Origin of the sequence: Parashewanella hymeniacidonis (assembly GCF_016900895.1) — a bacterium.
In the GTDB taxonomy this organism is placed as follows: domain Bacteria; phylum Pseudomonadota; class Gammaproteobacteria; order Enterobacterales; family Shewanellaceae; genus Parashewanella; species Parashewanella hymeniacidonis.
Window position 1 is genome coordinate 1 of sequence record NZ_JAFEUN010000022.1, and the last position, 46,555, is coordinate 46,555.

A 46,555-nucleotide genomic window follows, 5' to 3' on the forward strand; every position below is an offset into this window, starting at 1 on the left:
TACAACTCAATGAATGATATCAACAGCATGACATGATGATTAGATCGGTCAAATGATCGTGAAAAATAGTGAGTTGAGTGCAGGTATTTTGTTCATTTAACTTTCAGAGTGCTGAATAGTTACGATTAATAAAGAATTCAGTAAAAATTTATTATAAATTAGAGCTCTAGCTCGTTTTGCAGTGGTGATAGATAGCTGTTTTCGAACTCTTCTTTTGAGAGCGGTTTACTGAATAAAAACCCTTGGCCAATATGGCATTGATGCTCTTTAAGCCATTCCAGTTGCTTTTTTTCATCAATGCCTTCTGCCACAATATCAAAGTTCATTTGTTCTCCGAGCAACAATATTGTCTTTGCGATTGCGTCATTTTCAGGCAGACCTTCTACAAAGGCACGATCAATTTTTAAGGTACTAATAGGCAATAGCTTTAAATAAGACAGCGAAGAATATCCAGTCCCAAAATCATCAATAGCAACGCTAAATCCAGCTTTTTGCAATTGCTCTATACGAGCGATGGCTAATTGAATATTATTAATGAACGAGCCCTCAGTAATTTCGATTTCTAATAAATTTGGTGCAATATTATTTATATGTGTCGCTGCTTTGATTTGTTTTATTAAATTTGGATCAACAAAGTGCCTTGCGGCAACATTGATTGCGATTTTGGGTACCTGATTATAGCTTTTTGACCAGTGAGCTATCGTTCTGCAAGCATCTTTAATGACCCATCGACCTAGGGCGATGATTAAGTTAGATTGCTCAGCGATAGGAATAAATTTAGCTGGTGAAATCAGTTTACCTTCTTTTTCCCAACGAATAAGTGCTTCTGCACCGCATACTCTACCTGTTGTTAAATCGATTTTCGGTTGATAAAAAAGCTGCAGCTCACCGAGTGGTTCGGCACTGTCGAGTTCACGCATAATAGTAGAGTGCAATTCTGCTTCTAATTCTAATGAAGCAACTGCATTTTCGGTCATTTTGTGGTTGAAAAATTCCCAATTTCCATATTCAAGATCTTTAGCGTTATACATTGCGGTTTCAGCACGACGAATCAAATCTTCCGCTGTGTGCCCATCATCGGGAAATAATACGATACCAACAGCGGCGTCAGGGTGAAGCTCATGACCATTAAGTTGAAGTGGCAGCTGAATTTGTTCCAATAGTTTGCGCGCAAATTCGCCAGCTCGGTTTGGGTCTTGAATATCATTAACTACAATCGCAAATTCGTCGCCACCTAAGCGTGCAACGACTCCCTTCTCTCCAGTGTGGCGTTTTAAAGTTCTAGCAACTCTTGTTAGATATCGGTCACCTATGTCATGCCCTAAAGAGTCATTGATGTTTTTAAAACGGTCTAAATCAATGTAAAAAATAGCGAATGTGCGTCGTTGGTTTTTAGCGCGTTGAATTGCAATTTGTACGGTTTCAAGCAGTAAAGTACGGTTTGGCAGTCCTGTTAATGTATCTTTTGTTGCCAATTTTCGTAACTTAGCTTGTGTTGCGTCAAATTGAATTAGAATCTGATTGAACTTTGTTACTAAGGTGCCTAATTCGCTTTTTCTATGATGCACTAAACGAGGGAGTAAACTGTCTTTAGGTGCTTCAGGGTTAATTCTATCCATAGATTCACAGATGTGTACAACTGGCCGTGTCAGAAATTGATGGAACACAAACGCAAGGATAACCGTTAAGCCAAATGCTCCGCTCAAAGAGATCAAAAACGTATGCTTGAGATGTGTTGTAAGCTGCGAACTTATGTACTGTTCGTCATAGCTAAGGGTTACTTTGGCGAAAGGTTTTTTAGTTGCAGTGCTTACTTTTGTAAAGAGTAATCCTGTCCTATAGAGTAAGTGAGTGCTAGTTTCTGCCTCATCAACAAAACTTGCAACGGTATTAGAAATGAATGATTGAGGTATTTTCTGTTGCTTATTAGCACTGAAAAAACGTCCCCCATTGCTGAGCTCAACTTCAACAGATTTTACCCAAGGCAAATTGAGCGATAAGTCGACCAACTTTTCAGCCAATGGCAGCGTTTCAGTGTTCCTGTCTTGAAGACTGACTTGCTCTAAACGCTGAATGAGTTGTTGCTGATTCGCTTTTAGTCGGTGTTGTTCAGACTTTACGGTGATAATAAATTCGATGACAAAAATGAATACAGCAAACAGCAGCGTTGTTTTTAGCGCCAGAAATGCCTGCTTCCAAGTTAAAGAAGAAAATATTGCTGTCATCCTTGAAGCTCTTTTTCCCAAAATTTATAACCAGTTAGTGCCTAAATGAGGCATTTATCATGAAATATTTGTGATATCCACGATAGATCAGTATAGGTGCTTTATTCATGTACTGTATTTAAAGTATACTTATGCCCGAAAATTAAGGTAAATATTAAGGAATGGGTCTAGTGAATCCTATTGTAAAGAGTTTTGAATACGGTCAGCATACCGTTACTTTGGAAACCGGAGTTATTGCACGTCAAGCTGACGCAGCAGTTCTAGCAAGTATGGGCGACACCACTGTATTAGTGACTGTCGTTGGTAAAAAAGATACCGACTTGAGCCGTGGATTTTTTCCATTAACGGTTAACTACCAAGAAAAGACGTATGCGGCTGGTAAAATTCCAGGTGGTTTCTTCAAACGTGAAGGCCGTCCATCGGAAGATGAAACTCTTATTGCTCGTTTAATCGACCGTCCTATCCGTCCATTATTCCCTAATGGTTTCATGAACGAAGTTCAAGTAATCATTACTGTTGTTTCTGTTGATCCAAACATTGAGCCAGATATTATTTCAATGATTGGTACTTCAGCGGCATTGTCTATTTCTGGTATCCCGTTCAACGGCCCATTGGGTGCGGCACGCGTTGGATACAAAGATGGCGAATATGTTCTAAACCCGAACATCGATCAAAAAGACGGTAGTCAACTTGATTTAGTTGTTGCTGGTACACAATCTGCAGTACTAATGGTTGAGTCAGAAGCAAAAGCATTGCCTGAAGAAGTAATGCTAGGTGCTGTGGTATATGGTCATGACCAACAACAAGTTGTTGTTGATGCCATTACAGAGTTCAAAGCAGAAGTTGCTAAGCCTGAGTGGGATTGGACTGCGCCAGAGCAAAACGAAGACTTATACGCAAAAATCAAAACTATTGCTGAAGACGCAATGGGTAAAGCGTATGAAATCACAGCTAAGCATGAACGCCGTGATGCAGTAATTGAATTGAAAAACAACGCTAAAGACCAAATGGTTGCAGAAGATGCAGACATTGACTTGGGCGAAGTTGATAAGTTACTAGGTACTCTAGAGAAAAACGTTGTTCGTGGCCGTATCATCCGTGGCGAGCCTCGTATCGACGGTCGTGAGCCTGATATGGTTCGTGGTCTAGATGTTTTAGCTGGCGTATTACCACGTACTCATGGTAGTGCTGTGTTTACTCGTGGTGAAACCCAAGCATTAGTTGCTGCGACGCTTGGTACTGAACGTGATGCTCAAAAAATTGATAGCATCATGGGCGAAAGAACAAATCGCTTTATGCTTCATTATAACTTCCCTCCTTATTCTGTTGGTGAAACAGGTATGGTTGGTTCGCCTAAGCGTCGTGAAATTGGTCACGGTAAGCTAGCATGGCGTGGTATTAATGCAGTTATGCCATCAGAAACTGAATTCCCGTACTCAGTACGAGTTGTATCAGAGATCACTGAATCAAATGGTTCAAGCTCAATGGCTTCTGTTTGTGGTACTTCTCTTGCACTTATGGATGCAGGTGTGCCAATCAAGGCTTCTGTTGCTGGTATTGCAATGGGTCTTGTTAAAGAAGGTGATGACTTCGTAGTACTTTCTGACATTTTGGGTGATGAAGATCACTTAGGTGATATGGACTTTAAAGTAGCTGGTACTCGTGGTGGTATTACAGCTCTTCAAATGGACATCAAGATTGAAGGTATCACGAAAGAGATCATGGACATTGCGCTTCAACAAGCAATGGGCGCTCGTATCCACATTCTAAACGTGATGGATTCAGCTATTGGTAGTCACCGTGATGATATTTCTGATCACGCTCCACGTATCACAACTATCAAAATCAACCCAGAGAAAATCCGTGATGTTATCGGTAAAGGTGGCGCAGTTATTCGTGCACTTACTGAAGAAACGAACACAACGATTGAGCTGGATGATGATGGTTCAGTTCGTATTGCTTCTTCAAGCGGTGACGATACTCGCGAAGCGATTCGTCGTATTGAAGAATTAACGGCTGAGGTTGAAGTGGGTCGTATCTATGACGGTAAAGTTATCCGTATCGTAGACTTCGGTGCATTCGTTAACATTCTTCCTGGTAAAGACGGTCTAGTTCACATTTCACAAATCAGTGAAGAGCGTGTAGCTAACGTATCTGACCATTTACAAATGGGTCAAGAAGTTAAAGTTAAGGTAATGGAAGTTGATCGCCAAGGCCGTGTACGTCTTTCTATTAAAGAAGCAGTAGAAAAGAAAGTTGCTGAAGAAAACGCAGAGTAATTTAATTTGAAGGATTGCATTAAGTTACAATTCTGAGATTTAAAATATTACTTATTTAAAAGGAGATCTTCGGATCTCCTTTTTTGTTACCTGATGAGTTGTTATAGTTGCTCAGTTTTCTAATTTTCAAAGGCTTTTTAGATGAAATTGAATTTGCGTGTACTGTTAACCTTGGTTTTTGCTGGTTGGTTAACGGGTTGTGCAACGACACAAAAGGGATTGTTGTTTGAGCCTGTTCTTCCTAATTATCAAACCGAACTTAATATTGCCAAGCTCAACGATATTCTTTCTACGGTGAAATTGACCGAACAGCAACGTGCACGTTTTCATTATGACCGTGGTGTTTTGTATGACAAAGTAGGGCTAAGGTTACTCGCACGTTACGACTTTAGACAAGCGCTAAAGGTTAATCCTCGTTTAGCTGACGCTTATAACTTTCTAGGTATTTATTACACTCAAGAAGGGGATTTTGATAATGCGTATGAAGCTTTTGACTCAGTCTTAGAGCTTGCCCCAAATTATGACTATGCCCATTTGAATTTAGGCATCGCATTGTATTACGGAAAACGTAATAAACTCGCTAGTCAAAATCTTGAAGAGTTTTATAAAGTTGATACTCATGATGGGTATCGTGTTTTATGGCTCTTCATTGCTAACAGAGAAAATGATAAGAAAGCGGCTTTGGAAACGTTAAAAACTCAGCGTGAACAGCTAAACCCTGAAGCTTGGAGTACGGTTCTTGTCGACTATTATTTGGGTAAAGTTTCTGAGTCTGCGCTACTTAAATACGCAAAAGAAAACCTGAATGCTGAACAACCTGACGTTGAGTACACTGAGCGCCTTTGTGAAGCCTACTTTTATATGGCTAAGCAAGCTAGAATGAAAGGCAACAATAAAAAAGCAGTCGAATACTTAAAGCTTGTTTTAGCGACGAATGTGCATGACTTTGTTGAGTATCGCTATGCTGGAATTGAGCTGAGTTTAGCTGAGAAAGCGTTGTTAGAATTAAAATAAATTTAACTTAACTTAACTTAACTCATGCTGGTGAAAGGTTACCTAGAGTAGCTTTTTTTCTGCCAATCACTGCAGAGAAGTGCAAGCACAGTCCAATGAGAAATAACGGATTAGCTTGGATTTCTACTGCCGTTATCAACCTAAAGTGTTCTATATAATACAAGCAATTTCCTGAGTGATGACATTCAAAATGTGGTGATTTAATGAATAATCAATCGGCAAGTCGATCACATGAACACCTTCGCCATAGAGCGCTGCCTCCAAAACAGTTTCAAACTCGTCATGAGATTGTGGTCTGTGCCCAACAGCACCAAAGCTTTCTGCATACTTCACAAAGTCAGGGTTATTAAAATCTAATCCAAAATCTTTAAAGCCTTTGCCTTTTTGTTTCCACTTGATCATGCCATAAGCGTTATCGTTTAAGATAATTACGACCAGATCGAGTTTCATACGAACAGCGGTTTCAAGCTCTTGTGAATTCATCATAAAGCCACCATCACCATTAATGGAGACGACTTTTTTAGAAGGATTAAGCTGTTTGGCGACCATTGCCGATGGAAGTCCTGCTCCCATAGTAGCAAGCGCATTATCGAGAAGAAGTGTATTGCTTGAGTGGCAAGCATAATTACGTGCGAACCAAATTTTATAAATGCCATTATCGAGTGTTACTATGTCTTCATCATCCAAACGCTTTCGCAACACTCGAACTAATCGTTGAGGCAGTATGGGAAAGCGCTTGTCATCAAAATATTCTGAAACCTTTTCATCAACGAATTGCTTAACTCTTTTAAAGTAACTGAGATCTTGGGTTAATTCTTTTGTGACGCATGTCAGTGCTTCAACAGTATCGCTGATGTCCCCTGCAATGTTCAGTTGCGGAAAGTACACTTCGTCACATCGTGCTGGAAAGAAATTGATGTGAATGACTTTAGTGCCGCCCTGTTCCATAAAAAAAGGCGGTTTTTCTACAATGTCATGACCCACATTAATAATTAAATCAGCCTTTTCAATTGCACAGTGCAAAAAGTCGTTTTCAGATAATGCGGATGTGCCTAGAAATTGTGGGTGCCTCTCATCAACAACACCTTTTCCCATTTGAGTATTGAAAAAATAGATACCCGTTTTATCGATAAATTTTGTCAGTGCTTCTGTTGATGACTTCCTATTTGCGCCTGCACCTATCAATAGCAACGGTCTTTCACATGCGTCAATCATTTCAATTGCATGCTGGATGCAAACCGGATTTGCCTGTGAACGACGACATTGAATCACATCATAAATTTCTGAATCAGTAATAGACGCTGCTATGTCCTCAGGCAGCTCAATGTAGGCGGCTCCAGGGCGTTCTTCGCTGGTTAATCGAAATACCTCTCTGATCATATAAGGGACATTATTGCCATCACTGATTTGCTCAGAGTATTTTGTTATTGGTTTCATCAAACCAACGACATCTACAAGTTGAAAGCGGCCTTGTTTGGATTTTCGAATGGGCTTTTGTCCGCCTAACATTATCATTGGCATCGCACCTAGTTGAGCATAAGCAGCCGAAGTAACAAAATTGGTGGCACCGGGACCTAGGGTGGATAGACATACGCCAGGTTTGCCGGTAAGGCGACCATAAGTTGCGGCCATGAAGCCAGCAGATTGTTCATGACGAGTAAGAATGAGCTGAATTGAAGAATCAACGAGTGAATTTAAAAAGTCTAGATTCTCTTCGCCGGGAATCCCGTATATAAACTCGACGCCTTCATTTTCTAATGCTTTTACGAATAAATCCGAAGTTTTCATTTCCTATCCTGAATACGAATAATCTAAGTAAGTATAGAAAAACATTTGTGGTTCGTTGGGCTAAACTGTTTTTATATGAAATTGATGAGTTTGTTTCTACGTTAGGACAGAAATATGCGTAATACATATGTGCCTTTTTAACTGCAACACTGCTTTTATTTTACCCCCCTTTTGTCCATCGCTTAGCAAACCAATAAACAGAAACAAATGAGCGAGTTTATCCAGAGCAATAAAGGCCAAGCCATTAACGACCTACAGCTCTGGGGTTTAAAAGCTATTGGGTTAACTCACCGCAAAGGGCTGGCAATCTATTTTCTACTTACAGTGAAAACAATGGCAACTGTATTTTAATGATTGGGCATCTCGATACTGTGTTTGCTAAAGAGTCTCCGTGTCAGAAGTTTGTTTTAGACGGAGATAAAGCTCATGGCCCTGGTGTTGTCGATAATAAAGGCGGGAATCTTGTTATCCGTTATGCGATGAAAGCATTAGCACATACTAATCAGCTTAAGGGGAAGTGCATTTTTGTTGCGCTAATGGGGGATGAAGAAAGCAGCATTGGTGGAGCCAAACTGGATAGGCAAAACTTAATCAAATTCGCTAAAAAATCGAAAGCCGCACTCGGGTTTGAATGGCAAATTGCCAATAAAGGCACAATTGCAAGGCGTGGCTATACGAGCTGGAAGTTAACCAGCTCTGCAACGGCCATTCATTCTTCCAGAATCTTCTCTAAGGAAGTCGGGTTTGGCTCAGCTTATGAGCAAGCTAGGGTGCTAAATACCTTCCGTAAAGCGTTTTCAGACAGTAATGGTTTGACGGTCAATCCAGGGGAAATCGTGGGTGGCTCCTCGGTTAAGTTAAAAACTGAGAAAGACTGCGAAGGTTATGGTAAAGATAATATCACGGCAGGTATTGTCGTGAGTGAAGGTGACCAGAGGTTTAAAACCCAAGCGCAGCTCAAGAATGCAAAAGTGATGATGGAAAAAATTGTTGCCACACCGCTTCTTAAAACCAAAAGTAAAATTGAGTTTGTCGATGAAAAACCCGCAATGGCGGCAACACCTGAAAATATGGCAATTTTCAATAAATATGCTGAGATAGCAGCACAAGTGGGAGAGCATAATATTACACCGCTTGATGCTAGTAAGAGAGGAGCTGCAGATATAAACCACGTTGCCCCTTTTGTTCCAACGCTTGGTGGGGTAGGTGTATTAGGTACAGGTCTGCATTCAGTTCAAGAAACGATTGATCTTGCAAGTTTTCCAAAAGCAATGCTGAAAACAGCGCTACTGGTAAACGCCATTTCGATGGATAGCTACACAATCAAATAAACAATATGACTTATGGGATATAAAAATAGCAATCTTTGAGCGTTATCTTTCTTTATGGGGCTAGTTCGTCATTGTTGTCGGTATTGCATTCGGCAGTTTAATGCCAAGTGCCTTCGGCTACATTGCTATGCTTGAATATGCTCATGTAAAGTTACTCATCCATTTGAATCAATGCTGAATATGTTAGACATTTGACCTGCTGGGCCTTTATTTAAAGAGGGTGAAGAAATGATCCTTGATGATTCTGGGCAAAGACCTGTTTCTGATATTGATACTTAGTTATGACTTTTGCCTTTTTCGTTGTATCTGCACGTCAGATCAGCGAAAATAGCGCCAATTTTGTATTTCCTTTTGATAGAAGAAATCAATGTCTAACACTGTTATTCCTGAGGAAGTGTCGAAACGTCGCACGTTCGCCATTATCTCTCACCCGGATGCGGGTAAAACTACGATTACCGAAAAAGTATTACTTTTCGGACAAGCACTACAAAAAGCGGGTACGGTAAAAGGTAAAAAATCTGGTCAACACGCAAAGTCTGACTGGATGGAAATGGAAAAAGATCGTGGTATCTCGATTACCACTTCGGTCATGCAATTTCCGTATAACAATGCCTTAGTTAATTTACTCGATACTCCTGGCCACGAAGATTTCTCAGAAGATACGTACCGTACTCTAACGGCGGTGGACTCTTGCTTAATGGTGATTGACTCAGCCAAAGGTGTAGAGCAGAGAACCATTAAGTTAATGGAAGTAACACGCTTACGTGATACACCAATCATTACCTTCATGAACAAACTTGACCGTGATATCCGTGACCCAATCGAGTTAATGGATGAAGTTGAAGATGTCTTAAAGATCGCTTGTGCGCCGATTACTTGGCCAATTGCTTGTGGTAAAGAGTTCAAAGGTGTTTATCACATGCTTCGTGATGAGACGATTCTTTATCAAACAGGGCAAGGTCATACTATTCAAGACTCTGTGGTCATTAAAGGACTTGATAATCCAGAACTCGATGAAGCTATTGGTTCTTATGCTGAAGATTTGCGTGAAGAATTAGAACTTGTGCAAGGTGCTTCACATGAGTTTGATCAGGAACTGTTTTTGAAAGGCGAGCTAACGCCAGTATTTTTTGGTACGGCATTAGGCAACTTTGGTGTTGATCACGTACTCGACGGTGTTGTTGAGTGGGCTCCGACACCGCTTTCTCGTGAGACGGAAGAGCGAGTCGTAGAACCTAATGAAGATAAGTTTTCTGGTTTCGTTTTTAAAATTCAAGCGAACATGGATCCGAAACATCGTGACCGTGTTGCGTTTATGCGTGTTTGTTCTGGTGAGTACCGCCAAGGTATGAAAATGAAGCATGTGCGTTTAGGGAAGGATATTAACGTTAGTGATGCATTGACGTTTATGGCCGGCGACCGGGAACGTGCAGAAACTGCCTATCCAGGTGATATTATTGGATTGCACAACCACGGTACCATCAAAATTGGTGACACGTTTACTCAAGGCGAACTGATGCGCTTTACGGGTGTACCAAACTTTGCACCAGAATTGTTCCGCCGTATTCGTTTACGTGATCCTCTAAAACAAAAGCAGCTACTTAAAGGGCTTGTGCAGTTATCTGAAGAAGGGGCTGTACAGGTATTCCGTCCTATAGATTCTAATGATTTAATTGTGGGCGCTGTTGGTGTGCTTCAGTTTGAAGTTGTTGTTGGTCGTTTAAAAACAGAATACAACGTAGAGGCCATTTATGAGGCTGTCAGTGTTGCGACAGCTCGTTGGGTGTACTGTGACGATGACCGCAAACTTGATGAGTTTAGACGTAAGTGCAGCTCGAATTTAGCCCTAGATGGTGGCGATAATTTAACGTATATCGCACCTACTATGGTAAATTTGAATTTATCGATGGAGCGCTACCCAGATATTAAGTTCTCTAAGACTCGAGAGCACTAATACTCATAAACGTTTTAAAGTAAAAGGTCGCTAAAAGCGGCCTTTTTTTGGTAACCATTCACCAGCCCCGTATTGACTTTTCAAATAAACAGTGAAACTTACTTGCGGGGTGGTACTTGTGTCACAAAACAATGGCAAGCTTGTAGTTATAAATGCCAATAAACGGGAGTTTGAGATTGTCAATACCCCTCTGGTGAATGCTTACTTTTTTTGTAGGTGAAATTTAAACATGTAGTCAATATGTATTGTCCGGGAGGTAATATTTGAGACGTCGTCATTCCCGTTATATTCCACAGCTCGATCATCTACGTTTTTTTGCCGCTATGCTCATTGTGTTATTTCATATTTTAAATTATTAAATTGAGTCAGCAAATGATCAGCATGATTACGTTAGTCTTTGAATATAATCGGAATTTAATAAGGCAAAGTAATGCTGGACATTGCAATTGTAGTAATTTTCTTTCTTATAAATATCCTGATAGGGGTATATAGCGGTAGGAATATCACTAATTTTACTGAGTATTCAGTTTGGAAACGTTCTTTCGGCAGCTTTGCTATTTGTGCCTCCCTAACCGCTTCATTTTTAGGCGGCGGTTATATCATGGGAAATTCAGCCAAAGCCTACTCCATAGGGATGGTCTATGCCTACGGTCTTATTGGTTTTTCATTAAAAGAGCTTCTTGTCGGTTTATTTATTGCACCCAAAATGAGCCAGTACAGCGATTGTCATTCAGTTGGCGATATCATTGGACGGCATTACGGTGCCAAAGCAAAACTAATGACCGGAATATTTTCGTTACTCATTTGCATCGGAATATTGGGTTCTCAAGTTAGTGCTATAGGCGTACTATTCAGTTTATTTTTTAAAATACCAATGCATATCGGAATTCTCATTGGTTTTGGTATTATTATTTTTTACTCCGCTTTAGGTGGAATGCGAGGCGTCATATATACAGATACCTTTCAATTTTTGATCATCATGATAGGTATTCCTTTAATTTTAGTTTGTGGTGTTTCTTATCTTGGTGGATGGCAACACTTCATTGCTAATGTCCCCCCAGAGAAGCTAAATCCGTTTAACCATCTTCATTCTCAGTTGGCATTTTTTAGTTTATTCATGACTTTTCTTGTTGGCGAAGTTTTAGTTCCTCCTTACGTGCAAAGACTATTTATGGCTAAGTCGACCAAGGAAACAAAAACAGCGACAGTTGTTGCTTCAATATTATCGGTCCCCATCTTTATTATTGCTGGTTTCATTGGGCTTGTTGCTCTTCAACTTAATCCTCATCTAGCGGCCAATGATAGTATGCCTTATGTCGTTAAGTATGCAGTCCCTGTTGGTTTGAAAGGGATTGTTATTGCGGGTCTAATTTCTGTAATTATGTCGTCAGCATCTAGTTTTTTAAATGCTGGTGCAATTGCTTTCACACATGATGTATTACCCAGTATTATTGAGTACGATCATTTTAATAAAAAAAGACAACTCAGAATTGTCCGCTTAGTTTCTGTTTTCCTTGGTATCGGTGCAGTAATAATGGCAATGAGTGTACAGAATATTCTTGATATACTGATTTATAGCTACAGTGTGTGGGCACCTGTGTTACTCGTTCAGCTTGTTGCGGCGATTTATGGAAAGCCAGTGTCCGTTAAAGGTTTTTTTATGTGTGCTGGCGTAGGTGTAATATTTACGGTTATAACATCAGTAATCGCTTCACATAACAGCTTAATTAGTCCAAATGTTTTAGGTGTTCTTGGCAGTTTAATTACATTTTGGATATTAAAATCTAAGGAAAGAAAAACGTGTTGATCGACTCCCATGCCCATATTGACTTCGCTGATTTTGATGGTGATAGAGATGCGATTTTTGAGCAAATGCAACTCAGTGGTATTTCAAATGTACTTATTCCAGGAGTTTCTTCTGCTCATTGGCAAAAACAACTTTCTATTGCAAAAAAATATCAATCTCTTTTCGCATTGGGCGTTCATCCTTGGTATGTCACTGAAACGTTTGAAAATGATATAGTCGAATTAAAAAAACTCATCAATCAGCATTTAGAAAATGATTTTATGGTCGCAATAGGGGAGTGCGGCCTTGATAAAATTAAATCTGCTAACTGGGTACAACAAATATCAGCATTTGAAGCTCAACTTCAACTTGCAGAAGAGTATCAAATGCCAATGATTGTTCACTCAGTAAGAGCGCATGGAGAAGTGTTAACGTTATTAGAGAAATACAAATTGCCTAAAGGAGGTATTATCCATGGTTTTTATGGCTCGGTTGAAGTTGCGAAGCAGTATCTAAAACTTGGGTTTAAGCTAGGGATCGGTGGTTTGATACTCAATAGTGATGCAAACAAACTTCATAAAGCGGTTCAAAGTCTACCTATCAGTTCATTTGTGGTTGAGACAGATTCCCCCTCAATGTTACCAAAAAATAGTGACCAAAGTCGCAATACGCCACTTCTCATTAATAAGATTGTCACAAAAATAGCGGTTTTACATGCAAAACCAGCCGTTCTTGTAGGGGAACAGTTAAGGTCTTCTTTTTTTCAAGTTGTTGACATTTAAGGTTTCGTTTTAAAACAGTGGCTATTAACGGGTTACAGTGTCGTTAACTTATTGATAGTTAATTCCAAAAATTTGATCAAGGCAACGATTTTTAAAAATAGCTCAGGTATAATCTCACCCCGAAATGGGTTGGTTAACAACAAAATTATAAAACGTTAACAATTAGGGTGATGGTTAATGGATATTTTAATGAGTTTAGTGGGCGTTACAGTCCTTCTTGGGATAGCATTTTTGCTATCTAACAATAAAAAAGCAATTAACTTTCGTACCGTTGGTGGTGCTTTAGCAATTCAAGCACTGTTCGGTGGTTTCGTACTTTACGTTCCTTTTGGTAAAGATGTTCTTAAAACAGTTTCTGATGGCGTTTCAAGCGTTATTGGTTTCTCTCAAAGTGGTATCAGTTTCCTTTTCGGTGACTTGGCAAACTTTAAAGTTGGTTTCATCTTTGCAATCAACGTATTGCCAGTAATCGTATTCTTCTCTTCATTGATTGCTGTTCTATATTACCTAGGCATCATGCAGTGGGTTATCCGCATCATTGGTGGTGGTCTACAAAAAGCACTAGGTACTAGCCGTACAGAATCTATGTCAGCAACTGCGAACATTTTCGTAGGTCAAACTGAAGCACCGTTGATCGTTCGTCCATTCATTGCAACTATGTCTCAGTCTGAGCTATTTGCAATCATGGTTGGTGGTCTTGCTTCAATCGCTGGTTCTGTTCTAGCTGGTTACGCTCAAATGGGTGTACCAATTGAATATCTAGTTGCCGCTTCATTCATGGCAGCACCAGGTGGTCTATTAATGGCTAAACTGATGCACCCTGAAACTGAAGAAGTTAAAGATGACACATCTGATCTTCCTGAAGATCCAGACAAGCCTGCTAACGTACTCGATGCAGCTGCTGCTGGTGCTTCATCAGGTATGCATTTAGCACTTAACGTTGGTGCAATGCTTCTAGCATTCGTTGGTCTAATCGCAATGATCAACGGCATCATCGGTGGTATTGGTGGTTTCGTAGGTGTTGAAGGTCTTAGCCTTGAACTTATCCTAGGTTACTTATTCATGCCATTAGCATTCTTAATCGGTGTACCTTGGAACGAAGCACTTGTTGCTGGTTCATTCATCGGTCAAAAGATTGTTGTTAACGAATTTGTTGCTTACCTAAACTTTGCTCCATACATGCTAGACCCAGCAGCTGAAGGCTTTAAAGCTGTAGCTGAAACTGGTGTTGCTATGACTGGACGTACTAAAGCAATCATCTCGTTTGCACTATGTGGTTTCGCTAACTTATCTTCAATTGCGATTCTACTAGGTGGTTTGGGTGCTATGGCTCCTAGCCGTCGTCATGACCTAGCTAAGCTTGGTCTACGCGCTGTAATCGCTGGTTCTCTAGCGAACTTAATGAGTGCAACTCTTGCAGGTCTATTCTTAGCACTGTAATGGTTATTAGGCAGCGATAATATCGCTGCCTTTCTCTTATGACTTTAAACCTGTTAACGACCATATTTCATTGTTTTACTGAGTTAGACCTTAGAACGTCAACGACTAAACCTAAAGCTGAACAATAAAGCTTTAAAAAGTTGATAACTCAATAAAAACAAATTTGCGATTTTGTTCACATTTAAGAATTTAAAGTTTGTATTTTTACGGTAAACTATTGTGCTTCTAGCCAATAAAAGTAAAATGTACACACCATAAAAAAAGACGCTGCCCTTGATGGCAGGAACCTAAAATAAATGGGGTTGATGATGAAAAATGTTAAAAACTTTGCTTTAGCTGCAACTGCAGTAGCTGCAATCTCTGGTAACGCATTTGCTGCTGACCGTACTGACGTTCACGCTGGCGATTACAAGTGGATGCAAGCTAACTTAATGTATTCAATTGGTGAAAAACCAACTTCTAAAGATCAAAAAGGTGGCGATACACATAACTACCTAGAGCTTGAGTTCGGTGGTCGCGCTGGTGTTGTTGATTATTACGGTTACTTAGACGTATTCAACTTAACAAACCGTAGCTCAAGTGAGTCTGATAAGGGTACTGGTTCAAGCAAAATGTTCCTTAAGTTTGCACCTCGTTTCTCTTTAGATGCAATCACGGGTAAAGATTTATCGTTCGGTCCAGTTAAAGAACTATATTTCTCTACGTTATTAAACATTAGTGGCGGTGCAATTGACACTCAAGCTGGTGGTGATGGCGATATAAACCAATCTTTCTGGGGTTTAGGTGCTGATGTTGAATTACCATGGTTAGGCAAAACTGGCATGAACATTTATGCTAACTATGATATCAATACTAAAGATTGGAACGGTTACCAATTCTCTGCGAACTGGTTCAAGCCTTTCTACTTCTTCGACAACAAGAGCTTCCTTTCTTTCCAAGGTTACATTGATTATCAGTTCGGTGCTACCGACAAAGGCAATGAATTCGTACCTAAAGTTAGCTCAGGTGGTGCAGGTTTCTTAGGTCTATACTGGCATTCAGATCGTTACTCTTTAGGCTATGGTCTAAAAGGTTATAACAACGTTTACACTCTAGAAAATAATGCAGGTATTGTTGGTCTAAGAACAACAGGTATTTCTCATTACTTTGCTGCTACTTACAAGTTCTAATCAACTTGTTAGCAGATGGAGCCGCTAATAGCGGCTCCTTTATTTTGTAAACTAGAAAAATATCAAAGTCATTATTCGAATTTAGTTTTATAAAAAATAACTTCAAATACTGATTTTTTCTTGCGCTAAAATGGATTTTTCGCGGAAAAGTGGACAACCTTTCTCTTCAGTTTCCTGAAAAGCGCTCCTCTCTTCCGGTCTTCAAGGATTCAAGTCGTGGCATTATCGAAAGATAATTTTTTGAGCTTTTAGCTCATGACATTGAATACTTTATTTAGCATTAACGATTTCATTGTTGATGCGGCAGATCTAGCCAATGGCTAAAACAAATCAAAATTGCCAAATAGGGATCTGCTATTCCGATTTCTAATTTTATTTTGTTGGAGAAAGCAAATGACTGATTTAAAACAAGCGGCTCAACGCGGCATTTCATTAATGGATCTTACTACGCTTAATGACGACGATACGGATCAAAAAGTAATTGATCTATGCCATAAAGCATTGACTCCAGCAGGTAAAACTGCAGCTATCTGTATTTATCCTCGCTTCATTCCTGTTGCACGTAAAACTCTAAAAGCACTAGGTGCTGAAGATGTTCAAATCGCAACAGTAACCAACTTCCCACATGGTAATGATGATATCGAAATCGCAGTAACTGAAACTCGTGCTGCAATTGCGTACGGTGCTGACGAAGTTGATGTTGTTTTCCCTTACCGTGCATTAATGGCTGGTAACGAAGAAGTGGGTTTTGAGCTCGTAAAAGCGTGTAAAGAAGCTTGTGCTGAAGCTGATGTACTTTTAAAAGTGATCATTGAATCTGGCGTATTGAAAGACCCTGCTCTTATTCGTAAAGCTTCTGAATTATCAATTGATGCAGGTGCTGACTTCATCAAGACTTCAACAGGTAAAGTTCCTGTTAATGCAACACTAGAAGCTGCAGAAATCATGATGACTGTAATTAAAGAGAAAAATACCAAAGTAGGTTTCAAGCCAGCTGGTGGCGTGCGTGATGCTGCTCAAACTGCAGAATTCTTAGGCGTTGCTGAAAAGCTATTAGGTGCTGATTGGGCGACTCCACGCACATTCCGTTTTGGTGCTTCGAGCTTATTGAATGCTTTGCTGCATACTTTAGAGCTAGCTGAAGCTCCTAAACCTAATCAAGGTTACTAATAGTCTACTCTTGGGATATGAAATGATTGATTGATCAAATTATTGAACATCCTTATCCAGAGTTCAGATTTATATCAAGAAAAGTGTGATCAAACTCCCTTTGGTCACCGCAAAACTTCGTTAATATGTACGTAAAATTACTACAGTTTTGTTTTTAAATCTTGCAAATGTGTAAGCCGAGATGATGAATTCTCGGTTACATTCTGGAGGCTACACCATGTTTCTTGCTCAAGAAATCATTCGTAAAAAGCGTAACGGTCAAGCACTATCTAAAGAAGAAATCCAATTTTTTGTTGATGGTATTACCAACAATAATGTTTCAGAAGGTCAAATCGCTGCTTTTGGTATGGCAGTGTATTTTAATGACATGAACATGGATGAGCGCGTTGCCATTACGACGGCGATGCGTGATTCAGGTATGGTATTAAATTGGGATTCAATGAATTTTGATGGCCCTGTAGTTGATAAACACAGCACGGGTGGTGTTGGTGACGTTATCAGCTTGATGCTTGGCCCAATGGCAGCAGCTTGTGGCGGTTATGTGCCAATGATTTCTGGGCGTGGTTTAGGCCATACAGGTGGTACATTAGATAAGTTTGACGCAATTCCAGGGTATCAAACTGAGCCAGACAGTGACTTATTCCGTAAAGTGGTTAAAGAAGCGGGTGTGGCAATTATTGGTCAAACTGGTGATTTAGTGCCAGCGGATAAGCGCTTCTATTCAATCCGTGACAACACCGCAACCGTTGAATCAATCTCTTTGATTACAGCGTCAATTCTTTCTAAGAAACTTGCGTGTGGTCTTGATGCATTAGCGATGGATGTAAAAGTCGGTAGTGGTGCATTCATGCCAACTTATGAAGCATCTGAAGAGCTAGCTCGTAGTATTACAGCCGTTGCAAATGGTGCTGGTACTAAAACAACTGCACTACTTACTGACATGAACCAAGTTTTGGCATCGTGTGCAGGTAATGCTGTTGAAGTTAGGGAAGCGGTTGATTTCTTAACGGGTAAATATCGTAACCCTCGTCTTTATGAAGTGACGATGGGTCTTTGCCAAGAAATGTTGATGCTAGGCGGTATTGCGGCAAATGAAACGGAAGCTAGAAATAAACTGAACACAGTATTAGATAACGGCCGAGCGGCTGAATTATTTGGTAAGATGGTGTCTGGTCTAGGTGGCCCAACTGATTTTGTTGAAGCCTATGACAAGTATTTACCTGAAGCTTCGATTGTTCGACCTGTATTTGCAGATAAAACAGGTTTTGCACACAGTATGGATACGCGTGAACTGGGTCTTGCTGTTGTTACATTAGGTGGCGGTCGTCGCAAGCCTGGTGATGCGCTTGATTACAGTGTGGGTTTAACTAACGTTTGTGCGTTAGGTGATGAAATTAATACTGACAAGCCACTTGCTGTGGTACATGCTCAGTCAGAAGCTGCATTTGAAGAAGCAGCAGCAGCAGTGAAAGGCGCAATTCAATTAAGCGATACTCAGCCTGAGAAACAAGTTGAGATTTATAAAGCGATTCGCGCTGAAGATCTGTAAGGAAAGATTTATGAAACGTACCGTTATTTTAATGTTAGATTCCTTCGGCATCGGCGCAGCAGGAGATGCTGAAGCTTTTGGTGACGTAGGTGCAAATACTTTTAGTCATATTGCGAAAGCTTGTGCAGAAGGTAAAGCTAATATCGACCGTGAAGGTGAGCTTAAGCTACCAAACCTTGCAAAATTAGGTTTAGGTCATGCTGCTAAAGAAAGCACTGGTGCATTCCCTATGGGGTTTGATGACAATGTTGAGCTGATTGGTTCGTATGGTTACGCAGCTGAAATCAGCTCTGGTAAAGATACGCCTAGCGGTCATTGGGAAATGGCAGGTGTGCCAGTTTTATTTGAATGGGGTTATTTTAGCGATCAAAATAATTCTTTCCCTAAAGAGCTAACAGACAAGATTCTTGAACGTGCAGGTTTAGACGGTTTCTTAGGTAACTGCCATGCATCTGGAACAACCATTCTGGAACAGTTAGGCGAAGAGCATATGAGCTCTGGAAAGCCAATTTTCTATACCTCTGCTGACTCAGTGTTCCAAATTGCTTGTCATGAAGAGACATTCGGCTTAGAAAACCTTTACAAACTGTGTGAAATCACACGTGAAGAGTTAGAGCCATATAATATTGGTCGTGTAATCGCTCGTCCATTTAATGGTCCGAATGCGAAAGAGTTTGCACGAACAGGTAACCGTCGTGACTTCTCACTTGAGCCGCCAGCGAAAACAGTACTGCAAAAGCATGCTGAAAATGGTGGTGAAGTTGTCAGTGTCGGTAAAATTGCTGATATCTATGCGCATTGTGGCATTACTAAAAAAGTGAAAGGCAACGGTCTTGAAGCTTTGTTTGATGCAACACTTGAGCAGGTTAAACAAGCTGGCGATAACACGATTGTATTTACCAACTTCGTAGATTTTGACTCACATTACGGTCATCGTCGTGATGTTGCTGGTTATGCCAGAGGTCTTGAGTATTTCGACGCTCGTCTGCCTGAATTGCTTGAAATTCTTAATGATGATGACTTTTTATTGCTTACAGCTGATCATGGTTGTGATCCGACATGGCCGGGCACAGATCATACTCGTGAGCATGTTCCTGTATTGGCATATGGTGCGGGTTTAGGCGCTAAATCTCTAGGCGGACGTGATACGTTTGCTGACATGGGACAGTCAATTGCAAGTTATTACAAATTAGAGCCAATGGAATACGGCCAGTCATTTTTATAAATATTTAATGAGCCTGAAATATCATGCTCATAAGCTGGCCAATCAACACATATCGGGCAGCTTTATAGTGACGAACACGAATAAAATGGGTAACTTACCCACCAAATTAACATAAGGCATAGACCTTAAAACATAGGGGTTATATCGATGGCAACACCACATATTAATGCTGCTGATGGTGCATTCGCTGAAACAGTACTTTTTCCAGGCGATCCACTACGCGCTAAGTACATTGCAGAAACTTTCTTAGAGAATGTTGAGCAAGTTACTGACGTTCGTAACATGCTAGGCTTCACTGGTACCTATAAAGGTACTCGTGTTTCTGTTATGGGGTCAGGTATGGGCATTCCTTCTTGCTCAATCTACGCAACAGAACTAGTAAAAGACTACGGTGTTAAAAACTTAATCCGTGTTGGTTCATGTGGCGCAGTCAGCCTTGACGTTAAAGTTCGTGACGTAATCATCGGTATGGGTGCTTGTACAGATTCACAAGTAAACCGTTTACGTTTTGGTGGTCAAGACTTCGCAGCTATCGCTGATTACGGTCTACTTTCTGCTGTTGTAAAAGCGGCTGATGAGAAAAACATCAAACACCTTGTTGGTAATGTATTCTCCGCTGATCTTTTTTACAATCCACTGCCAGAAATGTTCGATACCATGGAAAAAATGGGTATTTTAGGCGTTGAAATGGAAGCGGCTGGTCTTTACGGTGTTGCTGCTGAGTACGGTGCAAATGCACTTTGTGTTGTAACTGTTTCTGATCACATCCGTACAGGTGAAGCCGTTTCATCAGATGATCGTCAATCTACGTTTAACGAAATGATTGAAATGACGCTAGAAGCAGTTGTAAACCTATAATTTACACTGTTGCTTCATTAAAAAAGCCGCATTTGCGGCTTTTTTTGTAGTCTAGATTGGTCTCTTTAATGTGTAATCCAATCTGATTTTCGTCTTTGCTTCAACGACTTCACCATTTACGAACTTGGGTGCGTAACGCCAATCTTTAAGAGTCTTTATTGAAGCTCTTTCAAAACTTTTACCGCCTTCGCTGTCTAAAATCTCAATATCTTCAACAAAACCGTTTTTATTTATGACAAACTCTAATGTGACATAGCCCGTTTTGCCTTTTTTTGCGGCCCAAGTTGGGTAGTGATTTGCAGAGCGATATAATGGTATTTGCTCTTGCACATTATCATCCCAAGGCTTCATTTTACCAATTGCAATACAGTGCGCAGTTGATTTTTTACTCTTGCCTTGTTTTTCATATATAGGAACAAGTCGAGCGTGAGACGCTAATTTATATGGATGGCTATAATCTAAAACGTCCATTTGTTTTACTACTTCTTCAAATAACGTTGCAGCTTTAGAGTGTTTTTTTTCTGCTTCATAAATCCTTGCAACATTGAAGCTGGCTCTTACTCTTTCCATTGAGTTTTCAGGCAGTTTTTCTTTGTAGATTTCGAGGGCTTCTTTGGCAAAACGCCCCAATTTTTTACTGTAATACTTTGACGATAGCATTCTAAATGCTTCTAGCTTTACTTTTGCCTCTAATAACTCAGAACCGTCAGCGACATCAATGGCATCTTCAATATGTTGATAGGCAATAGACTTAGTTTTCGCTGTTTCTGCAAGTTTGAATTGAGTATCAATGATGTCATTTTTGGATTTTGAGTCTTGAGATAAATAAATGCGCAACGCTTTTTGGTATAGTTTATAAGCTATGGCGTGCTGATCTTTCTGTACATTCAGTTCATCAATATGATTTTGAATCGCAGATCCATAATTCAGCAATAGTGCAGCAATGTTATGGTTATTCTCAGAATATTCTTTCATCCCAAGCTGATAAGCGGACTTTGCAGTATCAACAATAAGTTGCTTATCTTCTCCGCTTAACGCTTGCTGGTATGTTTTGTAAGATTCTGAAAAACCTTCTGCTTGAGAAGTGGAAGAAAAACTGATAGCGCAAACAAGCAACGGTATTGAAATGTTCTTTAACATGATAAGTCCTTTTTTGGAGTATGCTATCTAAATGTGACCTGATGTTAAAAAATATTTAGTGATAATACTAGGGGCTGTTGACCTTTGTTGATATTTTCAGCAATGATTATTTTTGACGATAACAAAGCGGAACAAGCGTTATTTAGTTATTCTATCCGCATGATACTTGAAGATGCATGTTTCAGGACTTTTTCAGCGCCAATTCTTTGAGGCGCATTAGCGAAGGAATATCGGGATTCTTTCGATCTAATGTAACAAAGAAGAATTGGCGCTGAGAAGTCCACGCAGTGCGAGTTGCACAGCTTGTTACTCTTCGTTGCCAGTGCTAACAATAGCTCACTATTGCCGCACACCGTCGCCTTGATTAACAAGTTGTGCATTCTCGCTGAAATCGAGCATCTTCAGGTATCATGGGTATAAATGAGCGCAGTGACAATGCAGATAGCGTTAAAAATAACCATTACCCTACGGGCTGAGTCTAAATCGCCTTACTCTGTGTTGAAAATAGTTTACTTAGATGACTAAACTGCACTATTTCCGCCTCGATTAAGGCGATTTATTGCTCAGCTTAATTATTAAACAAAGATCAACGGCTCCTACTGTCATTTAAGTCTTTTTGTTATGCGAAGAAAGTTCGCTCTTTTTATTGATAGTGAACGGCTCAACAACATTCCTATAATTACCGAGAGTAAAAGCAGTAATTGTTGTTGCTCAGCGTTGTGTTTAATGTCCTTTCTCAGTACTGCTAGAAATGATGATTCATTTAATCTCAGCTCTACATAGCCGATGCTTTTTTTATTCAAAATTACTTTTTTTATGTATGGTGTAAATGCAGCCAGGTTTTGCTGACGTAAGCATTCACCAGAGGGGTATTGACAATCTCAAACTCCCGTTTATTGGCATTTATAACTACAAGCTTGCCATTGTTTTGTGACACAAGTACCACCCCGCAAGTAAGTTTCACTGTTTATTTGAAAAGTCAATACGGGGCTGGTGAATGGTTACTTGCTGACTTCTCTTACTATCTTTTATGACTTGGTGATCGCATTGTGCAAATGCCACTCTACTGCCTTTAGCATCATAAATGGCTGCTGAAATGACTCTAGGATCTTGGGTTACACTTTCTACTAACCATTGCAGCTGAGATGTTTTTTGGTTTTGCAATGCAGAACTTGCTGCGTAAGTCACATTGTCTAAAAGAAGGTGTGACATTTTACTGGCTTGTTTTTCTAGTAAAGATTCTGATTGTAAAAAGTTTGCTTGCCACAGTTGAATAGTAATTGCGATGAGCGCTACAGCAACGGCAAATTGGACGAGCAAACTGAATTTATGACTTTTTTTTAGTTTTTTAAGATGTAACACTAAACACCTCATTAGATAATAAAAAAATTGGAATAGTTGATAGTATGAGCGCATTGTTTAACTGGTTAAAAAACTCTTTAGATAGTCAATTTTTGGGACTGACAAACCAGGTTACTCGCTATCAAGAAGGACAGACTCCTTTTTCATCACCTAAGATACTACGCCTTGTCTGGAAGGATAATCAACTTGAGAATGATATTGAGCATTGGCTGGAATCACTCAAAGCCGGTTTTCATATTTGTACCTTAAAACGCAACCAAGCATTAAACGGCATTGAAATTTGTTTAACTCAAGGTATTACAGTCGATCAATTAAATTCATTGAAATTAAGCGCTGAAGTAGAGGTTTTTGAAATTAAGGAGCCATTACCTCAACTTAACTTACCAGGTGTGCTGGTTATGGATATGGATTCCACAGCTATTCAGATTGAATGTATTGATGAGCTTGCAAAGATGGCAGGTGTAGGTGAAGCGGTATCACAAGTCACTGAGAAAGCAATGGCTGGTGAACTCGATTTTGAAGAAAGCCTAAGAGAGAGGGTTAGTAAATTAAAAGGTACTCCATTTTCTATTGTTGAGGATTTGATCTCTCAATTACCGTTGACTGCAGGGTTGACTTCAATGTGTTATGAACTTCAAAAACACAACTGGAAAATTGCACTCGCATCAGGTGGCTTCACGCCTTTTGTTAACAGCCTAAAGAATCAATTGAACCTCAGCGCAGCATATGCAAATCATCTAGAAGTCGAGAAGGAAACATTAACTGGGAAAGTGTTAGGTAAAGTCGTTGATGCGAACTTTAAAGCAGAAGTGATCTCACTATTATCTAGAGAGTCAGACATAAGTGAACAACAAACGGTTGCAATTGGCGATGGTGCGAATGATATTCCCATGCTCGAAAGGGCTAAGATTGGTGTCGCATTTCATGCAAAAGAATTAGTTAATGAAAACTCAAATTTTCAAATAAAGCATCTAGGGCTAGGCGTTTTATTGTATTTGGTTGAGATTAAGTAAGGTAAATATAGATAAAACAGCCGTACTCATGATAAGTACGGCCTTAATCTGTGTTATGCGCCCATTTTCACCGTAAAGTTCGGTTTATTTTTTTTGCGGCGCTTTATCGGTGGGAAATAGCCAGCCATTGAATGAAAATCAAAAAACTCTCTTGAAGACTCATCTTGATGTTCTTTTTCCTCCTCTTCTTCATCGTCGAAAATAAGATAAGACTTACCGGAAATCATTAACTGTAATGCTGAATTTCTACCTCTTTTTGAACCCATTTCAATAATGGGTTCTGATGACGTAAACATGGTGCGTGTAATTGAAACCATGATGCACACCTCTATAACTTACCAAACCAGTCCTTTGAGTACGAATCCGATGCTCATCAACTCATCAGAGATACGTTAGCTCGAATGTTACTCAACATTAATTCTAAATAAATTAAAATTAATTTCGAGGTTTACCTTATACATAGACAGTATTCTATATCCTTCAATGATATATAGGCGGGAATCTAAATTTAATTTAATTTAGGGGACATATTGAGCTAATAATTTAGCTTCGGAAGTGACATCGAGAATGTCACCAACACCAATGGTATTCCAGAGTTTTTCATCTAAAATTTTAGCTTTATGTGCAGCATGAACAGCAATGTAATCACGCTCTTGTGCAATATAGCGATTATCAGGTTTTCCTGTTACTCCATAAAAGACTCTGAGCGCAATAAAACGTCCTGTATCTTTGCTCTGTTCAATAAAGCGTTTTTTGTGTTGTTTCGTTTTGAATTGATCCGCTCTCATACAGTGCAATTGAAATTGCCCGCGGGATTGGTTGGTTAAACGTAAGAACAAGTCTACAGAAACCATTTCATTGGTTGATTTCATTTTACGAAGCGCATTTAAAATTATGGGTTTAAATAAACCTTGTTTGAATATTGGCGCTAAGTTGTACTCCATTCCATTCGCTACTCCGGCGGAGAACAAATCTGTTATCTCGTTATTTTGCGTGGAGACACCAACAGCGGAAAGCTTGGCAGATTTTTTTGTTTTTTCGATGAAGAATGGCGTTGATGGTAATTTTCGCATCAATAAATTTTTCATGCCATCAGATAGCTCTTTAACATTATCATCACTGTCAGAGAGTTGTTTGAGCTTTTCTTGATTATGAATAATCAGGCGATTGAGAAATTCTACACCAACGTGAGGTTCATGACCGATATTTGCCGCAAGGTGTAATTGTTTACCATTCTTTCTTTTTTTAACGATTCGATAAGGGAGCTCGACAAGCTGAGCTTTACCTGCAAGAGTCTGTAGTTTAGGAAGGGCAATCTTTATCGATTGAGTTTCGTCCAAATTACAAGGCTCAGTAAAAATGACTTGAAGCCCTTTCGTCGATATATCACCAGTAATACCAGAAAAGCTTTTATCTCCTTGAGTAATATCAACTTGAGTCTTAAATGAGTATCTAGGTTCTTGTCGTCGCTCGGTAAAATTTAGTGAAATACTTTTTATTTTATTTTTAGCTTCTTTCGCTTGAGCAAAAACCTTCAGTTCATTGGGGCTGGCTTGGCTTTTTACGTTTTGGAGTGTTTCCAGTGCCACGTCACTGGTTAAATCGATAAGATTAATAACATGACTGAACTGGGAAAGCTGTTGCTCTACTAAAGGTGAGTAGTGGCTATCATCGCCGGGTAAGACGGCTGTTTTGTAAGTTTGCTCATGGTCAATACTTTCAAGCTTCAGCCTAAAAATTTTAAAGCTGGATTTATTAGCGCCAAATTTAAAAAACAATTCGGTGAAGTTAGAACTCATTAACTCTGCGAGTGTTGCACTGTAAAAGTAGAGCGTTTCTCGCACGTTATGAGTGAAGCAAAAAAGTAAATTATGCTCAAAATTGTGTGGATCAGCCTGAAGTTGGCTTAATCGAGTTGAAGATAGCGTTTGAGACAATTGGCAAATGTCTCTTTCATCGTTAAAAAATCTTTTCAATCCTTGGTTTTCAGCACTAAGTAAACAATGGCTGATAACTTTTTTAGTTGAGTTTAAGAACAGCGGTAAATTTCGATAATGCGGCAAATAATGGCGTTCATAACCTAAGCCAAGTGTGTTTGTATAGACTTCATTGACATCAACTTTGTAGCGGAACTTATAACCTCGTATCAAGTTGGTCAGAATCTTTACCAGATCATCCGAACCATTGACTCGCTTTAACCTAAAAATGGCGTGTTCACCATCTAATGTGGAATCAACGATTTCATATTCAATGCCTTGATGGAGATCTTCGTAATAATACTCTTCATTCAGCTCATGTAATTTCAAGAGAATAGGCTGGTTTATATCAAGGCTATGTTTGGCTGAAACTTTAATTCTTGCACCGCCAACAGATAAGTCTATTGTTGTCCCTTTAGCTTCTGTTCTGCCCGACTGAGAAGCCGTGATTTGGATGCTGTAATTCATTCGCTCTTCACAGCGATTGAAATAAGTACCAAGTACAACGCCTGGCACAATAAAACTATCATCAGAAACGTTTTGAGCATCTTGCTTATGCGAAGTCAGTCTACTTCGATGCTCTTGTATCACCTCTTCGTAAACACCAACGGTGTATTGTTGTTGATAACGGATAAGTGCAGCAAAAAAACTCTGTTTTGCTGGTTCGTCTAACATGTGAGTCTGTTGATTAAACTCGACTGCTTCACACGCTAACTCTGTTTTATCACGTAAATCGATAATGCGACTGCAATGTCCAGCCAATCGATTGAGTTCCATTTTTAATAAAAAGCGATTAGTACTTGTTTCAGACGCCGTGAGCTTATCGAACATATCAGAAAAGTCAGGCTCCATTAATAATGGTTTGAGCTGTTCGATTAATGCACTTTTTACTTCTTCAAAACTCATGTGTCGATTCTTTGTCGTGATAAATTGATGTCAGCCTGATAGGCTTAGCTATTAAGTTTGTTACGGTTTTCAGTCTAGCACTGAAATCTAAAGCATATCTTGATTTAGACAGGTAAAATAAAGCAAAACTAATGCCAGTAAATAAAGTGTTAATTATTTATAGCTGGTAGTTTAACCGACATTAAGTAGAGAAAATACTCAAAGTTTATGGCAAAAAATAAAACAGCATTTGTTTGCAATGAATGTGGACAAGACTTTCCTCGTTGGCAAGGACAGTGTACTGCATGTAAAGAGTGGAACACGATTACAGAAGTTCGTTTAGGGTCGGTAAAGTCAACGACATCGAGCACGTTTTCTGGCTATGCGGGTGCTGGTCCAAGTGAAGTACAAACATTAAATCAAATTGATTTAAATGAGCTTCCACGAATCTCAAGTTCATTTACTGAATTTGATCGAGTATTGGGCGGTGGAATTGTGCCGGGATCGGCAATTCTGATTGGTGGTCATCCTGGTGCCGGTAAGAGTACTTTATTGTTGCAGACGCTGTGTCAGCTTGCTCAAACAATGCCGGCACTTTATGTGACTGGCGAAGAGTCTTTGCAACAAGTGGCGATGCGTGCTCACAGGCTAGGTTTGCCTACTGATAAGCTTAGAATGCTGTCTGAAACGAGTGTTGAACGTATATGTGATATCGCAATAAAAGAAAAGCCAAAATTAATTGTGGTCGACTCGATTCAAGTAATGCATATGGCTGATGTTCAATCATCACCGGGCAGTGTTTCACAAGTCCGTGAGTCAGCGTCATACCTTACACGTTTTGCAAAGCAAGAAGGCATTGCAGTGATTATGGTCGGTCATGTCACCAAAGATGGTAGCCTTGCAGGGCCTAAAGTTCTTGAGCATTGCATCGATTGTTCCGTCATGTTTGAAGGTGACAGCGACAGTCGTTATCGAACGCTTCGTTCTCACAAAAACCGTTTTGGTGCGATTAATGAGCTTGGCGTTTTTGCGATGACAGAGCGAGGGTTAAAAGAAGTCGCTAATCCATCAGCTATTTTCTTATCTCGTGGGGAAGGTGAATCTTCTGGTTCACTGGTAATGGTGGTTTGGGAAGGCACACGCCCACTACTGGTTGAGCTGCAAGTGCTTGTTGATAATTCAACAATGTCTCACCCTAGACGTGTTGCTGTTGGTATGGATTCAAATCGTTTGGCTATGTTACTCGCAGTAATGCATCGACACGGAGGCTTACAAATGTCCGATCAAGATGTGTTTGTAAACGTAGTAGGCGGTGTTAAAGTCAGTGAAACAAGTGCGGATTTAACCTTGTTATTAGCGATGGTCTCTAGCTTTAGAGGTAATATATTGCCTAGTGAGATGGTTGCTTTTGGTGAGGTAGGATTATCTGGTGAAATCCGCCCTGTACCCAATGGCCAAGAACGGTTGATTGAAGCTGCTAAACATGGGTTTAAAAAAGCGATTGTGCCAAAAGCTAATGTCCCGAAGAGTGCGATTCAAGGCATGGAAATTATTGGTGTGAATAAGTTACATGAAGCCTTAGATGCACTCTAAGTGGGGGAATTAGCAAGCATAGGCTAATTTAGTATGCTCACGAATAAACTGTGGTAGTTCTCGATGAAGTAAATCTGTGCTACCACTGTTGAGCTCAACAAGTCTCTTAAGATGACCCATACTATCTACGTCAATTTCAACACAACATAAGCCAATATTGTTATTGCCGCTGTATACAACTTGAGTTTGCATTGAAATTTCTACATTTGAGTCCATTAACGATAGTGTTAATGTGTATGAAGAATCAGTAATTTCAAAATTTTCAGGAAGTTGTATTAATGCGCCATTCAAGCTGATGTCTAAAACTTGCGTCTTCCATAATTTAGGAAGTTGGACAATTTTTGCTTGAGCATTAAACAGTACTCTAGAAAATTTACGTCTGTCGTTCATCAAGTATCTCCCTACATCGTACTAATACTTTACCGAGTTATGGGTAGAAAATATAGCGAATATTTATAAGGATAGATGATTTTAAAAAGCATGACCAAATTAATAGGCATTCAATTAAATTAATGATTAGGAACGCCCCCTAGAATAGAAACTTAAAAGATCTTTCCAAGTAATGATCCCTGACAGTTTCCCTTTTTCAGTAACAGGTAAACAGCCAATGTTGTGCAACAGCATAGTTTTTGATGCATGATTTATTAATGCGCATTCGTCAATGGAAATAGGACGTTTGTTCATAATTTGGTGAACCCGCTTTTTTAGCGTATTTAAATCTTTCATCGACTCAGAAAGTGAATCTAGGTGAGGGCTTAGTGCTCTATAAACATCGTGTTTAGATATAACGCCAACAAGTTCGTTTTCTTCTAAAACAGGTAAGTGGTGAAAAGGCGCTTGATCAAAAATCTCTTTGGCTACCGATAGCCGGTCATAGAGATCAACCGTTGCAACTCTAGACTGCATGATTTCTTTTACTTGTCTCATACATACTCCTTGAATGGCATATATTCATATATCGGCTAAGGTTTTAATATCATGAGCTTTATTTGATATTTGATCATGTCATTTAACTGTCAAAAATTGCTGCTTTAATTATATAGTTACATTCAATGGAGCGTCGCAGTGCCTGTAAAAACGCCTTTATCGACAGTGTTAGAAAGTCCAGCATCTGAACAGAAATTTCATACAGCAATCGAGTATTCTAGACTCCTCATAAAAAAACGCTCTATAACGCCTAATGACGATGGTTGTCAGCGTTGGATAGCAGATAAGCTTAAAGCGATTGGTTTTCAAATTGAACATTACCAAAATAATGGTGTGACCAATCTTATTGCCAGTCGGGGAAAAAGAAGTGCAAATAAAACATTTGCGTTTGCAGGCCACACCGACGTGGTGCCAACAAATCAATTAGAACTTTGGAAGGTAAACCCATTTAGTGGATCAATTATTGATGACATGCTAGTTGGGCGCGGTGCTGTCGATATGAAAACCGCTTTAGCGGCAATGATCGCCGCAATGGAAGACGTTATTAACCAAGGGCATCAACCTAAAATGCAGTGGCAGGTATTGCTGACGAGTGATGAAGAAGGTGAAGCTGAATTTGGTACTAAGACCATTGTTGAAAGACTTACTGAAAGAGACCAGTTACCGGATTACTGCTTAGTTGGCGAACCTACAAGTGATATACAGACAGGTGATGTGATTAAAGTTGGGCGCCGTGGTGCTATTTCAGGCAAGTTAGAAGTGTTGGGCAAACAAGGGCATGTCGCTTACGCTGGAGTGAGTCGTAATGCTATCCATTTAGCGTCTGAAATCATTTTTGCTTTAGAGCACATAAACTGGGATCTAGGGAGTGAAGACTTTCCGGGGACGTCATTGCAAGTCACGTACATTAATTCTGGCGAGTTCACTGACAACATTGTGCCGGGAAAGTGCGAAATCTGTTTCAATATTCGCTACAGCCATCGATATGAGTTAGAGGGTATTCAGCGTATTGTTACGAAAAAGATAGAATCTTTGCCCATTTCTGAAGCTGTTATACAGAGCTTACAAATTAATTGGGAACGGCATTGTACACCTTACTTTACCAATAACGTGGAACAGGACAGTTTGCTCTCTGTTGCTGAAACCGCAATTCATCAAGTTTCTGGAATATTTCCTCGACTTTCTACTTCTGGTGGAACGTCTGATGGCCGCTTCCTATCGAGTGCAAACACTCAAGTGCTCGAGTTAGGCTTACCAAACAAAACGATTCATCAAGTCAATGAAAGCATCTCAATTCACGAAATCATTAAGTTGTATGACATTTATAAACGTATTCTTTTAAGTTTTTAGTCTCTGTAATGTCTAATTAACATAATTTTACAGGGGGATTAAAAATTGTATTGTTAATTGAACAAAGTGAACGAGTTTAGCGGCTTTTTCGTAATGAGTTGTGTTCGGTTAGATGAAAATGCTGATAGTTTATTGTTCTTTAGTTTAATAGGCTATGTGGTTTGGTCGATATTGTTGGTTTTTTTATCGTTAGATCAGGAGTATATTGGCTATCATTGTTCAATTGGCAATACTACCTCTAGTCTTAAATAACAAATAGTTATCAATCTTTGACTATAAAGCTCTAGTAACGCAGGAGTCGTAAATGATCCTTGATGAAGTTGTTGAGTTATCCCGTTTGCAGTTTGCATTGACTGCTATGTACCATTTTCTCTTTGTTCCGTTGACCTTAGGTTTATCTTTTATCCTTGCCATCATGGAATCTCTATATGTCATGACAGATAAGATGATATATCGAGATATGACGAAATTTTGGGGCAAGTTATTCGGTATCAATTTCGCATTAGGCGTAACAACTGGTATCGCCATGGAGTTCCAGTTCGGGACTAATTGGTCATACTACTCGCACTATGTTGGCGATATTTTTGGCGCTCCTTTGGCACTCGAAGGCTTGATGGCATTCTTTTTAGAGTCGACCTTTGTGGGTATGTTTTTCTTTGGCTGGGATCGCCTCTCGAAAAGACAACATCTTGCTGCGACCTGGTTAATGGCTTTAGGTACTAATCTATCTGCGCTCTGGATTTTAATCGCAAACGGCTGGATGCAAAACCCTGTCGGCAGCGTATTTAATTTTGAAACGATGCGAATGGAGATGACCAACTTTGCACAGGTAATCTTTAATCCCGTTGCTCAAGTTAAATTTGTCCACACCGTTGCTGCAGGGTATGTCACTGGTGCGATGTTTGTTCTCGCTATTAGCTCGTATTACATTCTCAAAAAGCGTGATTTACCTTTTGCAAGACGTTCATTTGCAATTGCAGCGAGTTTTGGTATGGCATCCATTTTGTCGGTTATGGTTCTCGGTGATGAATCGGGCTATGAAGTGGGTGAAGTTCAGCGTGTGAAACTAGCTGCGATTGAAGCTGAATGGCACACCGATCCTCCTCCAGCCGCATTCACAGTTGTTGGTATTCCCGACCAACAAGCCGAAGAAACGCATTTTGCCGTCAAAATTCCTTACTTAATGGGGATCATTGCAACGCGCAGTTTCAGCCAAGAAGTTACTGGGCTCAAGGATTTAATGAAAGAGCATGAGGCTCGAATTCGACGAGGTATGAAAGCGTATGCTTTGCTTGAGAAGCTTAGGGGCGGAGATAAATCCCCAGAAAACATAAAAGCCTTTAATGAATTTAAGGGCGATTTAGGTTACGGGCTATTGTTAAAACGCTTCACTAACAAAGTCACTGATGCAACAGAAGAGCAAATCATGGCAGCTACCAAGGACAGTATCCCTCATGTAGCACCGATATTCTGGTCATTCAGAATAATGGTCGCATTTGGCGTTATTATGTTAATCGTGTTTTCTGCGGCATTTTGGCAAAGCACCAAACATAAAATCGCTGAGAAAAAATGGGTATTGAAAGCTGCCTTATACAGTTTGCCGTTGCCATGGCTGGCTATAGAAGCTGGTTGGTTTGTGGCTGAATATGGTAGGCAACCATGGACAATTTCTGGGATCCTTCCAACACACATGTCGGCATCATCGTTAAACCCCGGTGATATTTGGTTCAGTATTGCTACGATTACGGTGTTTTATACTGTATTGCTGATCATTGAAGTTTTCTTAATGAGGAAGTACATAAAAATTGGACCGAGCAGTTTAAAAACTGGTCGATACCATTTTGAAGATGAACAAAATACGCTAGGCGATAATAACAAAGCGCAGGAGCATCCACATGTTTGATTACGAAATGCTAAGACTGATCTGGTGGGTGTTGATTGGTGTGCTGTTTATTGGATTTGCTATAACTGATGGCTTCGATATGGGTGTGGGTGCACTTCTCCCTATTATTGGAAGGGACGATGTTGAGCGACGAGTTATGATCAATACTGTAGCTCCGCATTGGGACGGTAATCAAGTGTGGCTGATTACAGGGGCTGGGGCATTATTTGCTGCATGGCCGATGGTCTATGCAGTAGCTTTTTCGGGCTTTTACATTGCTATGATGTTAGTGCTGTTTGCTTTATACCTTCGTCCGGTCGGGTTTGATTATCGTTCGAAAATTGAAGACCCTAAATGGCGCAGTGCTTGGGATTGGGCATTGTTTGTCGGTGGCTTTGTGCCACCGCTCATTATCGGCGTAGCGTTTGGTAACTTACTACAAGGTGTTCCATTCACATTTGATGAGTTTTTGCGTGCAACTTATCACGGTAGTTTTTGGCAACTGCTTAATCCGTTTGGACTGTTAGCTGGCATTGTTTGTGTTTCGATGTTCATGATGCAAGGCGCTTCGTGGTTGCAAATGAAAACAGAGGGTATGTTAAGAAGCAAGGCTGTAACAGCATCTCAAGTAAGTGCGATTGTATTAACCCTCTGCTTTGCAATCGCTGGATATTGGGTCATCAATGGACTCGATGGCTATGTGATTACTTCTAATCTTTCAACGGATGGGGTGTCTGATCCGAGAGTGAAGCAGGTTGCAATACAAGCTGGAGCTTGGCTACACAATTATGAGTTGTATCCATTGACTAAACTGTTTCCAATTCTGGGGCTCGTCATGCCAATTTTGGTTATATTTTTGAGTCGCATAAATCGTTCTGGCTGGGCTTTCTTGTTCAGCTCATTAGCGATTGCAATGGTGATACTGACTTGCGGTAGTGCAATGTTCCCATTTGTGATGCCATCATCCTTACAACCAAATTACAGCTTAACAATTTGGGATGCAACGGCCAGCAAAATGACCTTAGGTATCATGACTTTTGCTGCGAGTGTGCTCGTTCCAATCGTTGTGTGCTATACCATCTGGACGTACATCAAGATGTTTGGACGCATTGGTCGTAAGGACATTGAAGAAAAATCGACTTCACTCTATTAAGGAGAGCATAGGTATGTGGTATTTCACTTGGATATTAGGCGTTTTACTCGCTTGTGCTTTCGGTATCATCAATGCCTTATGGCTTGAGAATACTGAGAATATGGATAGAGAAACAGACGAAGATTAATTAGAGTAGAGCCCTGATTTATTCAGGGCTCTATGTATTTTGCTTTTTTCTTAGGAATTAATTTTTCCAAATCTACCAAAACCAACCCGTCAATACAATCATTAAAGTCAGTATCTACGCCAAAATCGAGGAACTTGACGCCCCCAGGTTTACATAATTCTGAATATTGCTTAAACAGAGTTGGCACTGCTACACCTAATTCAGATAATGTCTGTTTTAATATTCGAAAATTTGAATTGTAAGTATCTTTGTCGTTGGAACTATAGTCATACAATGTATCGAGACTTTGTTTTAATTCTGTTGTAATCATGTAAGGTGACTTTGAGTTCGCCAAACAAGTACAGGGTAAAAACTGAGTTTGATAAAAGTGAACTAATAAAGCTTTCGCTCGCTCAGGCAGTTGCCCGCTTAATGATACAGGCCCAAAAAGATAACGATATTGCGGATGTTTCTGTAAAAAGGCACCAATGCCGTACCATAAATATTCTAAGCTACGTTTCCCCCAGTATTTTGGCTGAACAAAGCTTCGACCAAGCTCCAATCCTTTTTCAAAATATGGGTCAAACTCAGATGTATAACTGAATAAAGATTGACTGTATAGCGCTTTTTGACCAATCCGTTGATGGACATCGTCTACTTTTGCAAACCGATAAGCACCTACGATTTCTAAATCGTTTTTATCCCATAATATTAAGTGGAGATAAAATGGATCATACTTATCAGTATCACGGCGTTCTCCTGTTCCTTCACCAACGGCTCTGAATGCGATTTCTCGTAGCCTACCAACTTCACGCATAATTGGACTGGAGTCTTTGTGTTCATAAAGGTAAATCAGTTTACCGTCAGCAGTTTCACCCAGTTGTTCACATTGATTAAGTGCATGTTGTAGGTCTGCACGAGACTCAGGATGAGCGATTGGACTTTGAGTGTTAAAGAGTCCTTGGCGATTTCGACCGACACGGTAGAGGTGATTTTTGAGCAGTTTTATTTTTACCTTAAGCGGAAAGTCATTATTCTTAAATGCATCAATAGGAATAAGTTCGCCAATACGAATAGGCATGGTTTTCTTGGACTGTTTGAACATTTCCTTTACCAACATCAATGTGGCTAAAGGCTTATAGATCATTGAAGCGCCATAGAAAGCGGCCGAGTTTTTTGCATCGGCAAACATAGGAAGTAATGGCGCATTACAAGTACAAGCCATTTTATAGAAACCTGACTGCCAACTGGTATCTCGAACACCCTGAGGTCTTAGTCTCGATACTTCACCAGAAGGGAAGATCAATACAGCACCTTCACTTTTTAGGTGTTCATGAATAGCGGTTAAATTTTGTTTGGGTGTGCCGCCAGTCATATTCTTCACTGGCAATAGAATATTATGAAGTGGTCCAAGCGCCATAAGGAGATCGTTGGCGACAACTTTAATGTCACTTCTTACTTTGCTGATGAGCTTAATCATGGCTAACGCATCAAGCGAGCCAATGGGATGATTAGCGAAGATAACAACACGACCTTCACAGGGAATATTTTCGATTTCAGTATTTGGCACTGAATAGTTGAAATTAAAACTTTCTAATACCTTTTCGACAAAATCCACGCCCGTTAAGTGAGCGTGTTGCATTGCAATTTCGTTGCATTCTTTTTCGTTTAACAGGTATTTGAGCATTGTCTTAGTCGGCTTAGCTAACCACGGTTTTTGCTCAATTTTCGGAAGGTTTTCTTTAACGACTTTATCTACAGTGAAAATCATAAATTCTGTCCCTAAGCAACGCTTTCGTGGGGTTGCTGTTGTGTGTTTTTATTGGGTGATAAAACTTGAACCTAAAAAACTCAGTTGAACGCTAAATCACTTTTTAAGCTTATGAAAGTAAGAAAATAATCTGATTAACTGTTATCACCTATTGGGTGAATCGCTCTACGCTCACAAGCTGGCTAAAATTGCCGTTATCTACGTTAGAACATTTGCAAGTAGATTAACTACTTGCTGAACGTTCTGCCTTGCTACCGACAATTTTTTCTGCGCTTGAGAACGTACCCAACTAAGTTTTCTAGGTTGAATGGAAGAGTCGATCTGCGATAAAACTCGAGTGCAATTCCATTTGTCATCCCACTGAAGTAGTTGCAGTTCCCCCTGTTCTGTTTCGGCAATTAAAGTACAGTTTTCTATCCAATCACCATGATTGCCATAAATTATGTTTTCTTGTTGAATTAACTCTGGCTGGTGGATATGGCCACAAAATATAGCATCGACGTTTTGCTGTTTTGCATAACGAATTGCTGCTTGGTGATAGCGCTCGATGGCTTGCTGAGCTTTAGGAACTTTCTTTTTAATGTAACTGGCTAATGACCAATAAGAATGCCCAAAGCGTTTTCTTAGCCCATGAATAGAACGGTTTAAAAAGAGAAGAAAATCATACAAATGATCGCCCAGTTTTGCGTAATATCGGCTTACACAAACTTCGGAGTCAAATTGATCTCCATGGACCATGAGCAGTTTTTTTCCTGATACCGTGCGATGCAGGAAAAAAGGATGAATCTCAATATTGGCAAAATTGAAATAGTGATAACTCTTTAATAACTCATCGTGATTACCCGGTATAAAGATAACGTTAGTATCAGATTGAGCAATTTCGATGATCTTCTGTAGAACTTTGTGGTGACTTTCGGGCCAATAAGGGCGTTTCTTTAGCGCCCATAAATCAATAATGTCACCGACTAAATACAAATTATCAAATGTTGATGTTTGTAGAAGCTGCAATAAAAATTCAGCTTTGCAATCTTTACAACCAAGGTGAATATCGGACAGCCAAAAAGCATGATAATGCTTTGCTTTTAAACTTTTTCCCTGTTCATGTGCTGTACTGCTAAACGTCATTGTTTATCCTAAAGCATGCATTTACACATAAAGGATAGACAGCGAAATTTAAGGTTAAATTAAAATTTTATGACAGAAAAATGACAATAAAAAAGCCCAAACATCATGAATGTTTGGGCTCGAAGGAATATTGATTTTAATGCCTAGAATATCAGGTGCGCAATACCAGAAATAACAGGCAAGGTAACTAATGTTCTTAAGATAAAGATCATTAATAACTCAAAAAAGTTTACCGGTATCTTACTACCAATAAGTAGTGCGCCCACTTCACTCATATAGATTAATTGGCTCACAGACATTGCTGCGATGATAAAGCGTGTCATTTCTGACTGTATACTCGAAGCTAAGATAGCCGGGAGAAACATATCAGCAAAGCCAACAACAATGGTTTTCGATGCAGCTGTTGCTTCAGGAATATACAGTAATTCTAGCAACGGTATAAATGGCATTCCTAAGTATTCAAACAAAGGCGTTTTGTCGGCAACAACAAGTGCGATAGTACCAATGGCCATAACTATCGGTAATACGCCAAATACCATATCAATGACGTTTTTAAAGCCTTCTTGAAAGAATTGCTTAACGCTTGGTGCTTGCTCTGCTTTTTTTAGCGCAAGCTCATATCCCCAAGACAGAGAACTACGTCCAACAGGAACCATATCATCATCTTTTTGACGCTCTTGACCATTGATGAAAATGTCTTTTTTGCGAGATAGTGGTGGTAGCTTTGGAACAATAATTGCGGCAGCGATTCCCGCAGCGCAAACCGTTAAATAAAACGGAAGAAATAAGTGTTCTAAGCCCACTTGTCCAATTACAACAAGACAAAAAGTAATTGAAACCGCTGAGAACGTTGTTGCTATTACTGCAGCTTCTCTTTGAGTGAAGGTGTTATTTTCATATTGCTTAGCTGTCATCAAAATACCAACACTGCCATCTCCCAGCCATGATGTGATACAGCCGATAGCGCTTCGTCCAGGAAGTTTAAATACTGGTCGCATAATCTTTGTTAACAACGCACCTGCTATCTCTAATAAACCAAAGCTTAGAAGCAGGGGTAACAGTAGACCAGCAATCAGAAATACTGAAAATAATACAGGTAGTAAGTCGTGGAAGACTAGCCCGCCAGTGTCAGGTGTTCTCAGTGCTTCAGGGCCGAACTCAAAAAAGTTCATTGCAATGAATATAGAGCCTACAGCACGAATAACAGTCCAAAACCAATTAGGGTTGAACAGCTCATTCAAAAAATGATTGTCTGTAACTGGTTTGGGTTTGGTCAGCTTGATAAGCAAGGTAACGATTCCCATGCCAATGACAATATAGGCAATCATAGGGAGAGCAATATGCTTAAATTCACTTTGGATTAGTTTAGCGACAACAGCAATTGGAATCGTATAACTGTTGCCATGCCCTACAGGAGTCATAAATAAAAATAACCCGAGTAAAGATGGAAGCAAAAAGGTTAATACCGTTTTGATGTTATGTTTTTGTTTTTTTTCTTCCACGTTTGAAGCCTCAAAACAAGAATTAAGATTTGGAAGCTGACTGAGATCATCTTCCACTAAATATGCAATCGCCCACTTTTGTTATTTACAGAAGTGAGCGATAGAGTATGCGTGCAGATTACCGATATAATGTTCGGCTGTAAAATGATTCACTCAGATTTTTATCATGACTGAGATGTTATTCATAAACTTTGTTTAAATTTGCACTTCTACTAAGTTGTTAAGGCCCTTTTAAGTTCATTTTGTATCGTTTAAGTTAATTAAACGTGTCTCTAAGCCCTCTTGCTTTGCTTGCATTGTTACTCACGTCAATGGCTGAGCTTTCAATGTGATTTAATGCTTCAACGTTTTCTGTACTTAGCACAGAGATCTGGTTCATATTACAAGCTAGTTCAGTGACCACTTGATTTTGTTGGCCTGAGGCAACGGCATTTTGCTCTGCAAACTCACTCACTTGTAAGATACCTTGATATACTTCTCCTACTTTATGTGCAGATTGCTGAATCGCTTCCGCACAATCGTTAGCTTGCTGTTTTGACTGCTCCATTTGTAATGCCCAATCTTTTAGCATACTGAACATTTTATCAACGCTTTGTGAAATGCTGCTGGTGGATACTCTCGTGCGGCTCGATAAAGCTCGAACTTCGTCAGCAACTACTGCAAATCCTCGCCCTTGTTCTCCAGCCCTTGCAGCTTCAATCGCCGCATTTAAAGCTAATAAGTTAGTTTGCTCAGCAATGGCATCAATTTCTGACATTGCATTAGCAACTTGCTCAGCTTCTTGATTCAATTGTGCTGCATTGTTTGCAGCTTCAGAAACTGCGTTTGATAGAGCTTGAATATGTTCACTATTTTGTAGCATATTTGAGTTAGATTCTTGGCAGCGTTCGCTAGCCTCGTGGATTTGTTCCGAAGTTGCTTTAGCATTATCGGTAATCTCATTGATGGTGCATTTGAGTTGTTCGATAGCCGTTGCAACCTGCTCAACTTCTTGCTTTTCTTGTTCGATACTTTGATGAGCTTGTTGTGTTGTTGTGACGAGCTGTCCTGCGATAGTTTGTAATTGATCTGCCTGATCTTGTGTTCTGCCTAAAATACTGTGCATCTTCGCTTGTTGCAGTAACAACTGAAAACTCAGAATGGAAGAAGTATCGTTTCCACTGTAGATCAATCGGCTCACTGAATCGAATTCTTGTTGCATTTCCATTAATCGTTTAGGAATTCGAAAAGCTTCATCATAAAAAATGGCCAGATTAAGTCCCATTAATAGGCTTCCGGCAATGATGACTGGCCATCCCCAAAAATAACCTGTTATCGCTAATCCTAACGTGGCTAAAACACCTGAAAGTACTCTTTTTTGGTTTAGACTGATTCCGTTTTTTAGAGGTTTATTTTGATTAAGCCTCTTATAGATAGCTTCGGCTTTTGAAATGTATTTTGGCTTAGGCATTGTTCGTACGGATTGAAAGCCGATGATACGCCCTTTATCAAATAGAGGTGTCACAAAGGCATCAACCCAGTAGTAGTGACCTTGTTTCGAGCGATTTTTAACAATACCTCGCCAGGATTTTCCAGATAGCAGTGTTGTCCACATTTCTTTAAATGCAGCTTTAGGCATATCTGAATGGCGAATAATATTATGAGGTTTACCAATAAGGTCGGATTCACAGTAGCCTGAGATCTCAATAAATCTTTGGTTTACGTAGGTAATGTTGCCTTGTTTATCCGTCGTTGAAATTAATTCATCACCGGAAGCTAGACGAATTTCCCTTTCAGAAGCTGTAAAACTGTTTGTGTTTATATCCATAGTTACTGCAGGCTATTTTTTTATTATTAGAGCTGAAAACGTGCGTATGTTAACACTAACGAAAACGCTAAAGTCGATCTGGGTCAAGTTTTTGTTGTTACTGATTATCAATTGCGACTATAAATAAGAAAACTGAATTCATAAATGGGTAATTGATGAAGAGAGTGTTAAGTTTGCCAGCGCTAACACTGTTTGGTTTAGCGTATATGTCACCGTTAGCGGCCTTCGTGACTTATGGAATTGTTTCAAAGCTCACTGTGGGTCACCTATCCACCGCTTATTTAATTACCCTTATCGCGATTTTATTTACCGCTATCAGTTACGGGAGGATGTCTAAGGCGATACCAGCATCTGGTTCTGCTTATATTTATACAAGAGAGAGCTTTGGGCACTTAGTCGGTTTTATCGTTGGCTGGACATTGTTGCTTGATTACTTATTTGCTCCTATGATCAGTTATCTCGTGATTGGTATCTACTTACAAGATTACTTCCCAAGTACAGATAGCGCTGTTTGGATATGTTTATCAGCGGCAATTGTGTGTTTACTTAATTTGCTGGGCATTAAGATAGTAACGAAAGTCAATCTTGTGCTAGTAGGATTACAGTTAATCTTTGTTTTGTTGTTTATCGGTTTATCCATAGTCATTTTGCTCAATACTGCTGAACCTATCGATTACTTAAAACCTTTTTATGAACCAGAAATGAAATTGTCCCTCATCATCAGTGGCGCTGCTATTTTATGCTTATCGTTTTTAGGATTTGAATCGATATCAACGTTAGCAGAGGAAGCCATTGAACCAGAAAAAACCGTTCCAAAGGCAATTATTCTCTGCACTGTCTTCAGTGGATTCCTCTATATTCTCGTTGCGTACTTTGGTCAATTGGTGTTTCCTCATTGGCCTGAGAATGCTAACCCAGAAACCGTAAGTTTGAAGCTGGTTACTTTCATTGGAGGAGAACGGTTTAATAAATTTTATATTGTGATGTCGGTTATCGGTTGTATCTCGTGTGCAATGGCATCATTAGCCAGTGTTAGTCGAGTTTTGTATGCAATGGGCAGAAGCAATATATTGCCAAAACAATTCGGATATTTAAGTAAAACTTACCAAACACCTTGGTTAGCGATCATAGTCGTGTCATTGGCTTCTTTGATTTCGATTGGGATCAGCTTAGAGCTGGCATCGAGCATGATCAGTTTCGGTGCACTCACCGCTTTTACTTTCGTAAACTTATCGGTAATCAAACATTACTATTTCAAGCTTGACGAACGGCATTGGTTTAAAAACATGTTGATGCCAATTATGGGGTTCTTATTGACCATATGGTTGTGGTTATCATTGTCTAAAATGTCAATTATAGTTGGACTGTGTTGGTTATGTTTCGGCGGGATTTATTTGGTCGTTCAGCTCAGGAGAAATATTAATTTCAATATTTCTAACTTTGAATAAGAAAAACTGACCATCTAACTCAAAATGAATATTTGCTAATTATTACAGCCTGACTATGTTAACGATATCAGAGAAATTTTTCCCCTATAAATTCCTAGGTTGGTGCTATGAAAAGAGTCCTGAGCGTAACGGATTTAACGGTTTCAGGTATTGCTTACATGACGCCAGTAACGGTTTTTACCACCTATGGGATTGTAACTGTTGGGACCGATGGACATGTCGCCGCAGCCTATTTAGTGACATTGTGTGTCATCATGTTTACTGCAGTAAGCTATGCCAGAATGTCGAAAGAGATTCCAGCTTCAGGTTCTGCTTATACTTACGTCAGCCATACCTTTGGTGGAGGCTTAGCATTCATCGTTGCTTGGGCGTTGTTGTTAGATTATATTTTACTGCCAATGGTTAACTATCTGGTTATTGGTTTATATCTTCCTGAATACTTATCTTTTCTTCCAAGTGCGTTTTGGATTATTGCTAGCATCGTTGTAGTAACCGTTCTAAATTTTTTAGGTATAAAGCTCGTCACGAGAGTAAATGTCATTCTGATTGGGTTGCAAATACTGTTTATTGCCATTTTTTGTGCCTTAGCCATCAATGAGCTCTCAATCCCAGGTCAACAAATTGATTATCTCGCCCCATTTTACTCTTCAAATATGAGTACATCCGCTGTTGTTGGTGGGGCAGCGATTTTAAGTTTTTCCTTTCTTGGGTTTGATTCTGTTTCTACTCTGGCTGATGAAGCTAAACATCCTAAAAATGACGTGCCAAGAGGCATCATTTATTGCACGTTAGTTTGTGGTGTTTTGTATGTCATTGTCGCTTATTTAGGGCAGTTGGTTTTTCCCAATTGGCACCTATTTAATGATCCTGACACGGCAAGTTTACAGTTAAATCAGACCATAGGTGGTATGCACTTAAATGAACTCTATATTTTTATTTATATGTTTGGTTTATTTGCAAGTGCACTTGCTTCTCAAGCAAGCGTTAGTCGAATTTTATATTCAATGGGAAAGAGTGGAGCGTTGCCCAACATTTTGTCATTGAAAAATAAAAAATATGAAACACCAACGTTTGCGATTTTACTGGTATCATTTGTTTCATTAAGCGCATTGTCTTTGAGTTTAGAGTTAGCCTCGAGCATTATAAGCTTTGGTGCCTTAGTTGCGTTTTCGTTTGTGAACCTCTCTGTGATCAAACATTTTTATATCGATAATCAGCAACGGCAGTTAGTAAAAAATGGACTTGTGCCTTTCATTGGTTTTTTACTGACATTATGGTTGTGGACGCAACTATCAAGGCAAGCTTTCGAAGTAGGTTTACTTTGGTGCATGTTCGGAGTCGTATACTTACTTGCATTAACTAAGTGGTTTTCAGTTAGAGCCCCCAAAGCAAAACTTGAGGGCCAGTAAATGCTTTTTACTTTATATTAATTGTTTTCAAATCCAGCTTCGCCGTGCCAATAGCCATTACATGGGTTAGCTGGGGTCGGAATAGGCTGACCAGCAATCAATGCTTCTGCAATTTCAATAGTATTTTTTCCTGTTGGTGAAACTCTAAAGTGAGTCACCCCCATTTGTCTCATTACTTCAATTTCACGGCTTAAGTCTGTACATGCAGCAGCTTGAGTTTGAATACCATTGAGGCGCAATAATGGCTCATCTTCCTGAGTTTGTGCGAGCAATCCTTTTGGGTATTCAATACACACTGTTTCACAATTATCTTTAGCTATACCTTTATGTCTTGCAGTAAAGCAACGAGCGGAATATGCCAAAGGTGAATGGCCATAACCAAAAACTTCAATACCAAAAGGCAATTTACCTTCATAGGAGTCAATGACCTTGTTGAGCCAATCTTTAGATAACTCGACAGGCATGACAAATCGTTCCATTCCCCAACTTTGCATTTTACATAAACTGGATGAGTTATAGTTGTTGATACTTGGGCCACACACAAAGGGAATATTATTTTCTTTTGCAACATAAACGGCAGCCATATCGTTCGCTTCAATTTTAAAGCCGCAAGTTTCAATTTGACGCTTTAATTCAGTATATTCAGAAGGTGTTTCCAATAAGGCTAATGTTGAGAGGTAAACTTCTTTGCCTGCCTCTTTTAGCATTGTTGCAAGTTCAAGGTAGTCCTTAAATTTGAGTTCTCGGCGTCGTGTACAAACCGCCTCCCCTAAATAGACTACGGGAATATTACTTTCTGCTACTTGACGGTAGAAATCGAATATTCGATCTTTTGACCAAAAATAAAGAAGTGGTCCTAAACTGATTTGCATATATTAATTCCTCTACTTTATGACTTACTGCCAAGTTCTTTCATAAGCGCCAAGCGTCGTCGTTTGGCCCTCCGATACTTTGTCTAAAGCTGCGTTCCATTCACATTGTGTTTCGTAACCGGCAGGATTATTAAGGTAAGTATCAATCGCATTACGCCAAACTCGGGTTACTTGCTCCACATAAGCAGGGCTGCGTTGTCGCCCCTCAATCTTTAATGAAACGATTCCAGCTTTTCCTAGTTCAGGGAGCAAAGACAGTGTGTTTAAGCTGGTGGGAGATTCCAGCATATATTCTGTATCACCATTATCTTCAGCGACATACTTACCTTTACAGACAACGGGGTACCCCATCTGCTCGTCTTTACCTGATTTATCAATGAGGACGTTATTAAGTTTGGTTAACTGTTGACCGTCTTTTTCTGCCCAACGAACATGTTGTGCAGGTGAACAGCTACCGCCAGTATTAGGTGATTGGCCCGTCACATAAGAGGAAAGGTGACAACGACCTTCAGCCATAATACACAAACTACCAAAAGCAAATACTTCAAGATCAACAGGTGAAACTTTCGCAAGATCACGAACTTGTTTCATTGAAAGCACTCTGGGTAGAACCGCCCGTTCAATGTTGAACTCTTCTTTATACAAACTTAAAGCACCTACATTGGTGGCACTCGCTTGAACTGAAAGATGCAACGGAAGTTGTGGATGTCGACTGTGAGCATAATCAAGCAGAGACAGGTCGGCCATGATCAAGGCGTCAGCACCGAAATCAGCAGCCATATCGATAGCTTGATACCAACGGGATTCTTCTGTCGGTTTGGGAAAGGTGTTAATCGTTAGAAATATTTTTTTACCCTGAGTCTTAGCAATAGATACGGCTTGCTGTAGCTTTTTAGGACTAAAGTTCAACCCTGCAAAAGAGCGAGCATTGGTATCATCTTTTAAGCCTAAGTAAACCGCATCTGCCCCTGCATTAAATGCGGTTTTTAGTGCCGCTAAATTTCCGGCTGGACAAAGCAATTCCATAGTAAATCTCTCAAGTATTAATTTTGATCGAAGTTTACTGATATTTGTTTTACCAAGAATTGATGTAGAACAGGTTTAAAGTGATAAAGCTTGATTAGAATACTGTGATATTAAAACTTAAGGTGAACAAAAATGTTTGCGAAGATCCCTGCTCCAGCAGCAAAACATATTCTAAATAAAGTACCCACAGTGGCTCAAGTGAGTTTAGCTGTTATTCCTTTCTCATTTAAAGCTAAAGCAATCACTGAATTGTTGAAGGTGATGTTTAAAGAGCAAATGGAAGATGAAGAACTAGAATTTCTGAAAGATAAGTGGGTAAGAATTGAAGTAAAAGATTTCAATTTAAGATTTGAAGTAAGTTTTGATAAGCAGTGGAGAGTACGAGAGCCGCTAAAAGCTGATGTTACTTTTTCGGCTGACTCTGCTTCACTTATTAAAGTCGCTGCAGCGAAAGAAGATCCAGATACACTTTTCTTCCAGCGTCAGTTACAAATTGAAGGTGATACAGAACTTGGCTTAGAAGTAAAAAACTTACTCTTGAGTATTGAACTGGACGAGATGCCAAAGCTAATGAAAGCATCTGTCGATAAGCTTGCTTATACCGTAGAGATTCTTGAAGCAAAAAGTCGACAAATAGCATAATAAACTAAGAGTAAGAAATGAAAATAGCTATCGTATAGCTATTTTTACCAATTCAAGGACTGTACTTTCAAGTGCTATTTTTTACAAAAAGCATTTATTCGTTGTTGTTCTCGCTTAATAGATGCTTGTCTTTGTTCCTCTGTTAAAGCAACGGGCTCTTTGGAGTTATTTGTTTGTTGGAGTAAACGAGTATGAGTTTGTAGTAACTTTAAATTATGAGTTGCACGGCTACAGACTTCCTTTGACTGAAGCGAGTTAGAGATGTCCGTATTTGCAGCCTGTTCTTGGGCGTCTTCTTTTAAACGCTTAGGCACTACCGTACCAATCTTCTTCGGCCGTAGTGTTTTAGCATCAATTTGTTCAGATTTAACGCCAGTTGGCTCCTGATTACTGTAGTGGGTAACGCCATTATTATCTACCCACTTATATATATATGTAATATTAGCTGAGGTTCCGCTTAAAATGCCTGCGAGTAAAATATAAGTGGAAAGGGCCATCAATAGCTCCAAATCTAAAGTTTCTATACTCATAATGTAGCTAAATATCAGATAAAACTAAATAAAATCTTAGTCTTAGAAGTCGTTTTACAATGAGAGATACGATTAACATTAATTTTTATTAATAAAAAACCTAGTTAACTCATGAGGTTAGTTGTGTATGATGGCTGTCCGCCTCGATTGAAGTTGTATGTTAGAGGCGATAAAAAGGCCATTGTGATTGTTAATTGTGCGAACGAGTTTTTTTTTCAAAAAAGCCCTTGCACGGTTTCAGAATCTCCCTATAATGCGCATCCACTGACACGGCACAACAGCTTCTTAAGCGATTAAGCAGCAAGGTTGGCGAGTCGGGGTTTGAAGGAAGTTCGAGTCAAATTGAACACACTTTAAACGGTCGAAAACTTTCTTTAAAATAAGTTTAAAAAAAGTGTTGACGACCACAGGGAAATGCGTAGAATACGCAGCCCTAGCCCGCTGAGAACAAGGTTCCAACGGGGTG

General features: G+C 39.6%; 38 protein-coding genes. 22 read left to right on the forward strand and 16 right to left on the reverse strand.

Features of this window, described 5'->3' with window-relative positions:
- Window positions 1-158: 158 nt before the first annotated feature.
- Window positions 159-2,225 (reverse strand): putative bifunctional diguanylate cyclase/phosphodiesterase, encoded by a 2,067-nt coding sequence (locus JQC92_RS06375; protein ID WP_204998867.1) that lies wholly within the window; start codon window positions 2,223-2,225, stop codon window positions 159-161.
- 170 nt (window positions 2,226-2,395) lie between these two features.
- On the opposite strand from JQC92_RS06375, the gene pnp reads away from it, so the two are divergent.
- A complete protein-coding gene (gene pnp / locus JQC92_RS06380; protein WP_204998868.1) occupies window positions 2,396-4,504 on the forward strand; it encodes a polyribonucleotide nucleotidyltransferase in 2,109 nt (702 codons plus the stop codon).
- Between the two features lie 141 nt (window positions 4,505-4,645).
- Window positions 4,646-5,518 (forward strand): lipoprotein NlpI, encoded by an 873-nt coding sequence (gene nlpI / locus JQC92_RS06385; RefSeq protein WP_204998869.1) that lies wholly within the window; start codon window positions 4,646-4,648, stop codon window positions 5,516-5,518.
- Window positions 5,519-5,668: 150 nt separating this feature from the next.
- Here the strand turns inward: nlpI and JQC92_RS06390 are convergent, their stop codons facing one another.
- A complete protein-coding gene (locus JQC92_RS06390) occupies window positions 5,669-7,306 on the reverse strand; it encodes an acetolactate synthase large subunit (RefSeq protein WP_204998870.1) in 1,638 nt (545 codons plus the stop codon).
- Between the two features lie 207 nt (window positions 7,307-7,513).
- Here JQC92_RS06390 and JQC92_RS06395 point away from each other — a divergent pair, with 207 nt between their 5' ends.
- The 11 genes from JQC92_RS06395 to deoD all read left to right on the forward strand — a co-directional run bounded on the left by JQC92_RS06395 (window position 7,514) and on the right by deoD (window position 20,570).
- Window positions 7,514-7,657 (forward strand): hypothetical protein, encoded by a 144-nt coding sequence (locus JQC92_RS06395; protein WP_204998871.1) that lies wholly within the window; start codon window positions 7,514-7,516, stop codon window positions 7,655-7,657.
- Window positions 7,657-8,637 carry a M20/M25/M40 family metallo-hydrolase gene (locus JQC92_RS06400; RefSeq protein WP_204998872.1) on the forward strand — a complete coding sequence of 327 codons (981 nt, stop codon included), beginning with the start codon at window positions 7,657-7,659 and terminating at the stop codon, window positions 8,635-8,637. Before JQC92_RS06395 ends, JQC92_RS06400 begins: the two co-directional genes overlap by 1 nt.
- 367 nt (window positions 8,638-9,004) lie before the next feature.
- Window positions 9,005-10,591 carry a peptide chain release factor 3 gene (prfC, locus tag JQC92_RS06405; protein WP_204998873.1) on the forward strand — a complete coding sequence of 529 codons (1,587 nt, stop codon included), beginning with the start codon at window positions 9,005-9,007 and terminating at the stop codon, window positions 10,589-10,591.
- A gap of 430 nt (window positions 10,592-11,021) precedes the next feature.
- On the forward strand, window positions 11,022-12,398 hold the full coding sequence (locus tag JQC92_RS06410; RefSeq protein ID WP_204998874.1) for a sodium:solute symporter family protein: 1,377 nt from the start codon (window positions 11,022-11,024) through the stop codon (window positions 12,396-12,398).
- On the forward strand, window positions 12,392-13,159 hold the full coding sequence (locus tag JQC92_RS06415) for a TatD family hydrolase (protein WP_420851299.1): 768 nt from the start codon (window positions 12,392-12,394) through the stop codon (window positions 13,157-13,159). The genes JQC92_RS06410 and JQC92_RS06415 overlap by 7 nt, the downstream gene beginning before the upstream one ends.
- 177 nt (window positions 13,160-13,336) lie before the next feature.
- A complete protein-coding gene (locus JQC92_RS06420; RefSeq protein ID WP_204998875.1) occupies window positions 13,337-14,599 on the forward strand; it encodes a NupC/NupG family nucleoside CNT transporter in 1,263 nt (420 codons plus the stop codon).
- A 308-nt stretch (window positions 14,600-14,907) separates the two neighbouring features.
- A complete protein-coding gene (locus tag JQC92_RS06425; RefSeq protein WP_204998876.1) occupies window positions 14,908-15,768 on the forward strand; it encodes a nucleoside-specific channel-forming Tsx family protein in 861 nt (286 codons plus the stop codon).
- Window positions 15,769-16,161: 393 nt separating this feature from the next.
- Complete coding sequence (deoC, locus tag JQC92_RS06430; RefSeq protein WP_129945831.1) at window positions 16,162-16,938, forward strand: deoxyribose-phosphate aldolase; 777 nt, start codon at window positions 16,162-16,164, stop codon at window positions 16,936-16,938.
- Between the two features lie 217 nt (window positions 16,939-17,155).
- A complete protein-coding gene (gene deoA / locus JQC92_RS06435; RefSeq protein ID WP_129945878.1) occupies window positions 17,156-18,487 on the forward strand; it encodes a thymidine phosphorylase in 1,332 nt (443 codons plus the stop codon).
- Window positions 18,488-18,497: 10 nt separating this feature from the next.
- Window positions 18,498-19,712 (forward strand): phosphopentomutase, encoded by a 1,215-nt coding sequence (locus tag JQC92_RS06440; RefSeq protein ID WP_204998877.1) that lies wholly within the window; start codon window positions 18,498-18,500, stop codon window positions 19,710-19,712.
- Between the two features lie 147 nt (window positions 19,713-19,859).
- Complete coding sequence (deoD, locus tag JQC92_RS06445) at window positions 19,860-20,570, forward strand: purine-nucleoside phosphorylase (RefSeq protein ID WP_204998878.1); 711 nt, start codon at window positions 19,860-19,862, stop codon at window positions 20,568-20,570.
- A 51-nt stretch (window positions 20,571-20,621) separates the two neighbouring features.
- Here deoD and JQC92_RS06450 read toward each other — a convergent pair whose 3' ends face one another.
- Window positions 20,622-21,710 carry a TonB family protein gene (locus JQC92_RS06450; RefSeq protein WP_204998879.1) on the reverse strand — a complete coding sequence of 363 codons (1,089 nt, stop codon included), beginning with the start codon at window positions 21,708-21,710 and terminating at the stop codon, window positions 20,622-20,624.
- Window positions 21,711-22,670: 960 nt separating this feature from the next.
- On the reverse strand, window positions 22,671-23,072 hold the full coding sequence (locus tag JQC92_RS06455; RefSeq protein WP_204998880.1) for an AhpA/YtjB family protein: 402 nt from the start codon (window positions 23,070-23,072) through the stop codon (window positions 22,671-22,673).
- A 44-nt stretch (window positions 23,073-23,116) separates the two neighbouring features.
- On the opposite strand from JQC92_RS06455, the gene serB reads away from it, so the two are divergent.
- On the forward strand, window positions 23,117-24,085 hold the full coding sequence (gene serB, locus JQC92_RS06460) for a phosphoserine phosphatase SerB (RefSeq protein ID WP_204998881.1): 969 nt from the start codon (window positions 23,117-23,119) through the stop codon (window positions 24,083-24,085).
- A gap of 53 nt (window positions 24,086-24,138) precedes the next feature.
- On the opposite strand, the gene JQC92_RS06465 is transcribed toward serB, so the two are convergent.
- The gene (locus tag JQC92_RS06465; RefSeq protein ID WP_204998882.1) at window positions 24,139-24,402 is read right to left on the reverse strand and encodes a hypothetical protein; all 264 of its coding nucleotides are present in this window, start codon (window positions 24,400-24,402) and stop codon (window positions 24,139-24,141) included.
- A gap of 201 nt (window positions 24,403-24,603) precedes the next feature.
- Window positions 24,604-26,967 carry a PilZ domain-containing protein gene (locus tag JQC92_RS06470; protein ID WP_204998883.1) on the reverse strand — a complete coding sequence of 788 codons (2,364 nt, stop codon included), beginning with the start codon at window positions 26,965-26,967 and terminating at the stop codon, window positions 24,604-24,606.
- A 207-nt stretch (window positions 26,968-27,174) separates the two neighbouring features.
- Between JQC92_RS06470 and radA the strand changes: the two genes are divergently transcribed.
- On the forward strand, window positions 27,175-28,539 hold the full coding sequence (gene radA, locus JQC92_RS06475; protein WP_129945847.1) for a DNA repair protein RadA: 1,365 nt from the start codon (window positions 27,175-27,177) through the stop codon (window positions 28,537-28,539).
- Between the two features lie 9 nt (window positions 28,540-28,548).
- Here the strand turns inward: radA and JQC92_RS06480 are convergent, their stop codons facing one another.
- Complete coding sequence (locus JQC92_RS06480) at window positions 28,549-28,929, reverse strand: PilZ domain-containing protein (protein ID WP_204998884.1); 381 nt, start codon at window positions 28,927-28,929, stop codon at window positions 28,549-28,551.
- 126 nt (window positions 28,930-29,055) lie between these two features.
- Window positions 29,056-29,466 carry a CBS domain-containing protein gene (locus JQC92_RS06485; RefSeq protein WP_204998885.1) on the reverse strand — a complete coding sequence of 137 codons (411 nt, stop codon included), beginning with the start codon at window positions 29,464-29,466 and terminating at the stop codon, window positions 29,056-29,058.
- Between the two features lie 138 nt (window positions 29,467-29,604).
- Here JQC92_RS06485 and dapE point away from each other — a divergent pair, with 138 nt between their 5' ends.
- From dapE to cydX, 4 genes are all read left to right on the forward strand, one after another.
- Window positions 29,605-30,816, forward strand: a complete 1,212-nt coding sequence (gene dapE / locus JQC92_RS06490; protein WP_204998886.1) for a succinyl-diaminopimelate desuccinylase — start codon at window positions 29,605-29,607, stop codon at window positions 30,814-30,816.
- A 304-nt stretch (window positions 30,817-31,120) separates the two neighbouring features.
- Window positions 31,121-32,719, forward strand: a complete 1,599-nt coding sequence (locus tag JQC92_RS06495; RefSeq protein ID WP_204998887.1) for a cytochrome ubiquinol oxidase subunit I — start codon at window positions 31,121-31,123, stop codon at window positions 32,717-32,719.
- Window positions 32,712-33,851 (forward strand): cytochrome d ubiquinol oxidase subunit II, encoded by a 1,140-nt coding sequence (cydB, locus tag JQC92_RS06500; protein ID WP_204998888.1) that lies wholly within the window; start codon window positions 32,712-32,714, stop codon window positions 33,849-33,851. Before JQC92_RS06495 ends, cydB begins: the two co-directional genes overlap by 8 nt.
- A 13-nt stretch (window positions 33,852-33,864) precedes the next feature.
- Window positions 33,865-33,978, forward strand: a complete 114-nt coding sequence (gene cydX, locus JQC92_RS06505; RefSeq protein WP_129945859.1) for a cytochrome bd-I oxidase subunit CydX — start codon at window positions 33,865-33,867, stop codon at window positions 33,976-33,978.
- A 22-nt stretch (window positions 33,979-34,000) separates the two neighbouring features.
- On the opposite strand, the gene olsF is transcribed toward cydX, so the two are convergent.
- The 4 genes from olsF to JQC92_RS06525 all read right to left on the reverse strand — a co-directional run bounded on the left by olsF (window position 34,001) and on the right by JQC92_RS06525 (window position 40,162).
- Window positions 34,001-35,728, reverse strand: a complete 1,728-nt coding sequence (gene olsF, locus JQC92_RS06510; RefSeq protein WP_204998889.1) for a bifunctional ornithine lipid synthase OlsF — start codon at window positions 35,726-35,728, stop codon at window positions 34,001-34,003.
- Window positions 35,729-35,926: 198 nt separating this feature from the next.
- On the reverse strand, window positions 35,927-36,853 hold the full coding sequence (locus tag JQC92_RS06515) for a UDP-2,3-diacylglucosamine diphosphatase (RefSeq protein ID WP_204998890.1): 927 nt from the start codon (window positions 36,851-36,853) through the stop codon (window positions 35,927-35,929).
- A 143-nt stretch (window positions 36,854-36,996) separates the two neighbouring features.
- Window positions 36,997-38,355: a YjiH family protein gene (locus tag JQC92_RS06520; protein ID WP_420851300.1), complete on the reverse strand. Its 1,359-nt coding sequence runs from the start codon at window positions 38,353-38,355 to the stop codon at window positions 36,997-36,999.
- Between the two features lie 256 nt (window positions 38,356-38,611).
- On the reverse strand, window positions 38,612-40,162 hold the full coding sequence (locus JQC92_RS06525) for a methyl-accepting chemotaxis protein (protein ID WP_204998891.1): 1,551 nt from the start codon (window positions 40,160-40,162) through the stop codon (window positions 38,612-38,614).
- A 155-nt stretch (window positions 40,163-40,317) separates the two neighbouring features.
- On the opposite strand from JQC92_RS06525, the gene JQC92_RS06530 reads away from it, so the two are divergent.
- Together JQC92_RS06530 and JQC92_RS06535 are read left to right on the forward strand one after the other, a co-directional pair.
- The gene (locus tag JQC92_RS06530) at window positions 40,318-41,610 is read left to right on the forward strand and encodes an APC family permease (RefSeq protein WP_204998892.1); all 1,293 of its coding nucleotides are present in this window, start codon (window positions 40,318-40,320) and stop codon (window positions 41,608-41,610) included.
- A 107-nt stretch (window positions 41,611-41,717) separates the two neighbouring features.
- On the forward strand, window positions 41,718-43,019 hold the full coding sequence (locus JQC92_RS06535) for an APC family permease (protein ID WP_204998893.1): 1,302 nt from the start codon (window positions 41,718-41,720) through the stop codon (window positions 43,017-43,019).
- 17 nt (window positions 43,020-43,036) lie between these two features.
- On the opposite strand, the gene JQC92_RS06540 is transcribed toward JQC92_RS06535, so the two are convergent.
- Both JQC92_RS06540 and ubiU read right to left on the reverse strand, forming a co-directional pair.
- On the reverse strand, window positions 43,037-43,891 hold the full coding sequence (locus JQC92_RS06540) for a U32 family peptidase (protein WP_204998894.1): 855 nt from the start codon (window positions 43,889-43,891) through the stop codon (window positions 43,037-43,039).
- Between the two features lie 24 nt (window positions 43,892-43,915).
- Entirely contained in the window at window positions 43,916-44,917 is a 1,002-nt protein-coding gene (ubiU, locus tag JQC92_RS06545) for a ubiquinone anaerobic biosynthesis protein UbiU (protein WP_204998895.1), read from the reverse strand.
- Between the two features lie 132 nt (window positions 44,918-45,049).
- On the opposite strand from ubiU, the gene ubiT reads away from it, so the two are divergent.
- Complete coding sequence (ubiT, locus tag JQC92_RS06550; protein ID WP_204998896.1) at window positions 45,050-45,559, forward strand: ubiquinone anaerobic biosynthesis accessory factor UbiT; 510 nt, start codon at window positions 45,050-45,052, stop codon at window positions 45,557-45,559.
- A 74-nt stretch (window positions 45,560-45,633) separates the two neighbouring features.
- Here ubiT and JQC92_RS06555 read toward each other — a convergent pair whose 3' ends face one another.
- Window positions 45,634-46,056: a DUF4124 domain-containing protein gene (locus JQC92_RS06555; RefSeq protein ID WP_204998897.1), complete on the reverse strand. Its 423-nt coding sequence runs from the start codon at window positions 46,054-46,056 to the stop codon at window positions 45,634-45,636.
- Between the two features lie 318 nt (window positions 46,057-46,374).
- On the reverse strand, window positions 46,375-46,555 hold a 181-nt coding region (locus tag JQC92_RS06560; RefSeq protein WP_204998898.1), incomplete at its 5' end, for a hypothetical protein.

Coding starts and splice junctions, on each gene's coding strand:
- JQC92_RS06530 (WP_204998892.1), top strand. CDS start 40,318: ATGAAGAGAGTGTTAAGTTTGCCAGCGCTAACACTGTTTGGTTTAGCG.
- JQC92_RS06515 (WP_204998890.1), bottom strand. CDS start 36,853: ATGACGTTTAGCAGTACAGCACATGAACAGGGAAAAAGTTTAAAAGCA.
- JQC92_RS06400 (WP_204998872.1), top strand. CDS start 7,657: ATGATTGGGCATCTCGATACTGTGTTTGCTAAAGAGTCTCCGTGTCAG.
- JQC92_RS06525 (WP_204998891.1), bottom strand. CDS start 40,162: ATGGATATAAACACAAACAGTTTTACAGCTTCTGAAAGGGAAATTCGT.
- prfC (WP_204998873.1), top strand. CDS start 9,005: ATGTCTAACACTGTTATTCCTGAGGAAGTGTCGAAACGTCGCACGTTC.
- JQC92_RS06395 (WP_204998871.1), top strand. CDS start 7,514: ATGAGCGAGTTTATCCAGAGCAATAAAGGCCAAGCCATTAACGACCTA.
- ubiU (WP_204998895.1), bottom strand. CDS start 44,917: ATGGAATTGCTTTGTCCAGCCGGAAATTTAGCGGCACTAAAAACCGCA.
- radA (WP_129945847.1), top strand. CDS start 27,175: ATGGCAAAAAATAAAACAGCATTTGTTTGCAATGAATGTGGACAAGAC.
- JQC92_RS06555 (WP_204998897.1), bottom strand. CDS start 46,056: ATGGCCCTTTCCACTTATATTTTACTCGCAGGCATTTTAAGCGGAACC.
- JQC92_RS06375 (WP_204998867.1), bottom strand. CDS start 2,225: ATGACAGCAATATTTTCTTCTTTAACTTGGAAGCAGGCATTTCTGGCG.
- serB (WP_204998881.1), top strand. CDS start 23,117: ATGAGCGCATTGTTTAACTGGTTAAAAAACTCTTTAGATAGTCAATTT.
- deoD (WP_204998878.1), top strand. CDS start 19,860: ATGGCAACACCACATATTAATGCTGCTGATGGTGCATTCGCTGAAACA.
- JQC92_RS06420 (WP_204998875.1), top strand. CDS start 13,337: ATGGATATTTTAATGAGTTTAGTGGGCGTTACAGTCCTTCTTGGGATA.
- JQC92_RS06450 (WP_204998879.1), bottom strand. CDS start 21,710: ATGTTAAAGAACATTTCAATACCGTTGCTTGTTTGCGCTATCAGTTTT.
- JQC92_RS06410 (WP_204998874.1), top strand. CDS start 11,022: ATGCTGGACATTGCAATTGTAGTAATTTTCTTTCTTATAAATATCCTG.
- JQC92_RS06535 (WP_204998893.1), top strand. CDS start 41,718: ATGAAAAGAGTCCTGAGCGTAACGGATTTAACGGTTTCAGGTATTGCT.
- nlpI (WP_204998869.1), top strand. CDS start 4,646: ATGAAATTGAATTTGCGTGTACTGTTAACCTTGGTTTTTGCTGGTTGG.
- deoA (WP_129945878.1), top strand. CDS start 17,156: ATGTTTCTTGCTCAAGAAATCATTCGTAAAAAGCGTAACGGTCAAGCA.
- JQC92_RS06465 (WP_204998882.1), bottom strand. CDS start 24,402: ATGGTTTCAATTACACGCACCATGTTTACGTCATCAGAACCCATTATT.
- JQC92_RS06425 (WP_204998876.1), top strand. CDS start 14,908: ATGAAAAATGTTAAAAACTTTGCTTTAGCTGCAACTGCAGTAGCTGCA.
- olsF (WP_204998889.1), bottom strand. CDS start 35,728: ATGATTTTCACTGTAGATAAAGTCGTTAAAGAAAACCTTCCGAAAATT.
- JQC92_RS06480 (WP_204998884.1), bottom strand. CDS start 28,929: ATGAACGACAGACGTAAATTTTCTAGAGTACTGTTTAATGCTCAAGCA.
- cydX (WP_129945859.1), top strand. CDS start 33,865: ATGTGGTATTTCACTTGGATATTAGGCGTTTTACTCGCTTGTGCTTTC.
- JQC92_RS06470 (WP_204998883.1), bottom strand. CDS start 26,967: ATGAGTTTTGAAGAAGTAAAAAGTGCATTAATCGAACAGCTCAAACCA.
- cydB (WP_204998888.1), top strand. CDS start 32,712: ATGTTTGATTACGAAATGCTAAGACTGATCTGGTGGGTGTTGATTGGT.
- JQC92_RS06495 (WP_204998887.1), top strand. CDS start 31,121: ATGATCCTTGATGAAGTTGTTGAGTTATCCCGTTTGCAGTTTGCATTG.
- deoC (WP_129945831.1), top strand. CDS start 16,162: ATGACTGATTTAAAACAAGCGGCTCAACGCGGCATTTCATTAATGGAT.
- ubiT (WP_204998896.1), top strand. CDS start 45,050: ATGTTTGCGAAGATCCCTGCTCCAGCAGCAAAACATATTCTAAATAAA.
- JQC92_RS06390 (WP_204998870.1), bottom strand. CDS start 7,306: ATGAAAACTTCGGATTTATTCGTAAAAGCATTAGAAAATGAAGGCGTC.
- JQC92_RS06540 (WP_204998894.1), bottom strand. CDS start 43,891: ATGCAAATCAGTTTAGGACCACTTCTTTATTTTTGGTCAAAAGATCGA.
- JQC92_RS06440 (WP_204998877.1), top strand. CDS start 18,498: ATGAAACGTACCGTTATTTTAATGTTAGATTCCTTCGGCATCGGCGCA.
- JQC92_RS06485 (WP_204998885.1), bottom strand. CDS start 29,466: ATGAGACAAGTAAAAGAAATCATGCAGTCTAGAGTTGCAACGGTTGAT.